At 60.2% G+C, this 57381-nt stretch carries 53 protein-coding genes and 1 tRNA gene (1 of these 54 only partly in view); 38 read left to right on the forward strand and 16 right to left on the reverse strand.

Features of this window, described 5'->3' with window-relative positions; genetic code table 11:
* Positions 1-181: 181 nt before the first annotated feature.
* On the reverse strand, positions 182-1465 hold the full coding sequence (hisD, locus tag HX801_RS29135) for a histidinol dehydrogenase (RefSeq protein WP_008431521.1): 1284 nt from the start codon (positions 1463-1465) through the stop codon (positions 182-184).
* A 288-nt stretch (positions 1466-1753) separates the two neighbouring features.
* Here hisD and HX801_RS29140 point away from each other — a divergent pair, with 288 nt between their 5' ends.
* The 3 genes from HX801_RS29140 to HX801_RS29150 are packed head-to-tail and all read left to right on the forward strand — an operon-like array spanning position 1754 to position 5885.
* Complete coding sequence (locus tag HX801_RS29140) at positions 1754-2473, forward strand: ThuA domain-containing protein (protein WP_177023229.1); 720 nt, start codon at positions 1754-1756, stop codon at positions 2471-2473.
* A complete protein-coding gene (locus HX801_RS29145; RefSeq protein ID WP_102604522.1) occupies positions 2470-4257 on the forward strand; it encodes a thiamine pyrophosphate-binding protein in 1788 nt (595 codons plus the stop codon). The genes HX801_RS29140 and HX801_RS29145 overlap by 4 nt, the downstream gene beginning before the upstream one ends.
* A gap of 17 nt (positions 4258-4274) precedes the next feature.
* Entirely contained in the window at positions 4275-5885 is a 1611-nt protein-coding gene (locus HX801_RS29150; RefSeq protein WP_177023230.1) for an FAD-dependent oxidoreductase, read from the forward strand.
* 108 nt (positions 5886-5993) lie between these two features.
* Here the strand turns inward: HX801_RS29150 and HX801_RS29155 are convergent, their stop codons facing one another.
* Both HX801_RS29155 and HX801_RS29160 read right to left on the reverse strand, forming a co-directional pair.
* Positions 5994-7091, reverse strand: coding sequence for a LacI family DNA-binding transcriptional regulator (locus HX801_RS29155; protein ID WP_008431528.1), 1098 nt, complete (start codon positions 7089-7091; stop codon positions 5994-5996).
* A 55-nt stretch (positions 7092-7146) separates the two neighbouring features.
* A complete protein-coding gene (locus HX801_RS29160) occupies positions 7147-8274 on the reverse strand; it encodes an MFS transporter (protein WP_050550296.1) in 1128 nt (375 codons plus the stop codon).
* A gap of 243 nt (positions 8275-8517) precedes the next feature.
* On the opposite strand from HX801_RS29160, the gene HX801_RS29165 reads away from it, so the two are divergent.
* A complete protein-coding gene (locus HX801_RS29165) occupies positions 8518-9780 on the forward strand; it encodes an MFS transporter (RefSeq protein ID WP_177023260.1) in 1263 nt (420 codons plus the stop codon).
* 15 nt (positions 9781-9795) lie between these two features.
* Here the strand turns inward: HX801_RS29165 and HX801_RS29170 are convergent, their stop codons facing one another.
* On the reverse strand, positions 9796-10545 hold the full coding sequence (locus HX801_RS29170; protein WP_032898777.1) for a hypothetical protein: 750 nt from the start codon (positions 10543-10545) through the stop codon (positions 9796-9798).
* Between the two features lie 191 nt (positions 10546-10736).
* Here HX801_RS29170 and HX801_RS29175 point away from each other — a divergent pair, with 191 nt between their 5' ends.
* Entirely contained in the window at positions 10737-11297 is a 561-nt protein-coding gene (locus tag HX801_RS29175; RefSeq protein ID WP_003219652.1) for a fasciclin domain-containing protein, read from the forward strand.
* 56 nt (positions 11298-11353) lie between these two features.
* Here the strand turns inward: HX801_RS29175 and HX801_RS29180 are convergent, their stop codons facing one another.
* Positions 11354-11551: a hypothetical protein gene (locus HX801_RS29180; protein ID WP_023658951.1), complete on the reverse strand. Its 198-nt coding sequence runs from the start codon at positions 11549-11551 to the stop codon at positions 11354-11356.
* Between the two features lie 598 nt (positions 11552-12149).
* On the opposite strand from HX801_RS29180, the gene HX801_RS29185 reads away from it, so the two are divergent.
* The 4 genes from HX801_RS29185 (at position 12150) to HX801_RS29200 (ending at position 15364) form a co-directional block, all read left to right on the forward strand.
* Entirely contained in the window at positions 12150-12452 is a 303-nt protein-coding gene (locus HX801_RS29185; protein ID WP_177023231.1) for a helix-turn-helix transcriptional regulator, read from the forward strand.
* 62 nt (positions 12453-12514) lie between these two features.
* Entirely contained in the window at positions 12515-13507 is a 993-nt protein-coding gene (locus HX801_RS29190; RefSeq protein ID WP_177023232.1) for a zinc-dependent alcohol dehydrogenase family protein, read from the forward strand.
* Between the two features lie 40 nt (positions 13508-13547).
* On the forward strand, positions 13548-13805 hold the full coding sequence (locus HX801_RS29195; RefSeq protein ID WP_003219645.1) for a hypothetical protein: 258 nt from the start codon (positions 13548-13550) through the stop codon (positions 13803-13805).
* A 230-nt stretch (positions 13806-14035) separates the two neighbouring features.
* Positions 14036-15364 carry an OprD family porin gene (locus HX801_RS29200; RefSeq protein ID WP_003219643.1) on the forward strand — a complete coding sequence of 443 codons (1329 nt, stop codon included), beginning with the start codon at positions 14036-14038 and terminating at the stop codon, positions 15362-15364.
* Between the two features lie 127 nt (positions 15365-15491).
* On the opposite strand, the gene HX801_RS29205 is transcribed toward HX801_RS29200, so the two are convergent.
* Entirely contained in the window at positions 15492-15950 is a 459-nt protein-coding gene (locus tag HX801_RS29205) for an Hsp20 family protein (protein ID WP_003219642.1), read from the reverse strand.
* Positions 15951-16312: 362 nt separating this feature from the next.
* On the opposite strand from HX801_RS29205, the gene HX801_RS29210 reads away from it, so the two are divergent.
* A complete protein-coding gene (locus tag HX801_RS29210; protein ID WP_177023261.1) occupies positions 16313-17224 on the forward strand; it encodes a bifunctional GNAT family N-acetyltransferase/nucleoside diphosphate kinase regulator in 912 nt (303 codons plus the stop codon).
* Between the two features lie 247 nt (positions 17225-17471).
* Here the strand turns inward: HX801_RS29210 and HX801_RS29215 are convergent.
* Positions 17472-17562: transfer RNA gene (locus HX801_RS29215), tRNA-Ser, on the reverse strand.
* A gap of 152 nt (positions 17563-17714) precedes the next feature.
* Here HX801_RS29215 and HX801_RS29220 point away from each other — a divergent pair.
* The 7 genes from HX801_RS29220 to HX801_RS29250 all read left to right on the forward strand — a co-directional run bounded on the left by HX801_RS29220 (position 17715) and on the right by HX801_RS29250 (position 21927).
* Positions 17715-18386, forward strand: coding sequence for a Bax inhibitor-1/YccA family protein (locus HX801_RS29220; RefSeq protein WP_003219636.1), 672 nt, complete (start codon positions 17715-17717; stop codon positions 18384-18386).
* An 89-nt stretch (positions 18387-18475) separates the two neighbouring features.
* The gene (gene tusD, locus HX801_RS29225; protein WP_003219632.1) at positions 18476-18868 is read left to right on the forward strand and encodes a sulfurtransferase complex subunit TusD; all 393 of its coding nucleotides are present in this window, start codon (positions 18476-18478) and stop codon (positions 18866-18868) included.
* Between the two features lies 1 nt (position 18869).
* The gene (tusC, locus tag HX801_RS29230) at positions 18870-19220 is read left to right on the forward strand and encodes a sulfurtransferase complex subunit TusC (protein ID WP_177023233.1); all 351 of its coding nucleotides are present in this window, start codon (positions 18870-18872) and stop codon (positions 19218-19220) included.
* Complete coding sequence (gene tusB, locus HX801_RS29235; RefSeq protein ID WP_003219628.1) at positions 19220-19513, forward strand: sulfurtransferase complex subunit TusB; 294 nt, start codon at positions 19220-19222, stop codon at positions 19511-19513. Before tusC ends, tusB begins: the two co-directional genes overlap by 1 nt.
* Positions 19510-19845: a TusE/DsrC/DsvC family sulfur relay protein gene (locus HX801_RS29240; RefSeq protein WP_003219626.1), complete on the forward strand. Its 336-nt coding sequence runs from the start codon at positions 19510-19512 to the stop codon at positions 19843-19845. The genes tusB and HX801_RS29240 overlap by 4 nt, the downstream gene beginning before the upstream one ends.
* A complete protein-coding gene (locus HX801_RS29245; protein WP_177023234.1) occupies positions 19842-20843 on the forward strand; it encodes a glycosyl transferase family protein in 1002 nt (333 codons plus the stop codon). The genes HX801_RS29240 and HX801_RS29245 overlap by 4 nt, the downstream gene beginning before the upstream one ends.
* A gap of 88 nt (positions 20844-20931) precedes the next feature.
* Complete coding sequence (locus HX801_RS29250) at positions 20932-21927, forward strand: glutathione S-transferase family protein (RefSeq protein WP_102369436.1); 996 nt, start codon at positions 20932-20934, stop codon at positions 21925-21927.
* A gap of 127 nt (positions 21928-22054) precedes the next feature.
* On the opposite strand, the gene cysG is transcribed toward HX801_RS29250, so the two are convergent.
* From cysG to ftsK, 6 genes are read right to left on the reverse strand one after another with little or no spacing between them, the layout of a single operon-like run.
* Entirely contained in the window at positions 22055-23449 is a 1395-nt protein-coding gene (gene cysG, locus HX801_RS29255) for a siroheme synthase CysG (RefSeq protein ID WP_003219620.1), read from the reverse strand.
* A complete protein-coding gene (serS, locus tag HX801_RS29260) occupies positions 23450-24730 on the reverse strand; it encodes a serine--tRNA ligase (RefSeq protein WP_177009159.1) in 1281 nt (426 codons plus the stop codon).
* A 16-nt stretch (positions 24731-24746) separates the two neighbouring features.
* Complete coding sequence (crcB, locus tag HX801_RS29265) at positions 24747-25121, reverse strand: fluoride efflux transporter CrcB (RefSeq protein WP_008431560.1); 375 nt, start codon at positions 25119-25121, stop codon at positions 24747-24749.
* Positions 25121-26443 (reverse strand): replication-associated recombination protein A, encoded by a 1323-nt coding sequence (locus HX801_RS29270; RefSeq protein WP_003219616.1) that lies wholly within the window; start codon positions 26441-26443, stop codon positions 25121-25123. The genes crcB and HX801_RS29270 overlap by 1 nt, the downstream gene beginning before the upstream one ends.
* 27 nt (positions 26444-26470) lie before the next feature.
* A complete protein-coding gene (gene lolA / locus HX801_RS29275; RefSeq protein ID WP_003219615.1) occupies positions 26471-27094 on the reverse strand; it encodes an outer membrane lipoprotein chaperone LolA in 624 nt (207 codons plus the stop codon).
* A 57-nt stretch (positions 27095-27151) separates the two neighbouring features.
* Positions 27152-29560 (reverse strand): DNA translocase FtsK, encoded by a 2409-nt coding sequence (gene ftsK, locus HX801_RS29280; RefSeq protein ID WP_003219614.1) that lies wholly within the window; start codon positions 29558-29560, stop codon positions 27152-27154.
* A gap of 487 nt (positions 29561-30047) precedes the next feature.
* Between ftsK and aat the strand changes: the two genes are divergently transcribed.
* The 3 genes from aat to infA all read left to right on the forward strand — a co-directional run bounded on the left by aat (position 30048) and on the right by infA (position 31810).
* Positions 30048-30728, forward strand: coding sequence for a leucyl/phenylalanyl-tRNA--protein transferase (aat, locus tag HX801_RS29285; RefSeq protein ID WP_003219611.1), 681 nt, complete (start codon positions 30048-30050; stop codon positions 30726-30728).
* A gap of 55 nt (positions 30729-30783) precedes the next feature.
* Entirely contained in the window at positions 30784-31491 is a 708-nt protein-coding gene (locus HX801_RS29290; protein WP_003219609.1) for an arginyltransferase, read from the forward strand.
* 100 nt (positions 31492-31591) lie between these two features.
* Positions 31592-31810 (forward strand): translation initiation factor IF-1, encoded by a 219-nt coding sequence (gene infA, locus HX801_RS29295; protein WP_002553999.1) that lies wholly within the window; start codon positions 31592-31594, stop codon positions 31808-31810.
* Positions 31811-32046: 236 nt separating this feature from the next.
* On the opposite strand, the gene clpA is transcribed toward infA, so the two are convergent.
* Together clpA and clpS are read right to left on the reverse strand one after the other, a co-directional pair.
* A complete protein-coding gene (gene clpA, locus HX801_RS29300; protein WP_003219606.1) occupies positions 32047-34317 on the reverse strand; it encodes an ATP-dependent Clp protease ATP-binding subunit ClpA in 2271 nt (756 codons plus the stop codon).
* 29 nt (positions 34318-34346) lie between these two features.
* Positions 34347-34715 carry an ATP-dependent Clp protease adapter ClpS gene (clpS, locus tag HX801_RS29305; protein ID WP_003219604.1) on the reverse strand — a complete coding sequence of 123 codons (369 nt, stop codon included), beginning with the start codon at positions 34713-34715 and terminating at the stop codon, positions 34347-34349.
* Positions 34716-34939: 224 nt separating this feature from the next.
* Between clpS and cspD the strand changes: the two genes are divergently transcribed.
* Positions 34940-35200, forward strand: a complete 261-nt coding sequence (gene cspD, locus HX801_RS29310) for a cold shock domain-containing protein CspD (protein ID WP_023658953.1) — start codon at positions 34940-34942, stop codon at positions 35198-35200.
* A gap of 70 nt (positions 35201-35270) precedes the next feature.
* Here the strand turns inward: cspD and icd are convergent, their stop codons facing one another.
* A complete protein-coding gene (gene icd / locus HX801_RS29315) occupies positions 35271-36527 on the reverse strand; it encodes an NADP-dependent isocitrate dehydrogenase (protein WP_003219599.1) in 1257 nt (418 codons plus the stop codon).
* Positions 36528-37021: 494 nt separating this feature from the next.
* Here icd and HX801_RS29320 point away from each other — a divergent pair, with 494 nt between their 5' ends.
* From HX801_RS29320 to nuoI, 17 genes are all read left to right on the forward strand, one after another.
* Entirely contained in the window at positions 37022-39247 is a 2226-nt protein-coding gene (locus HX801_RS29320) for an NADP-dependent isocitrate dehydrogenase (RefSeq protein ID WP_087693052.1), read from the forward strand.
* Between the two features lie 228 nt (positions 39248-39475).
* The gene (locus tag HX801_RS29325; RefSeq protein WP_008431568.1) at positions 39476-39922 is read left to right on the forward strand and encodes an NUDIX hydrolase; all 447 of its coding nucleotides are present in this window, start codon (positions 39476-39478) and stop codon (positions 39920-39922) included.
* 59 nt (positions 39923-39981) lie between these two features.
* On the forward strand, positions 39982-41106 hold the full coding sequence (mnmA, locus tag HX801_RS29330) for a tRNA 2-thiouridine(34) synthase MnmA (protein WP_177023235.1): 1125 nt from the start codon (positions 39982-39984) through the stop codon (positions 41104-41106).
* Positions 41103-41726 carry a high frequency lysogenization protein HflD gene (gene hflD / locus HX801_RS29335; RefSeq protein ID WP_003219586.1) on the forward strand — a complete coding sequence of 208 codons (624 nt, stop codon included), beginning with the start codon at positions 41103-41105 and terminating at the stop codon, positions 41724-41726. Before mnmA ends, hflD begins: the two co-directional genes overlap by 4 nt.
* Positions 41727-41850: 124 nt before the next feature.
* A complete protein-coding gene (gene purB, locus HX801_RS29340; RefSeq protein ID WP_003219584.1) occupies positions 41851-43221 on the forward strand; it encodes an adenylosuccinate lyase in 1371 nt (456 codons plus the stop codon).
* Positions 43222-43305: 84 nt separating this feature from the next.
* Positions 43306-44472, forward strand: a complete 1167-nt coding sequence (locus HX801_RS29345) for a cupin domain-containing protein (RefSeq protein ID WP_003219582.1) — start codon at positions 43306-43308, stop codon at positions 44470-44472.
* The gene (locus HX801_RS29350) at positions 44465-44887 is read left to right on the forward strand and encodes a GNAT family N-acetyltransferase (RefSeq protein ID WP_003219580.1); all 423 of its coding nucleotides are present in this window, start codon (positions 44465-44467) and stop codon (positions 44885-44887) included. The genes HX801_RS29345 and HX801_RS29350 overlap by 8 nt, the downstream gene beginning before the upstream one ends.
* Positions 44888-45126: 239 nt before the next feature.
* Entirely contained in the window at positions 45127-45864 is a 738-nt protein-coding gene (locus HX801_RS29355; RefSeq protein ID WP_177023236.1) for a secretin N-terminal domain-containing protein, read from the forward strand.
* 493 nt (positions 45865-46357) lie between these two features.
* The gene (aceA, locus tag HX801_RS29360; protein ID WP_003219577.1) at positions 46358-47683 is read left to right on the forward strand and encodes an isocitrate lyase; all 1326 of its coding nucleotides are present in this window, start codon (positions 46358-46360) and stop codon (positions 47681-47683) included.
* Positions 47684-48341: 658 nt separating this feature from the next.
* On the forward strand, positions 48342-48755 hold the full coding sequence (locus HX801_RS29365) for an NADH-quinone oxidoreductase subunit A (protein ID WP_003219575.1): 414 nt from the start codon (positions 48342-48344) through the stop codon (positions 48753-48755).
* Positions 48756-48765: 10 nt separating this feature from the next.
* Complete coding sequence (locus HX801_RS29370) at positions 48766-49440, forward strand: NADH-quinone oxidoreductase subunit B family protein (protein WP_003219572.1); 675 nt, start codon at positions 48766-48768, stop codon at positions 49438-49440.
* A 72-nt stretch (positions 49441-49512) separates the two neighbouring features.
* A complete protein-coding gene (gene nuoC, locus HX801_RS29375) occupies positions 49513-51297 on the forward strand; it encodes an NADH-quinone oxidoreductase subunit C/D (RefSeq protein WP_003219570.1) in 1785 nt (594 codons plus the stop codon).
* 2 nt (positions 51298-51299) lie between these two features.
* Positions 51300-51797, forward strand: coding sequence for an NADH-quinone oxidoreductase subunit NuoE (gene nuoE, locus HX801_RS29380; RefSeq protein WP_003219568.1), 498 nt, complete (start codon positions 51300-51302; stop codon positions 51795-51797).
* Positions 51794-53149, forward strand: coding sequence for an NADH-quinone oxidoreductase subunit NuoF (gene nuoF, locus HX801_RS29385; RefSeq protein WP_003219566.1), 1356 nt, complete (start codon positions 51794-51796; stop codon positions 53147-53149). Before nuoE ends, nuoF begins: the two co-directional genes overlap by 4 nt.
* Before the next feature lie 135 nt (positions 53150-53284).
* Positions 53285-55999 (forward strand): NADH-quinone oxidoreductase subunit NuoG, encoded by a 2715-nt coding sequence (gene nuoG, locus HX801_RS29390; protein ID WP_102369437.1) that lies wholly within the window; start codon positions 53285-53287, stop codon positions 55997-55999.
* A complete protein-coding gene (gene nuoH / locus HX801_RS29395) occupies positions 55996-57003 on the forward strand; it encodes an NADH-quinone oxidoreductase subunit NuoH (protein ID WP_003219563.1) in 1008 nt (335 codons plus the stop codon). The genes nuoG and nuoH overlap by 4 nt, the downstream gene beginning before the upstream one ends.
* 11 nt (positions 57004-57014) lie before the next feature.
* Positions 57015-57381: the 5' portion of an NADH-quinone oxidoreductase subunit NuoI gene (gene nuoI / locus HX801_RS29400; RefSeq protein WP_003174725.1), read on the forward strand. It continues 182 nt past the right edge of the window; 367 of the gene's 549 nt are visible here — the first part of the coding sequence; it begins with the start codon at positions 57015-57017; its stop codon lies off the right edge, out of view.

Here is a 57381-nt window from a genome sequence, read left to right on the forward strand (position 1 = left end):
GGCCAAGGATGGCCCATGACGGCGGCCCACGGTCCAAAGCCGGAGTGAGGGCACTCCGAGCCTAAGCGAGGAGCCGAGTGGTGGGGCAAGAGCGTTTTGCTTACTTTTGCGCTCTTCAAAAGTGAGCCGCTGTAAGAGCGGAACCAATAGAGGCCGTTACCCAAACAACGGATATGTACCCTCAACCGTGCTTCTTGTAACGACGAATCCGAATATCCGCCTGCTCCTTGTGCCCCGCAAACCCTTCCATCCCGCAAAGCCGCGAGCAGTATTCCCCTACCAACACCGAAGCCTCATCCGTCAGCACCCGCTGATACGTGCACGTCTTGATGAACTTGCCGACCCACAGCCCGCCGGTGTACCGCGCAGTCCCGGTGGTAGGCAATGTGTGGTTGGTCCCAATCACCTTGTCGCCATAGGAAACGTTGGTGCGCTCACCAAGGAACAACGCGCCGTAATTGGTCATGTGCTCCAGGAAATACAACGGATCGCGGGTCATCACCTGCACGTGCTCGGAGGCGATGCGATCGGCTTCCTGCACCAGCTCGTCGACGCTGTCGCACAGGATGATTTCGCCATAGTCGCGCCAGGCGACAGAAGCAACCGGTGCGGTGGACAGGATCGCCAACTGCCGCTCGATCTCCGCCGGCAGGGTTTGCGCCAACTCCGCACTGTTCGTCAAAAACACCGCAGGCGAATTAACCCCATGCTCCGCCTGCCCCAACAAATCGGCAGCGATGATTTCAACATCGCTGCTGTCATCAGCAATCACCAGTGTCTCTGTAGGCCCGGCAATCAAGTCGATACCAATCTTGCCGAACAACTGACGCTTGGCCTCGGCCACATACGCATTACCCGGCCCAACGATCATATCCACCGGCTTGAACGTATCGGTGCCCAACGCAAACGCAGCAATCGCCTGCACCCCGCCCACGCAATAGATCTCATCGGCACCCGCCAAATACATCGCCGTCACAATGGCCGGATGAGGCTTGCCATCAAACGGCGGCGCGGCCGCAACAACGCGCTTCACCCCGGCCACCTTGGCCGTCAGCACGCTCATATGCGCCGACGCCAGCAACGGGTACTTGCCGCCCGGAATGTAGCAAGCCACCGAGTTCACCGGAATATTGCGATGCCCAAGGATCACGCCAGGCAAGGTCTCGACTTCCACATCGTGCATCGAGGCTTTTTGCACCTCGGCGAAGCGCCGGACCTGGGCCTGGGCAAAGGTGATATCGCCGATTTCCTGCTCGGACAGGCTCGCCACGCAGGCGGCAATTTCTTCGTCGCTCAGCCGGAAAGATACAGGCGACCACTGATCAAACTGCTTCGAGTATTCACGTACGGCCGCATCGCCGTTACGGGCGACGTTGGCGATGATGCGCTCAACGGTATCGCGGACTTGGGCGGCAATCTCGGCTTGGGCTTCGACCGGTTTAGGCGTTTTCAGGTAACGAATCATCAGTGGCTCCAGGTGGTTCTTGAGGGCACGCGACATGCCCCCGGCATTGGCAACCATCTTTTCCTACCCCCCTGCCCCGGGCAATTTCGCAGCCTCCCTATTGGTGACGCAACCTGACGCAACACAGACGCAGTGTTGAAGCACTGCGGCGGGCTGCTGACGTTATTCGTATAACCCCCGATGAAAAACATGTAAGCCCCATTGACTTAGGGATTCGGAGTGATAGGTTAAATAAGCGGTTATACGTATAACCTAACAATCACACCCAACGTAAAGAGGTGATCAACCGTGAGTCGAGTCTTGTATCTATTCGGTGGCTGGCCCGGCCATTTCCCCTACGAAATTGCGGCATGGGCGCGCACCGTTTTCCAGGAACTGGATTTCGAGGTCGAAGAGTCCACCGACATCTTCACACTGGACAGGGACTTGACCGGTTATGACCTGATCGTGATCGGCTGGAACAACGCCGTCACTACCGAGACGCTCACCGCGTCCCAGGAAAACCGCCTGCTGGAAGCGATCGAAAGCGGCACCGGCCTGGTGGGTTGGCACGGCGCAGGCGCGGCGTTTCGCGCCAGCCTCAAATATCACTGGGTGCTCGGCGGCTCATTCCTCGAACACCCGATGGGTGAAGGCTTTCCCCACCCGTACCAGGTCAACGTCATCGACCACAGCCACGAGGTGACCCAGGGCGTCGAGGATTTCGAGGTACGGTCCGAGCAGTACTACATGCAGGTCGACCCGAACATTCATGTGCTGGCTGAAACCACCTTCGACGGCAACCCCTTCCCCTGGCTCAACGGCCATCGCAGCCCGGCGGCCTGGGTGCGCCAGTGGGGCCAGGGGCGGGTGTTCTATCACTCCATCGGGCACGACACCAGCAACCTCGCCGACCCGAATATCCGCCGCCTGACCAAGCAAGGCCTGAACTGGGCGACACGCGGGCGTGCAGCCAGTACCGCCGAGGCAACCCCCTCCGTTTCATCAACCCAAGGAGTCCTGTCATGACTAAATTGACCGGCAGCCAGATCGTGGCTCAAACCCTGAAAAACTATGGCGTCGAATACGTCGCCGGTATTCCCGGCCACGGTATCTGGACCCTGACCGACGCCTTCCTCGAAGAAGACTCCAAGCTCAAGTTCATCCAGGTGTTCCATGAGCAGAGCGCGGTGCACCTCGCCGACGGTTACTACCGGGTGAGCGGCAAGCCGATGGCGGCAGTGACGTCCATCGGTGCCGGCGCCGCCAACACGGTAATCGGCATGGCCACCGCGTTTACCGACTCCACCAGCCTGATGCTGATCACCGGCGGGCCACCCACCCACATGCGTGGCCATGGCTTGCTGCAGGAGCTGGAGCGCTACACCGACAACGACTTCCCGAAAATCGCCGAGGCCGTGACCAAGCGTCATTGGGTGGCGACCCGTGTTGAAGAGTTGCCGTTCATGATGCACCGCGCCTGGAGCGCAATGGTCACCGGACGCCCGGGGCCGGTGCACCTGGAAATCCCGATGGATGTGCAGGCCGAGGCCGCTGAAGTGACCCTGCATGCCCTCGAAGAGCGCACCCCGATCGGCAAATGCTTCCCGGACCCGGCAGCCACCGCACGCGCAGTGGAAGAGCTGAAACTGAGCAAGCGCCCGGTGCTGGTGATCGGCGGCGGCGTGATTACCGGCGAAGCCAGCGCGGAATTGTTCGCCCTGGCCGAAGCCTGGAAGATCCCGGTGGTCACCACCTGGAACGGCAAGAGCGGCTTCCCGGAAGATCACCCGTTGTTCGCCGGCAGTGTCGGCCAGACCGGCACCCTGTGCGGCAATAAAGTCGCGTCCACCGCAGACGTGATCATCGCCGTGGGCTGCCGTTTCACCGACTGGTCGTCGTCCAGCTACGCCAAGGGCGTGACCTTCGCGATCCCGCCGTCGAAGCTGATCCACATCGACATCGACCCGCATGAAATCGGCAAGAACTACCCGGTGACCGTGGGCATTTGTGCCGACGCCAAATACGCTCTCGCCGCCATTGTCGAAAGCCTGAAAGGCGAGACGGTTGAGCGCGAAGAGTACCTGAGCGACCTGCGCGGTTATCAGGAAGAATGGGAAACCAAACTGGCGGGCCGTCGTGACTCCGATCGCTTTCCGTTCACCTCGCAACGCCCCCTCGGCGCGCTGCGCAAAGTGTTCCCGCGGGACACCATCGTGGTGGTTGGCTCGGGCAACACCCAGGGCGCGGTCAAGCAGACCTTCCCGGTCTATACGCCACGTACCCACCTGACCTCCGGCGGCTTCTCGTCCATGGGCTGGGCCGTACCTGCGGCCATCGGTGCGAAGCTGGCGGCGCCTGACCAGCCGGTGGTGTGCATCCTCGGGGATGGCGATTTCCTGATGACCTCCCAGGAAATTGCGATCTGCGTGACCAACAATATCCCTGTGGTGTTCCTGATCCAGAACAACGCCGGCTACATGTCGATTCGCGGTGGCCAGCGCAAGCAGACCAGCCGCCATATCGGCACTGAGTTCAACCACCCGGACGGCACGCCCTACAGCCCGGACTTCAAGGCGGTGGGCGAAGCCTTCGGCCTCAAATCCTACCGTGTGGAGCGCCCGGAAGACCTTGAGCCTATCCTGCAGGAAGCGCTGGATTTGAATGTGCCGGTGCTGATCGAAGTACCCACCGACCGCGATGCGGCTGGCCCTTGGGTGCCCGGCTGGTGGGACTTCCCGATTCCGGAATACATCACCGACGAACGCCAGGATGAGTACTGGCAAATCCGTAATTCCGAACAACACCTGTAAATGCCGGAGCGGCTCACATGAGTGATGCATTGATTTCGCATCATGCAGAGCTGAATCCACAACCGGGGGCGCCGCGCGAACCGCGCGCCCTCGACGTGGTGACACCTGATGCAGATGGCACGATCAACTGTGACGTGGTGATTATCGGCTCGGGCATGGGCGGTTCGACCTTCGCCCATGCCCTGCGTGACAGCGGGCTGGATATTGTGATCGTCGAACGAGGGGATTTCCTGCCCCGGGAAATCCAGAACTGGAGCGCTGAAGCGGTGTTCGGCCAAGGACGCTATCGCAATGCCGAACCGTGGCTGGACCAGGCCAACCAAGCATTTTCGCCGGGGGTGTTTTATTACGTCGGCGGCAACACCAAATTCTACGGCGCCATGCTGCCACGGTTTCGCGAGGCGGACTTTGGCGAGATCCAGCATGCCGAGGGCGTGTCGCCTGCGTGGCCCGTCAGCTACGCCGAGTTTGAACCCTGGTACGCCGAAGCGGAAAAGCTCTACCGCGTGCATGGCCAGGCCGGCATTGACCCAAGCGCACCCTGGCGTTCAGGACCCTTCCCGCAACCGGCACTCAAGCACGACCCGGCCCTGGTTGCGCTGGAACAAAGCATGCAGCGTGCCGGACTCAAGCCGTTCGTGATGCCGGCGGCGGTGGACTATGGCGATGGCGGCGATTGCGTATTGTGCTCAACCTGCGATGGCTATCCGTGCCTGGTGGAGGCCAAGGCCGACGCTGAAGTTTCTGCGCTCAGGCCCGCCCTGCGCAGTGGCAGCATTCGGCTGATGACTCGCACCACGATCCGGCAGCTGAACACCGATAACGATGGCAAAACCGTGACTCAAGCGCGGGGTCTGTTCGATGGACGCGAGGTGACACTGCGTGCCAAACGCTTCGTGCTGGCGTGCGGCGCAGTCAACAGTGCGGCATTGCTGTTCAAGTCTGCGAACGCTCAACATCCTCATGGCCTGGGCAATAGCTCTGGGCAGTTGGGGCGTAACTACATGGTGCACAACAGCACCTTCATGCTGGCGGTGGACCCGCGACGCAAGAACAACGTGACCTTCCAGAAAACCCTGGCCATCAACGACTGGTACAGCGCCAGCCCGCACAACGCATTCCCCTTGGGTAACGTGCAGATGCTGGGGAAAATCCGCGAGCCGATGATCAGTGCCATGCGGCCCTGGCTGCCGAAATTCGCTTCACGCTATATCACTGACCACAGCGTCGACCTGTACCTGACCTCGGAAGATCTGCCGACCCAGGACAACCGCGTCACCTACGACGCGCAGCGCGGTGCGATCAAGGTTCACTGGACGCCGAACAACCTCAAGGCCCATGAAGGACTGGTGAGCAAGGCCACCCAAACCATGCGTGATGCAGGGTATCCGCTGATCCTCAAGGCGCGCATGGGCATCGCGACGAACTCCCACCAGTGCGGCACTGCCGTGATGGGCAAGGACCCAACCACCAGCGTGCTGGACCTGAACTGCAAGCTGCATGACCTGGAGAATGTATGGGTGGTGGACAGCTCGTTCTTCCCGTCGTCGGCGGCGGTTAATCCGGCACTGACCATCGCGGCGAATGCCCTCAGAGTAGCGGCACACTTCAAGGGGCAGCCCGGGTAAAGGTGGGAGCTGGCTTGCCTGCGATGCAGTCGACTCGGTCTGTCAGTGGTATTGAGTCGATGCCATCGCAGGCAAGCCCGCTCCTACAGCGATCCCTTACCAACGGGATCAGGCGTCTGCCTGCTGGATACTGCGGGTCGAGGTACGCACCACCAGCTTGGTGGCGAAAATCTTTTGCTCGGGCGCCAGCGGCGCATCAGCCGGGGCATTCAATTGCTCGGTCAGCATGCGTGCGGCGTACACGCCCTTCTCCACCATGGGTTGGGCAATGGTGGTCAACCCGAGCTGCACCGCCTCGGGAATATCGTCGAAGCCGATCACCGAAAGTGTCTGCGGCACTTGGCGACTGAGGGCGTGGGCGGTTTTCATGCAGGCAATCGCCATCACATCCGAGCACGCCACCACTGCCGTGACGTCGTTGGAGGTCAGCAATGTGAACGCTGCGGCCTGGCCGGACGTGGAATCCAGCCCACCGGCCTCGATCACGCTCAGGTCTTCAAACGCCAGGCCCGCGGCGGTGGCCGCCTCCACGTAACCGGTGAGGCGTTCGCGGACAATCCGCTCACTGGCACTTTTGAAGCGTTGCAGGTCAATCGGGCCGCGGTAACCATCCGGGTTGAGGCGGTCAATGATGACGCCGATCTTGCGGTGGCCCAGGTCCAGCAGATGCTGCATTTGCGTGCGAGCCGCACCGCGATCGTCGATGCCGACAAAAAACGAATTCTCGACCAGCGGCGAGTCGATCACCACGAACGGAATACTGTGCTTCACCACCGCCAGCACCGCCGGGTGATCATCGGGCAGGGTCGAGATAATCAGGCCATCCACCAGCCCGCGCAGGGCCAGGCTGCCGTGGCTCGCCGCCGGGCCCCGGCCTACCAGGCGGTTGTTGTTGAGCGGAAACAGTGTCAGTGCGACATTTTCCAACTCGCCCACTTCACTGATGCCGCGCAGCATGGCGATGGTGCACGGGTCGGCAAAGGCCAGGGACAACTTGTCCATCATCATCAACCCGATGGCGCCGATCTTGCCCGAGCGCAGGCTGCGGCCCAGCACATTGGGGCCCGGGTAGCCCAATGAAGCGGCCACCTCGAGGATATGCTCGCGCTGGGCCGGGGACAGTTTGGAAGGTCGGTTGTAAGCGTAAGACACCGCAGGCTGGGACACCCCTGCCGCCAGTGCTACGTCTTTCATTGAAACGGCCATCGCTTGCTTCCCAATCCTTTTGAAACCTCATGCGAGGTCATGAAAAAACAGGCGCTCAGTGTACCCGTTGAGGGGAAACCTTCGGAACCAGTCGTGTGGCACTGAACATGATTGCGACCATCAGCGAGGCAACCGCCAGCAGCGCCCAGGATAGATTCGTCGCGTGGGCGAACAAGCCGATCACCGCCGGGCCCATCAGGATACCCAGATAACCGAGGCTGGTGGCAGCGGCAATCGCCAGTTCCCCCGGCATGGTCTTTTGCGCGCCCGCCAGCGACAGGTACACCGGCGCGATATTGGCCAAACCGATGCCGATGACCGCAAACCCCACCAGGTTCACCTGCCAGTTCGTCGCGAGCACCACCGTGAGAAAGCCCAGGATTACAATCAGGCCACCGCCCACCAGTACTAGCCGGGCGCCGAGCCTGAGCAGAATCCGGTCGCCACTCAAGCGCCCCAACGCCATCATCACGGCGAAGCAGGCGTAGCCCAGGCCTGCAATGGAAGGCTCGACATCACGCACCTGGGTCAGGAACACCGCGCTCCAGTCGAGAATCGCACCTTCGGCCAGAAACGCGAACAGGCACAGCACCCCCAGCACCAGGACTTTACGCGTGGGCCGCACAAAGATCGGGCTGCCCTCTTCGCCGCTGCGCCCGAGCATCTGGCGCCCGTAACTCAGGACAAACGCAGCCAGTGCCGCCATCACCGCGCTGCTGGCCAGCAACGGCGTGGCGCCCAGCCAGAGCAGCGCGGTGATCCCCGCCGCACTGACAATCGTGCCCAGGCTGAACAAGCCATGAAAACCCGACATCAAGGACCGCCCGGTCGCACGCTCAACCATCACGCCCTGTACGTTCATCGTCACATCCACTGCGCCGCACCCTGCACCGAACACGGTCAGGGCAAACATCAAGCCCAAGAATGAATGTGTGGTCGCCAGCAGAGGCAGCGTCAGAAACACCAGGGCGATGCCGATGTGCATGGTAAAGCGGCAACCTTTGCGGGCGTTCAGGATGCCCGCCAGCGGCATCATCACCAGTGAGCCGAGGCCCAGGCACAGCAACAGGATGCCCAATGCGCCGTCGTCCACCCCGGCCCGGCTGCGCGCATAGGGAACCAGCGGCGCCCAGGCGCCCATGCACAGGCCGGACAGCAGAAACGTCAAGCGGTAGGCCGACATATGCGGCGTGGAGCACGGCAATAACAACTCTTGAGACGACACGGAAACCCCAATACCTGAACAGTTGGAGTTATACGTATAACTTAAAACTCAAGCGCCAGCCACTGCCTTGTTACTGTTACATATTCTGGATTGATAAAGCATTGACAGCCCACAGGGTGCAGGTTTTACTTCCGCAAGGTTATTCGTATAACCCAAAATTGCATAACCACCCCACAAAAACAAAAGGGACCATGCAGCGTGATAAGCACTTTCCAGAAAACCCCGATCCCCCCGCGTATTCGCAAGGCACGTATCGCCACCTTTCTCGGCTTCATGATGATCGGCGCCATGATGTACATCTGGTCCACCGGTGTAAGCGTGTTCAGGACCCAGCTTGGCCTGACGGGAGAACTCGGGGACTCGAGTTTCGGCCTGATTGCCCTCGGGGTCGGTGTCGGTTCCGCAGCCGGTGCGCTGCTGGTCGGGCGGCTGCTGGACACCTTCGGCGCCAAGCCGGTAATTACCCTTGGCGCCCTCGCCTATCCCCTTTCGATTATCCCGCTGGGCTTCGTCAACGGTTTCTGGTTTGCGCTGTGTTTCGGCTCTGTGCTGGGGCTGTTGCGCGGCGCCCTGGATACCGCCTTGAATGCCCACGGCGTGCAGGTTGAACGGTTTTATCGACGCTCGATCATGTCCGGCTTCCATGCCTTCTATTCCCTGGGCGGCTTCCTGCTGGGCATGGCATGCAGTTGGCTGACCCGGTTCTACACCGACAGCGTGCTGGTGCCTTACACCGTACTGGGCCTGGCGATGTTCATTCTGGGCTGTGTGTTCAGCCGATGGTTGCTGGGCAAGCATGATGTGCCCGACGCCCAGCTCGACGACTGGCAAGCCGGCACCCAATCCCGGGACGAAACCGGCAAGAGCCCTTCGGCCAAGACACTGCTGGTGATGATCGCTCTCGGCACCTTGCTGCTGGGCAGCATGATGGGCGAAAACGCAATTGCCGACTGGGGCCAGGAATACATTCGCCGGGAGTTCGCGACCACCACCTCGACCGCAGGCATGGCGGTCTCACTGTTCGTCGGTGCGTCATTCGTGGGGCGCCTTTTTGGCGACCGCCTGGCCGCTGCGTTCGGTAATGCGCAGGTGGTGTTTGGATGCGGTACGTTGTGCGTCCTCGGCATGATCACCACGATATTGGGCGGTACGGCCGTGACCGGCGTTGTCGGCTTCGCGTTGTTTGGCCTCGGCCTTTCGTGCATCGCACCGTTGATGATCTCCGCCGCCGGGCGCCGGGACCCGGCACATGCCGGGCGCAATATCGGCATCGTCAACTGCATCGGATTTTCCGGGATGCTGGTGGGCCCCGCCGTCATCACCGTCATCGTCAGCAACTTCGGCCTGAGCAAGCTGATGTTCTTCCCGCTGGTGATGCTCGGTTTGCTCGCGACGTTCGGCCCACTGCTGATGCGCGCGCCGAAGAAAACCGTTGCCCGCGGCAAAGCGCAAACCGAGGGGTGAGGGAGGCCCGCATCGTCACTGCACCGGCAGGAAATTCATCAGCAGCAAGCTTTGCGCGTAGTTGAGCCCGATGCGCCGGTAGCGTTCGTCGAGCATCTGGGTCAACAGGTCGAGGCGCGCGACGATCTTGCCGAACTCCACGGCAAAGCTGAGGTTGCTGCCCGCCTCCGAGATCTCGTTGGAGAACAGCAACAGCGAGCCATTGGCATCCTGGCGCTGACTGAGCAGCCAGGTGGCCTTCTCGATATTGCGCGCGGCATTGCTGACGAACTGCGGGTTGATCGAGTCCGTTATATAAAACTCGGTGCGCCCGCCGTGTGCCGTCACCAGCATGCTGCCGATCGCGTAGATGAAGGCGCCTACCCGGTCGCCGCGAAACTCCGGGCTCAGGGAATAGCTCAGCGCCGCCAGGTCGCGACGATCCCCCAGGGCAGGTAGCGGTTGGCGAAGTTCGATGGCCTGGCGGATTTGCCGGGCGGCGGTCACCGCGTCGGTGTAACCCGATTGACGCCACTGGTTGGGGTTGCGCAGGTAGAGCTTGCTCATCAGCAGATACAGGCTTTGCAGGTTGTCGCGCATGCTCAGGGTGGCCATGCGATCAACGCTGGTCTGGAAGAACTCGTCGGGCTTGCCGTTGCTGAACTGCGTGGCAATATCGCGCCCCTGCTGCTGGCTGCAACCGTTGGCGCAAAGCATCAAAACCGCAGCCAGCCACAGCGGCTGACGCATCCATCGGGTGATAAAAACAGGTAACGTGCGATCCATCGGCACCAGGTCTGGGTCTGCTGTCCACGCCGGAAATTAGTGTGGTCGGGACAGAGATAGATCGGAAGAACGGGAAAAAGTGCAGTGAGGGCGGCAAACCAATAATTTTTCCAGAGGTGCATCCACTTTGATCCTTGGTACGTAGATTCAATACCCTCACCCGGAGGGCACAAGCACCAAGGAGATACATCATGCACGCCATCTACAAAAAAATTGCTGCCGTTGCCTGCTTTACGATCCTCTCCGTCACCACATCCCTAAGTTTTGCCGCCGACACCGTAATGGTGGGCGGCGCGGCGATGTATCCGACGAAAACCATCGTCGAAAACGCAGTCAACTCAAAGGACCACACCACTCTGGTGGCGGCGGTCAAGGCAGCCGGACTGGTGGATACCCTTAACAGCAAAGGCCCGTTCACCGTATTCGCACCGACCAACGAAGCTTTCGCCAAGCTCCCCGCAGGCACCGTGGATACGCTTGTGAAACCTGAGCACAAAGCCGATCTCACAAAAATCCTGACCTATCACGTGGTGGCTGGCACTCATACCTCTGCACAACTGATGGCCGACGCCAAGAAGAACGGCGGTACCGTGATGTTGAAAACCGTGCAGGGTGAGTCGCTGACGATCAAGCTGCATGACGGCAAACTGTGGGTGGTGGATGCCAAGGGGGGCAAGGCCAGCATCAGCATTGCGGATGTGATGCAGTCCAATGGCGTGATTCATGTGGTTGATTCGGTGCTGATGCCGTAATCGTCGCTTGACACCGAAAAGCCCGACGCAGTGTGCGTCGGGCTGATTCGGATGCTTCAGTTGTCGGGGTGTTCACTCGCGACAGAATCAGCTGCATCCACATCCGACATATCCTCTTCCAGAGGGGCATCATCGTCCGGTGGTAGAGGCGCTTCAGGTTGATCGCGCCGAGGATCATGCCCGGTTTCATTGTCTGTACCGCGCGTTACGCCTTGCTGGGATACATTCCCAGGGGCCTTCTCGTTAATTTCCATGCTGGCTCTCCGTTCTAGCGCGGGATGTCCGTGCTTGAACATGAGAAACGATGCGGTGTCGCGAGTGCCGGCCGATGGACGAACGGTGGGGATCAATTTCATAACGGCCCTAACGCTCCGAGAGACTCTATCCACCGCAGGATCGCGGGTTTCTCTGCTGGTTTTTCGCCAATGCAACACACCTCGGGGTCGGTGAGAGAACACCAGACAGACACCGGGTCTCCCACTCGCAAGCCATACGAGGCTTTACGAAGCGCCGTCGTTGACCAAGCGTCAACCGTCTCGTTGAGAGACTTGTGAAAGTGCTGCCCATTGACGCTATAGCTGAAGCTCATGAACTGGCGTCCGGCCCACGATGCCTCACGCCCGACGAAGGTTACGTAGCCAGGCACCACTTGCCCCGCGTCCATGGCGCTCATGAGTTCTCTCCTGAAAACAGCCCGGAAACGTGTTTGTTTTTTGTGCTTTTACACTGTTATAGCTCAGAGGCCCGCAGCGCGACAGGTCCTTGGTCGCCGCCTCCGGTGAGGCCTGAAACTGACTACCCGTTATGTCTGACACACATTGACATATCGATAATTCTCGATATGATCGCGCCATGGAATTACTCGAAATATTCAAAGCCCTCTCAAACCAGACACGCCTCGAAATCCTGAAAGGTTTGAAGGACCCCGAGAAGAACTTCCCTGCACAAGATGAAGGGGACGTTCACACGGTGGGCGTGTGCGTCAGCAGTATTCAGGAAGGCATCGGGCTCTCGCAGTCGACGGTGTCCGGTTACCTGGCAACGCTGCAACGGGTGGGCCTGGTCGAAGTCAGGCGCATCGGCCAGTGGACTTACTACAAGCGCAATGAAGCCACCATCCGCAGGCTTGCCGAGATCATAGGGAAAGATTTGTAGTTTTTTTATCACAGAATATCGAGATTTCGCGATATCCCTTTTTGTCGAAACGAGGAAATGCAATGAAGGCGTTGATACTCAAGTCATTTGGCGGCCCGGAATCATTCGAACTTCGCGACGTTCCCAAGCCCGTTCCGCACACGGGGCAAGTCCTGGTCCGCGTACACGCAACCTCCATCAACCCGCTGGATTACCAGGTCCGACGTGGCGACTACGCTGACCTGGTGCCGCTACCGGCGATTACCGGGCATGACGTATCGGGGGTCGTTGAGGAAGTCGGGCCAGGGGTTACGTCCTTCGCGCCAGGCGACGAAGTCTGGTACACCCCGCAAATATTTGACGGACCCGGCAGCTATGCCGAATACCACGTGGCGGCCGAAGGCATTATCGGGAAGAAGCCCCCTGCCCTGAGTCACCTTGAAGCAGCAAGCCTGAGCCTGGTCGGCGGGACCGCCTGGGAAGCGCTGGTGGTGCGTGCAGCCCTCAGGGTGGGAGAAAGCATCCTGGTGCACGGCGGCGCGGGCGGCGTCGGCCATGTGGCGATCCAACTGGCGAAAGCCATTGGCGCCCAGGTGTTCACCACCGTACGCGACGTCAATGTCGAGTTCGCGCGAAGCCTGGGCGCGGACGTAATCATCGACTACGAAAAGGAAGATTACGTCGACGCCATCCTGCGGGAAACGGGTGGCCGTGGCGTTGATGTGGTGTTCGATACCATCGGCGGCACCACATTGTCCCGTAGCCCGGACGCGCTTGCGCAACTGGGTCGCGTGGTCACGATTGTGGACACGGCGCACCCCCAGAACCTCGTCCAGGCCTGGGGCAGGAACGCGAGTTATCACTTCGTTTTCACACGACAGAACCGCGGTAAGCTGGATGAAATGAGCGCACTGATAGCAAACGGTCAACTGCGGCCATACGTCGGCGCGGTCTATTCCCTTGCTGACATCCCGCTCGCCCATTCCCGCCTTGAAAGCCCCAACAACGGCATTCAAGGGAAAATCGCGATTGCCGTGTTTGCCGGCTTACAGGAGGATTGGCGCAACGGTGCCTGAGCTGATCGCACTGAACCACTTTTTTGGAGAGCACGGGTAAATGGCAGAACTGATGGAAATGCTCGACGGCCCAAGGACCGCACAGCAGGAACTGTTCTACGACCTCGAAGATGCGACGGCCGTTATCGCCTGGTCGGTCAATCAATTGGCCACTATCGCCGGGGTCGCCAAATCACCCGACGAAGCAGTCGCCCTGATGAAGATGGGTGCACTGCTCGCGGCTCAGCAGGAAAAGCTCAGCGGGTACGCGGATGAGGTGAAGGCCGGAAGGATTGTGCGAGGAGAGGATCACTCGTGATAAATACGCTACGCACCCAACAGCCTTTCACATCCCTTTCACACTCGAGCGCTTATCGTCACTCCAGCTCCTAAGTGAACACCTTTAAGCCCGCACTCCCCATCGCGGGCTTTTCTTTGCCTGGAATTTGGTAAAAGGGATATCAAAACCTTCATCCAGTTTCATTTGTTGATGGCCTGGGCTGTCGCCTTAATGCTCCCACACGAACTCGTGCACAGGAGCAAAATATAATGAAAAAACGTCAACCGTTACTTCAGCTCAATACCTTGGCCGTGGCGCTGGCATTTGCCTTGCCGGCCATGAGCTATGCCAGCGATCAGTCCGACTCCAAGGGCTTTGTCGCCGACAGCAGCTTGAATATCCTCAACCGCAACCTGTTCTGGAACCAGAACGGCAACGGCGCCCACACCCGTGACTGGAGCCAGGCGCTGATGGCGACCTACAGCTCGGGCTTCACTCAAGGCACCATTGGCATCGGCATTGATGCGTTTGCCGACCTGGCGTTGCGCATCGACGGGGACACCGACCGCGCCGGTGGCCCGAACATACCGTCCGACGCCAATGGCAATCCGGATCATGGCTTCGCGAAGGCTGGTGGTGACGTCAAGTTCCGTATTTCCAATACCACGCTCAAGGTCGGCGACCTGCAGCCTACGTCGCCGGTGTTCGCCACCGCCGATAACTACCTGATGCCACAGACCGCAACAGGCTTCCAGATCGACAGCCATGAAATCACCGGCCTGAACCTGGAGGCCGGCCATTACACCTCCGGCACCGGTACCACCACCACCTCGCGCAGCGGCGACATTCTCGCCAGCTATGCGGGCGTGGAAGCGTCGTCGGCCAGCTTCGCGGGCGGCAAATACCAGTTCAGCAAGGAATTCACCGCGTCGCTGTACGGAGCACACCTGGAAGACGTGTGGAATCAGTACTACGTCAACCTGAACCTTGTTCATCCACTGACCGATGACCAATCCGTCGCGCTGGACTTCAACCTCTATCGCACACTGGACGACGGCAGCGCCAAGGCCGGGACCATCGACACCACCGCAGCCTCGCTGGCGGCTGCCTACACCCTGGGTGCACAGACCTTCACCCTGGCCGGGCAGAAAGTGCATGGTGACGAGCCGTTCGACTACGTCGGCTTTGGGGAGACCAATGCCGGCGTCGGTGCCGGGCGCTACGGCAACTCGATCAACCTGGCTGACTCGGTGCAATACTCCGACTTCAACGGCCCGGGCGAGCGGTCCTGGCAGATGCGCTATGACCTGGACATGGGAGCCTTTGGCGCCCCCGGCCTGAGCTTCATGGCCCGCCATATTCGCGGTGCTGGCATCGACGGTACGCATACCCCCGGCAATTCGGCCTACACCGGGTTCTATGGCGCCAACGACCAGGAACACGAAACCGACGCCGAAGTGAAATACGTCGTGCAGAGTGGCCCGGCCAAGAAGCTGTCCTTCCGCCTGAGGGAAGCCTGGCACGATGGTGATGCGTCCACCGGGGGGCATCTGGTGCAGACACGCCTGATTACCGAGTACCCGTTGAATATCTTCTAAACAGGCGGGAGTGCCCGGTTGATGGATCTACCGGGTACTCTCCGTAGCCAGGTATTGATCGGTAGGCGTTTTGATTCCACACACAAAAAAAGGCGCTACCAAGAGCGCCTTTTTTGTTACCGCTGACTTATTGCAAACTAACCTGACGCAGTTCGGGCTCTTTCCCGCTGCCAATCGTGATGCGCTTGGGCTTGGCCTCTTCAGGAACCACGCGCAGCAAGTCGATGCTTAACAGCCCGTTGTTCATCGAAGCACCGCGCACCTCGATATGATCTGCCAGCCGGAACGACAGCCGAAATGCTCGTTGCGCGATGCCCTGGTGCAGATAAGTGACTGCTTTCTCGGTTTCGCGCTTGTCGCCAACGACTGTCAAAACGCCCTTCTCGACCTGTATATCCAGATCCGCTTCAGTAAGCCCAGCGACAGCAATGACAATGCGATATTCGTCATCACCGTGCTTTTCCACATTGTGAGGCGGATAAGTGTTCGGAGCCTCGCTGCGAAGCGCCGACTCAAACAGGTCATTGAAGCGATCGAAGCCCACGGATTGACGGAACAAAGGGGCCAACGAAAGGGTAGTAGCCATCTCAAAATCTCCTGATTAAATCCAAGTGATTAAGTGCGCGACCCGCATTCGGCGTCGCGTGATGAAAATTTATGTTCGCCGGGAAAATTTTCAAGAGGGCAGATAAAAATTTTTACATTTGAGTACCAGCCGGGAACGGCTTGCTCGGTTGGATAGACAGGCCGCCCTCAGGCTGCGATGCGCAGTCAGCCCACCTTTCTCTTGAGTGCTTGCCTGGGTCGGGTTCAGCAAGCGGTGGCTTCTTGGAACTCTCTGGCATGTTCGCCATTACTCGCGGCATGTCTTAAAATATCCGGTTGCCGAAGAACCGCCATGACATATCCATGAAGGGCTTCAATCCTTTACAAATAAGTGTGGTCAAGATGAACAAGCCTTTCATTTCGCTGTGCCCTGAAATTACGCGGGCGCACGCGCTGACGTTGGTGGATTGGTTAGAGGATGAACGCATCACCTGCTACCTGAGCGATTCGCGTCATGTCTCCCGCTCCATTGAGCAAGTCATTGATCGGACTCAGTTGCCGATCCTGACTCATCTATTCAACCAGGGCGGCAGATTCTTTATGGCCTATGACCGGCATGACGCCCCGGTGGGCTTTGTCCGTCTCATCAAGACCGGCTCAAATTGCGAGATTGTCCTGGTCATCGGAGACAGCGACAAATGGGGCCGGAACCTGGGCGCCAGCACGATCCGCGAAGGCATGAAACTGGCCTTCCTCGACATGCGGGCCGAGAAGCTCATCGCCAAGATTCACCCGGACAACTCGCGCTCGCTGAAAGCCTTTCTGCGCAGCGGCTTTATGCTGGAGAGCGAAACGCCGACATTGACGTCATTTTCCATGACGGCGGCGCGCTATTTCCAGTTCTTGCGCGAAGGCGCCGGTGGCGACTCCACCAGGATCTACATCACTGAAATCGACAAGGCCAGGCTCGAGGATCTGATCGCGTTCGAGCAAGGCCCGGCGGTTGTTGAACTCGAACATGAGCTTGAGCGGGCCATTGTCGTCAAGCCGCAGCAGGTGGCGTGCAATGTCATCACGATGAACTCCAGGGCCTTGCTGCAACTGGACGATGAAGAGTTCGAAGTGGCCTTGGTCTACCCTGAAGACGCGGACAGCAACGCAGCAAAGCATTCCGTGTATTCCGACATAGGCACCGCCATCCTTGGCTATCAGGAGGGAGACGCCATCGACTGGCGAATTGCTGACCGGACCCGCCGGATTGAGATCAAGAAAGTGCTTTACCAGCCGGAGGCTGCGGGCGACTTCCACCTGTAATTGCGCCTTTTCTCAGTAACGAATCACGCCAGTCAGCGCGCCCGGCTTGGGTGCCTGACTTCTCCGGCGTGAACTGATAACCGAGACGGTTATCGGCGCGTGGGTGAAATAGTGAACCCTACCCGTTGACGCCCACTTTTTGCAGAGTTGCGAAAACTGCCTGAAATGATGCGGAAACGATTAGAGGTGTATTCCTGAACCCCAGAAACGCAAAAGCCCCGCAATAGCGGGGCTCTTGAGTAAATTTTGGCGGGAAACCAGGGATTCGAACCCTGGAGACGCTATTAACGTCCGCCGGTTTTCAAGACCGGTGCATTCAACCACTCTGCCAATTTCCCTTGTGCAACACAGGATTAGCGTAGCTCATCCTGCCTCAGCGGGCGCCATAATACCCGAATGAAACACACTGTCAAACTCTCGCCATAGCTTGTTACAGAGCGTCTGTTATGATCCTTGCGACTGAATGTTTCAAAACTGAAGGAGTGTCGCCATGCGCGAACAAAATTACGCAGTGAATGGAAACGCGCAGGCTGAGCAGCTAGAAGTTAGCCGCGTCCTGCGCAATACGTACGGCTTGCTCGCTCTCACCCTCGCGTTCAGCGGCGTGATGGCCTTCGTAGCCCAGCAAATGCGCGTCGGCTACCCGAATATCTTCGTCGTGCTGATCGGCTTCTACGGTCTGTTCTTCCTGACCAACAAGCTGCGCGACTCGGCCTGGGGCCTGGTGTCGGCGTTTGCCCTGACCGGTTTCATGGGCTTTATCCTCGGCCCGATCCTTAACCGCTACCTCGGCATGGCCGGCGGCGCGGAAGTGGTCAGCTCGGCATTTGCCATGACTGCCCTGGTATTTGGCGGCCTGTCGGCCTACGTGCTGATCTCCCGCAAGGACATGAGCTTCCTGGGTGGTTTCATCACCGCCGGTTTCTTCGTGTTGCTGGCTGCCGTACTGGCAGGCATGTTCTTCCAGATCAGCGGCCTGCAACTGGCGATCAGCGCAGGTTTCGTGCTGTTCTCCTCGGCCTGCATCCTGTTCCAGACCAGCGCAATCATCCAGGGTGGCGAGCGTAACTACATCATGGCCACCATCAGCCTGTATGTATCGATCTACAACCTGTTTATCAGCCTGTTGCAGATCTTCGGCATCATGGGCCGCGACGACTGATCGCAGCCGCATGCAAAAAGCCCGCTTCGGCGGGCTTTTTGTTGCCTGCGGCTTTATCATTGCCACAGGTTTTGCCTTCAGAGTGTTCCATGAAGTTCGCGATTGCGCTTTTTTCCGCCGCCCATGCGCCCTCCTCGCGCCGTGCCTTGCTGTTCGCCCAGGCGGCGCTGGCGGGTGGACATGAGATTGTGCGGCTGTTTTTTTATCAGGATGGCGTCTACAGCGCGTCCACTAACATTGTTGCGCCGCAGGATGAGCAGGATATCGCCCGTCAGTGGCGCGAGTTTGTCAGCGAGCATCAGCTCGATGGCGTGGTGTGCATCGCCGCGGCCCTGCGCCGTGGCGTGCTGAATGCCGAAGAGGCCACCCGTTATCAGCGCAGCGCGGTGAACCTGGACGCGCCTTGGGCATTGTCCGGGCTTGGGCAGTTGCATGACGCCGCCCAGTCCGCTGACCGCTTGATCTGCTTCGGAGGGCCGTGACATGTCGAAATCCTTGCTGGTGATCAGCCGACAGGCGCCGTGGTCCGGCCCCAGCGCCCGTGAAGCGCTGGATATCGTATTGGCTGGCGGCGCGTTTGATTTGCCGATTGGCCTGTTGTTTCTGGATGACGGCGTGTTTCAACTGGCCGCAAGCCAGGACGCCAAGGCCGTGCAACAGAAAGACCTCAGCGCCAACCTCCAGGCGTTGGAGTTGTTTGGGGTTGAGGATGTGTTTGCCTGCAGCCATAGCCTCGCCGTGCGCGGGCTGGCCACCTCCGGCAACGCACAGCCGCTGAGCAGCGAACAAATTACACAGATGATTGACCGTTACGACCAGGTGATTACCCTCTGATGTCGACCTTGCATGTGGTATCCCACTCGCCTTTTACCGACAGCCGGCTGGACAGCTGCCTGCGCCTCTGTGGCACCCAGGATGCGATCCTGCTGTGCGGCGACGGCGCCTACGCCCTGCAACCCGCCAGCGCGCCTTGCCAGGCCCTGCAGGCCAGGGGCGTGAAAGTGTTTGTACTGGCCGAAGACAGCCAGGCGCGTAACCTCGCCGTGCCTGAATGGGCCGGCAGTGTCGATTACCCGGCGTTCGTCCAGCTGTCGATCGACTATGACAAGGTCAATACCTGGCTATGAACACTTTGACCGTAGGTGAACGCACCCTCGAACTGGACAAGGACGGCTACCTCGTCGACCTGACCGAGTGGTCCAGCGACGTGGCCGACGCCCTCGCCACTACCGAGGAGCTGGAGCTGACCCCGGAACACTGGGAAATCCTCGAACTGCTGCGCGGCTTTTATACCGAATTCCAGCTGTCGCCCGCCACCCGCCCGCTGATCAAGTACACCGCCTTGAAGCTGGGCCCGGAAAAGGGCAACAGCCTGCACCTCAACCGACTGTTCAAAGGCACTCCCGCCAAACTCGCCGCCAAGCTGGCGGGCCTGCCCAGGCCGACGAATTGCTTATGACTGATTTTGCCCCGTTGATCACTGAAACCCCTGCCGAGCACCCGTTCGCGCCGTTCGTGCGCATCCTCGGCAAAGGCAAGCGCGGCGCCCGCAACCTCACCCGTGAGGAAGCCCGGGAAGCCATGGGCATGCTGCTGGACGAGAAGGTCGAAGACACCCAGCTCGGCGCCTTCCTCATGCTGCTGCGGCACAAGGAAGAAAGCCCGGAAGAACTCGCAGGCTTCACCGAAGCCGTGCGCGAGCGCCTGAATGCACCGTCGCTCAATGTGGATGTCGACTGGCCGACCTACGCCGGTAAAAAACGCCACCTGCCGTCGTACCTGCTGGCAGCCAAGTGCCTGGCACAGAACGGCGTGCGTATCCTGATGCACGGCGGCGGCGCGCATACGGCAGGCCGGCTCTACACCGAGCAGTTGCTGGATGGCTTGCAGATTCCGTTGTGCCGCAATTGGCAACAGGTGGAAGCGGCCCTTGAACAGGGCAACCTGGCGTTTATTCCCCTGGGGGACTGGGCGCCGCAACTGCAGCGCATGATCGACCTGCGCAACACCCTGGGCCTGCGCTCGCCGATCCATTCACTGGCGCGCATCCTCAACCCGTTGAGCGCCCGCTGCGGCCTGCAAAGCATCTTCCACCCGGGCTACCAGGGCGTACACCGCGATGCCAGCGGCCTGCTTGGCGACAACACCATCGTGATCAAGGGCGACGGCGGCGAGATCGAGATCAACCCGGACACCATCAGCCACCTGTACGGCACTACCGGCGGCGAAAGCTGGGATGAAGAGTGGCCCGCCCTCTCCGCCCAGCGCCACGTCAAGCCTGCGGCCCTGGAGCCCGAGCATTTGAAGGCGCTATGGCGCGGTGAGGTGCAGGATAGCTACCCGCAACTGGCACTGATCGCCACCATGGCCCTGGCCTTGCGCGGCCTCGGCCACCCGCGGGAACAGGCGTTCGAACTGGCCCAGCAGTACTGGGATGCCCGGGACAAATCGATTTAGTCGATCATTAACCCCCAGCCTTTGCGCTTTTTGTTCGAACTCAGACCTTTAGACTGCACTCCAACGCTTATTAGCCAAGGAGTCAGTCATGGGTTTGCTGATCGAAGGACGCTGGCATGACCAGTGGTACGAGAGTAGCGCAGACGGCGCCTTCCAACGGGAGCAGGCGCAACGCCGCAACTGGGTGACCGCCGATGGTGAACCCGGCCCGACCGGCGAAGGCGGTTTCGCGGCTGAAGCCGGTCGTTACCATCTGTACGTATCCCTCGCCTGCCCCTGGGCGCACCGCACATTGATCCTGCGCAAGCTCAAAGGCTTGGAAAGCCTGATCGACGTGTCGGTGGTCAGTTGGCTGATGCTGGAAAACGGCTGGACCTTCGACAAGGCCCATGGCTCCAGCGGCGACAAGCTTGACGACTTCACCTTCATGCACCAACGCTACACGGCCGACACCGCCAGCTACACCGGGCGGGTCACAGTGCCGGTGTTGTGGGACAAGAAGCTCAAGCGGATTGTCAGCAATGAGTCGGCGGAGATTATTCGCATGTTCAACAGTGCGTTTAATGAACTGACCGGCAATCAACTGGATTTCTATCCCGAAGCCCAGCGCTCGACCATTGATGCACTGAACGATCGAATCTATCCCGCCGTGAACAACGGTGTGTACCGCGCAGGCTTTGCCACGTCACAAAAGGCTTATGAGGCCGCATTTGATGATGTGTTTGCCGAACTGGATCACCTTGAGCAGCACTTGGGTGAGCATCGTTACCTGGCGGGAGAATACCTGACTGAAGCCGATGTAAGGCTTTTCACCACGGCGATCCGGTTTGATGCGGTGTACTACAGCCACTTCAAATGCAACCTGCGGCGAATTGCGGATTATCCGAACCTGTCGAACTGGCTAAGGGAGTTGTATCAGTGGCCGGGGATTGCCGAGACGGTGGATTTTGCTCACATCAAGGGGCATTACTACGCCAGTCACCGCACGATTAATCCGACGGGGATTGTGCCGAAGGGGCCGTTGCAGACGTTTGAGGCGGAGCATGACCGCGCGAGACTGAGCGGAAAAGGCATCTTGAGCTGACACACCCTGTGGCGAGGGAGCTTGCTCCCGCTGGGCTGCGCAGCGGCCCCAAAATCCTGGGAGCGCTTCGCACTCCAGCGGGAGCAAGCTCCCTAGCCACAGAGACGGTCTCGCCACAGGAGACGTGTCAGACTTGCGACTGAGCGCCTTCAAACCACTTCAGCTTCTCACGCAACTGCACCACTTCTCCCACAATCACCAGTGTCGGCGCATGAACCTCATGTTCCGCCACCATGCGTGGCAGGTCAGCCAGGGTGCCGGTAAACACCCGCTGGTTGGACGTGGTGCCCTGCTGGATCAACGCCGCCGGCGTATCCGCCGAACGACCATGCTTGATCAGCTGTTCGCAGATGATCGGCAACCCGATCAAGCCCATGTAGAACACCAGGGTCTGCGAAGGGCCCACCAGGTCACTCCACGGCAGGTCCGAAGTCCCGTCCTTCAAGTGCCCGGTAATGAAGCGAACCGATTGCGCATAGTCGCGGTGGGTCAGCGGAATACCGGCATACGCCGCGCAACCACTGGCCGCGGTAATACCCGGCACCACCTGGAACGGGATGCCATGGGCCGCCAGCTCTTCGATCTCTTCACCGCCACGCCCAAAGATGAACGGGTCGCCACCCTTGAGCCGCAGCACGCGCTTGCCTTGCCTGGCCAGGTCCACCAGTTGCTGGTTGATCTGGTCCTGCGGCACGGCATGGTCGGCGCGACGCTTGCCGACATACACCCGCTCGGCATCACGACGGCACAATTCAAGAATCGCCGGCGCTACCAGGCGGTCGTACAGCACCACGTCGGCCTGTTGCATCAAGCGCAAGGCGCGGAACGTCAGCAGGTCCGGATCACCCGGGCCTGCGCCCACCAGGTAGACTTCGCCCGGTGCGTGCGGCGGTGCGCCGTTGATTTTCTCCACCAGCAGACGCTCGGCTTCATCGCCCTGCCCGGCCAGTTGCCGATCAGCAATCGGGCCCTGGAAGACATCTTCCCAGAACGCGCGACGTTGCTGCACATCCGGGAACAAGCCTTTGACCTGGCTGCGAAACCGCGCCGCCAGCCCGGCCAACTGGCCGTAAGTCGACGGAATCCAGGTTTCCAGCTTGGCGCGGATCAGCCGTGCCAGCACCGGCGCATCGCCGCCGCTGGACACTGCGATCACCAACGGCGAACGGTCGACAATCGCCGGGAAGATCACGCTGCACAAGGCCGGCGCATCCACCACATTGACCGGTACGCAACGACGCCGGGCATCGCTGGACACTTGCGCGTTCAGCGGCTCGTCGTCGGTCGCCGCGATGATCAGGGTGCAACCGTCGAGGTCGGCCTCCTGATAACCACGCAAAATCAGTTCACCGCCACTGCCCTGCACCAGTTCACGCAACTGGTCTTCAATCTGGGGAGCAACCACCCGCAACAACGCGCCGGCGTCGGCCAGCAGCCGGGATTTGCGCAAGGCAATCTCCCCGCCACCGACGACCAACACACGACTGCCGCGCAGGTTATGAAACAGCGGCAGAAATTCCATTTAGCCGATGACCTCAACGCCCGCCATGTACGGCTTGAGCACTTCAGGTACGCGGATCGAACCGTCAGCCTGCTGGTAGTTTTCCAGCACGGCCACCAGGGTGCGGCCTACTGCCAGGCCCGAACCGTTGAGGGTGTGGACCAGCTCGGGCTTGCCGGTTTCCGGGTTACGGAAACGCGCCTGCATGCGACGGGCCTGGAAATCACCGCAGTTGGAGCACGACGAAATCTCGCGGTATTTGTCCTGGCTCGGCACCCACACTTCCAGGTCGTAAGTCTTCACGGCGCTGAAACCCATGTCGCCGGTGCACAGCGCCAGAACGCGGTACGGCAGCTCCAGCAGTTGCAGGACGCGTTCGGCGTTGGCGGTCAGGCCTTCCAGCGCTTCCATGGAAGTCGACGGCTCGACAACCTGCACCATCTCGACCTTGTCGAACTGGTGCTGGCGAATCATGCCGCGGGTGTCGCGGCCCGATGCACCGGCTTCGCTGCGAAAGCACGGCGAGTGGGCGACAAACTTGATCGGCAGTTGCTTGGCGTCGAGGATTTCCCCGGCCACGATATTGGTCAGCGACACTTCGGCGGTCGGGATCAGGTACAAGTCGGCTTCGCCATCGCGGCTGATCTTGAACAGGTCTTCCTCGAATTTCGGCAGCTGGCTGGTGCCCATCAGCGCCGGAGCCTGGACCAGGTACGGGGTGTAAGCCTCTTCGTAGCCGTGCTCGCCGGTGTGCAGGTTGATCATGAACTGCGCCAGGGCGCGGTGCATGCGTGCAATCGGGCCACGCAGCAAGGCAAAGCGCGCACCGGACATTTTGGCCGCTGTCTCGAAGTCCAGGCCACCGGTCAATTCGCCCAGGGCGACGTGGTCCTTGATCTCGAAATCGAAGGTTTTTGGCGTGCCCCAGCGACGGACTTCGACGTTGCCGTCTTCGTCTTCGCCAATCGGCACGGACTCGTGTGGCAGGTTCGGGATACCCAGCAGGATCGAGTCCAGCTCAGTCTGGATCGCGTCCAGTTCGACTTTGCCGGAAGCCAACTCGCCAGCCATACGCTCGACGTCCGCCATCAACGGCGCGATGTCTTCGCCGCGCTGCTTGGCCTGACCGATGGATTTGGAACGCGCATTACGCTCAGCCTGCAGTGCTTCGGTGCGGGTCTGGACGGTCTTGCGCTGTTCTTCCAGCGCTTCGATGCGCGCAACATCCAAGGCAAAGCCACGGGATGCCAGGCGGTCCGCTACGTCCTGAAGGTTGCTACGTAACAGTTTGGAATCGAGCATGTCGGTCTCTCGTTTATCAAAGTTTGGTCAAGGACAGGCCAGCCCAAGTGGCGAGCAGCCCGCCGAACACGCTGATGGCCAGGTACCCGAAGGCGACCGGTGCCTGCCCGCTTTCCAGCAGGCGTAGCGTGTCCAGTGAAAAGGATGAAAAGGTCGTCAGACCGCCTACAAAACCGACAATCAAGCCGGCACGAATCTCAATCGGCACTTCCGGGCGAAGCAGAAACCACCCGTACAACAAGCCGATGATCAAACAGCCCACCAGGTTGACCGCCAGGGTCGCCGCATAAAAATGCTTCGGCCAATTGGCGCTGACCCAGGTGCTGGTGGCGAAACGCAATAATGTACCAGCGATGCCGGCTACGGACACGGCAAGAATCGTTCTGAGCACTACTTTCTCCGCTGTTTCGGACTGAGCCGGTCAAGTTGGGCAAGGTGATTGAGCTTTTCGCCGATCTTCAGCTCCAGGCCGCGGGGCACCGGCTGGTAAAACGGCTGCGGCTCAAGGTCATCCGGGAAGTAATCTTCGCCAGCCGCATAGGCGTCCGGTTCATCGTGGGCGTAGCGGTACTCATCGCCGTAGCCGAGTTGCTTCATCAGCTTGGTCGGCGCATTGCGCAAGTGCAGCGGCACTTCCAGGGAGCCATGCTCGGCGGCAGCACGCAGGGCGGACTTGAAGCCCATGTACACCGCGTTGCTCTTCGGTGCGCAGGCCAGATAGGTGATGGCCTGGGCCACCGCCAACTCGCCTTCCGGGCTGCCCAGGCGTTCCTGCACTTCCCAGGCGGCCAGGCACAGGCTCAGCGCACGCGGGTCGGCATTGCCAATATCTTCGCTGGCCATGCGCACCACGCGCCGGGCGAGGTACAACGGGTCGCAACCGCCGTCGATCATCCGCGCAAACCAGTACAGCGCGCCGTCGGGGTTGGAGCCGCGCACAGATTTGTGCAGCGCGGAAATCTGGTCGTAGAACGCTTCGCCGCCCTTGTCGAAACGCCGGCGGGTGTCGCCCAACAGGCTCTGCAGCAAGTCGACGCCGATTTCGCTGCCATCCTCGGCCAGGTCGGAAGCGTTTTCCAGCAGATTGAGAAAACGTCGACCGTCGCCATCCGCAGCAGTCAGCAGGATCTTGAAGCCTTCCTCACTGACACTCAACTGGCGCTTGCCCAGGCCCTTGTCTTCGTTAAGCGCACGCTGCAAGAGCTTCTGCATCGCGGCTTCGTCGAGGCTCTTGAGCACATAGACACGCGCCCGGGACAGCAAGGCATTGTTCAGTTCAAAAGACGGGTTTTCGGTGGTGGCACCAATAAAGATCAGCGTGCCGTCTTCGACATACGGCAAGAACGCATCCTGCTGCGACTTGTTGAAGCGATGCACTTCGTCGACGAACAGGATGGTGCGCTTGCCGTACTGCCCGGCCTGCTGCTTGGCGACTTCCACCGCCTGGCGGATCTCCTTGACCCCGGCCAGCACCGCCGAGACCGTTTCAAAGTGTGCATCCGAGACTTTTGCCAGGAGCCGCGCCAGGGTGGTTTTACCCACGCCCGGCGGCCCCCAGAAAATCATCGAGTGCAGCGCACCCTGCTCAAGGGCCTCGCGCAAAGGCTTGCCGCGGGCGAGCAGGTGTTCCTGCCCGACGTACTCGTCCAGGTTGGTCGAGCGCAAGCGCGCCGCCAGAGGCTGAGCAATCGGGTCACTTCGAAACAGGTCCATGGGCAGCGTTTGAAACCTCTGGGCAGTTTATTCCTGGATCACGTCGGCACCCTTCGGGATGTCGAACTTGAACTTGGATGCCGGTACCGGCTGGTTGGCCTTGACCCCGGAGAACAGGATATCGGTGCGCTGGCCGACGCTGTCAATCAGACGCATGTTGTTGATCACGCCGTTGCCAAACGACAGGGACAGCGTGTCAAAGAGCGTGTCCTTGGATTTCGGCTTAAGGGTGAATTCAATCACGTTGCTGGTCTGCTTGGAGGTAATGTCGAAGCTGTCGTTGATCTTCGACACATCGCCCGACAGCAACAGCGCTGGCGTCTGGTTCAGGCGCGGGTCGAGCTTCTTGATGGTCGCCTGCTCCAGGTCCGGGTCCCACAGGGTGACTTTTTGGCCGTCAGAGACGATGGTCTGCTCGGCCTTGCCTTCTGTGTGCCAGTAGAACAGCCCTGGGCGCTGCACAGCCATCTCGCCGGCGGTTTCCTGCAACTGGGTGCCACCGGCATCCAGCGTGAGCTGGGAGAAGCGCGCGGTCAGGGTCTGGGATTTGTCCAACAGGTTTTTCAGGCTCGCGACGGAAGCCGGGTCAGCATGAGCCGAAACAGCAGTCAGGGCCAATGCAGGCAACAACAGCATGCGGATAAGACGCATGGGAGTCCTCTTAGATTCGGTTGCAAGGCGTGCCGCGTGTTGCCACGCGGCACGTAATCAGTCACGCATCTGCGCTGGCGCAATCACTTCGCGCGAGCCGTTGGTGTTCATCGAGGTGACCACGCCGGCCATTTCCATGGCTTCGATCATGCGGGCAGCGCGGTTGTAGCCAATCTTCAGCTTGCGCTGTACGGCGGAGATCGAGGCGCGGCGGCTTTCAAGCACGAACTGCACCGCTTCGTCGTAGAGCGCATCGGTCTCGGCATCATCGTCGCCACCGCCGCTGCCACCGTCGAAGCCGCTGCCGGCCTCTTCGACGCCGGCGAGGATGTCGTCGTTGTATTCCGGGGCGCCACGCAGTTTCCAGGCTTCCACCACACGGTGCACCTCATCGTCGGAGACGAACGCGCCGTGGACACGGATCGGCAAACTGGTGCCCGGCGGCATGTAGAGCATGTCACCGTGGCCCAGCAGTTGCTCGGCGCCGCCCTGGTCGATGATGGTCCGGGAATCGATCTTGCTCGACACCTGGAACGCCATGCGGGTCGGGATGTTGGCCTTGATCAGGCCGGTGATCACGTCCACCGACGGACGCTGGGTCGCGAGGATCAAGTGGATCCCGGCGGCCCGCGCCTTCTGGGCGATACGGGCGATCAGCTCTTCGACCTTCTTGCCGACGATCATCATCATGTCGGCAAATTCGTCGACCACCACCACGATGGTCGGCAATTTGGTCAACAGCGGCGCTTCGTCGTGGATGCTTTCACGCTTGTACAACGGGTCGGTCAGCGGCGTGCCGGCGTCCTGGGCTTCCTTGACCTTGGCGTTGAAGCCCGACAGGTTACGCACACCCATCTTCGCCATCAGCTTGTAGCGCCGCTCCATCTCGGCAACGCTCCAGCGCAGGGCGTTGGCCGCATCCTTCATGTCGGTCACCACCGGGCACAACAGGTGTGGAATGCCTTCGTAGATCGACAGCTCAAGCATTTTCGGGTCGATCATGATCAGCTTGGCGTCATCCGGGCCCGACTTGAACAGGATCGACAGGATCATCGCGTTCACACCCACCGACTTACCGGAACCGGTGGTACCGGCGACCAGCAAGTGGGGCATTTTCGCCAGGTCGGTGATCACCGGCTTGCCGCCGATGTCGTGGCCCAGGGCCAGGGTGACCGGCGACTTGAAGTTGTCGTACTCCGGGGTCGACAGCACTTCGGAGAAGCGCACGATCTGCCGGTCTTCGTTGGGAATCTCGATACCGACGGTGGTCTTGCCCGGAATCACTTCCACCACCCGCACGCTGGTCACGGCCAGCGAACGCGCCAGATCCTTGGCCAGGTTGGAAATGCGGCTGACCTTGACGCCGGCAGCCGGCTGGATTTCGTAGCGGGTAATCACCGGGCCCGGGTGGATCGAATCCACCGAGACTTCGACGCCGAATTCCTTGAGCTTGATTTCCAGCAGGTGGCCGACGGCCGCCAGGGATTCAGGGGAGTAATTGAGCTGTTTCTTTTCCGCAGGATCAAGAATCGAGATCGGCGGCAAGGTGCCTTCCACGGCGCTGTCGACAAACAACGGCGCCTGTTTCTCTTTCTGCACGCGGTGGCTCGGCTCGGGGGCCTTCGGCGGCGCAGGGGCAATCACCGGCGGCACTTGCTTCTCGCGGTCCGACATGTGCTTGGTCAGGGCCTGCTCGCGTTCGATCAGGCGTTCCTTGACCTTGGCCTGCTCACGCCGGTCCGGCGTGCTCGGGGCTACCACCTCGTTGACGCGGGTATCCACCTCGCGCAGTTGCGCAACCATGCGTTTGCGGTCCACCCGGGCCGACCACCAGCGATTCGCGGCGCCCTGGAACAGTTCGAGCAGGTCGAGGGTGATCTTGCCGGTCACGTCCATGACCTTGAACCAGGACAGGTCGGTAAACACGGTGAGGCCGAACAGGAACAGCGCGATGAACATCAGGGTGCTGCCCTGGATATTCAGGGTCCTGCGCGCCAGGTCCCCGAGGCTTTCGCCCAGAGCGCCGCCGGCACCGGCCGGAAGACCGGTAGGTGCATGGAAATGGATATGGGCCAGGGCCGCGCCGGACAACACCAGGAACACCAGGCCGATCAGGCGCCAGGAGAACAGCCAGCCGCTCCATTGCCACGGCTCGTGACGCTGGCGGAAGATCTGCCAGGTCTTGATGGCCAGCAGCAACGGGAAGATGTAAGCGAAGTAACCCAGCACCATGAACAGGATGTCGGCGCTGTAGGAGCCGGCCGGACCACCGAAGTTCTGCACGTCTTCGATCTTGCTGTTGTGGCTCCAGCCTGGATCGTCCTTGCCATAGGTGAGCAAGGCCATCATCAGGAACAGGCACAGCGCGCCGATGGCGATCAGTGCACCTTCCTTGAGTCGGTAGTGCAGGTGCTGGCGCCAGGCGGGCACGACTGCGGCTTTAGGTGTTGCGGCGGATTTCTTCAAAACGGGTCTTTTCCTGCGCCTTTAGCGCGTCCATCTGTTGAATGACTGCAAAACACTGCCCAATCCGGGCAGGTAAAAAATGAACGAGTGCCAGTGGAGCTACTTTTAACACCCTGCTACTGATTCATGAAACGGCGATAACGCCCCAATGGCCGCATTGTACGGGTTTGTGTGCGCGATGCCACGCACTTGGCCCTACGTTACACAGCATAGCCAATGTTCAATTTCATAACGTTCAATTTGAGCATGCATTGTCTTTACTGACAAAGGCTTATGAGCTGTTTTTGCCAATCCAGGCTAGCTTGCCGACCGACGTACGCGATTACGACCACGCCCCCGGCATAGAGTTGCAGAAACACCCGTTCATGCTTATCTGCACCGATCCCATGTTCGGGGTAGCCCCAGAGCGTTTCGTCGACAATAATCACAGCTCTTGCAACGGACAACATCGCCGTTACCGCCCTCCCCTTCCGTAAGCCTGGATGCCATGCTGACCTGGTTACAACGCAACACCCTGACCTTCCCACCGCTGGCCAAGGCCATGCGCGAACCCAATGGCCTGCTCGCTGCCGGTGGCGACCTGTCGGCCGACCGCCTGATCCAGGCCTACCGCCACGGCTGCTTTCCCTGGTTCTCGGAAGGCCAGCCCATCCTCTGGTGGTCGCCCGACCCACGCACCGTACTGTTCCCCGATGAGCTGCACGTTTCCCGCAGCCTCGGCAAATTGTTGCGCCAGCAGCGTTACACAGTGACCTTCGACCAGGACTTCGCTGCGGTGATCCAGGCGTGCGCGGCGCCGCGCAGTTATGCCGATGGCACCTGGATCACCGAAGCCATGCAGAACGCCTACCTGCAACTGCACCAGCGCGGTTATGCGCATTCGGTGGAGGTGTGGGACGCGGGCGAACTGGTGGGCGGCCTGTACGGCCTGGCGATGGGCCAGTTGTTTTTCGGCGAGTCCATGTTCAGTCGCGCCGACAACGCCTCGAAATACGGCTTTGCCACCCTGGTTCGGCAACTACAGGCCTGGGGCTTTGTGCTGATCGACTGCCAGATGCCCACCGATCACCTGCACAGCCTCGGCGCCCGCGCCATTCCCCGCAGCGACTTCGCCAACTACCTGCGCGACCATTTGGACCAAACCAGCTCTGCTCCGTGGGTTTCCTAGGCGACTTCCCCACACCTGGCTTACACTTATTTCAAAGCTTATCCGAGGGTTGATCATGACCGAGTTGGCGCGTTTGAAGTTTTATGCCACTCAACCCCACTCATGCAGCTATCTGCCCGATGAGCAGGCCACCACGCTGTTCCTCGACCCCAGCCAGCCGATGGACGTGCATGTGTATGCCGATTTGTCGGAAATGGGCTTCCGGCGCAGCGGCGACCACCTTTACCGGCCGCACTGCCAGAACTGCAACGCCTGCGTACCGGCGCGCATCCCGGTGGCGCAGTTCCTTCCGGACCGCAACCAGAAACGCATCCTGAAGCGCAACGCCGACCTGACCGTTACCGCCACCAAACCCGGCTTCAGCGAAGAATATTTCGACCTTTACCAACGCTACATCGAACAGCGCCACGCCGACGGCGACATGTTCCCGCCCAGCCGCGACCAGTTTTCCACCTTCCTGGTGCGCGACCTGCCCTTCTCGCGCTTCTATGAGTTTCGGCTGGAGGGACGACTGGTGGCGGTCGCCGTGACTGACCTGCTGCCCAATGGCCTGTCGGCGGTCTACACCTTTTATGAGCCCGCCGAGGAACGGCGCAGCCTGGGACGCTTTGCGATCCTGTGGCAGATCGGTGAAGCCTTGCGCCTGGAATTGGAGGCGGTGTACCTCGGATACTGGATAAAAAACTGCAAAAAGATGAACTACAAGACCCAATATCGGCCCATTGAGCTGCTAATTAACCAAAGATGGGTCACGTTGAACTAGAACCTCTTGGCTTAAACACCCTTTTTCGGGCACAATGCACGCCGCTTTTGCCTGGCGCAGTTGCACCGGGCCATTCACTGGATACCGAGGGCTTTACTGCATGTCGAAAGAAGACAGCTTCGAAATGGAAGGCACTGTCGTCGACACCCTGCCCAACACCATGTTTCGTGTGGAGTTGGAAAATGGGCACGTCGTAACCGCGCATATCTCCGGCAAGATGCGCAAGAACTACATTCGTATTCTTACCGGTGACAAAGTGCGCGTCGAACTGACGCCCTATGACCTGAGCAAAGGGCGCATCACTTACCGCGCCCGTTAATCAAGTCAATACAAAACGCCCGGTTATGCCGGGCGTTTTTGTGTGCGCGCGATTTACCTGAAACCAGCAATCCCTTGTGGGAGCGGGCTTGCTCGCGAATGCGGCATATCAGTCACTGACTGTGTCGACTGGCACACCGCATTCGCGAGCAAGCCCGCTCCCACATTTGATCTGCATCGGTTTCAAGACAGCAAAAAGGCGCCTCTCGGCGCCTTTTTGTTTTGTTGCGTCAGCTATCAGGCCATTTCAGCCGTGGTTTCGAAGTCGAAGGTCAACTCGCCGTCCTTCAGATCGATATGCACCACGCCACCATGGTCTGCCAGTTCGCCAAACAGGATCTCTTCCGCCAGTGGGCGCTTGATCTTGTCCTGGATCAGGCGAGCCATTGGCCGAGCGCCCATTGCCGCGTCGTAGCCACCTTCCGCCAGCCAGTTGCGCGCCGCGTCCGAGACTTCCAGCTGCACGCGCTTGTCTTCCAACTGCGCCTGGAGCTCGGTGAGGAACTTGTCCACCACGCTTTTGATGACCTCATGGCTGAGGCGACCAAACTGAATGATGGTGTCCAGGCGGTTGCGGAACTCCGGCGTGAAACTCTTCTTGATCACTTCCATGGCGTCGGAAGAGTGATCCTGATGAGTAAAGCCAATGGAAGCCCGCGCGGCCGTTTCGGCACCGGCGTTGGTGGTCATGATCACGATCACGTTGCGGAAGTCCGCCTTGCGCCCGTTGTTGTCGGTCAGGGTGCCGTGGTCCATGACCTGCAACAGCAGGTTGAAGACTTCCGGGTGCGCCTTCTCGATTTCATCGAGCAGCAGCACGCAATGTGGCTGCTTGGTGATCGCCTCGGTCAACAGGCCGCCCTGGTCGAAGCCGACATAGCCCGGAGGCGCACCGATCAGGCGCGACACGGTGTGACGCTCCATGTACTCGGACATGTCGAAACGCACCAGCTCGATCCCCATGGCCTTGGCCAATTGCCGCGCCGCTTCGGTCTTGCCGACGCCGGTAGGCCCGGCGAACAGGAACGAACCGACCGGCTTGTCCGGCGACTTGAGGCCAGCGCGGGACAGCTTGATCGCGGTGGACAGCGAGTCGATCGCCGCATCCTGACCAAACACGGTCAGCTTGAGGTCGCGCTCCAGGTTACGCAGCAGCTCCCGATCGGAGGTGTTGACGTGTTTTGGCGGAATCCGCGCGATCTTCGCCACGATATCCTCGACCTGAGGCACGTCGATGCGTTTCACACGCTTCTCTACCGGCTGCAGGCGCTGGTAGGCACCCGCCTCGTCGATCACGTCGATGGCCTTGTCCGGCATGTGCCGGTCATTGATGTAGCGCGATGCCAGCTCGGCGGCTGCACGCAGCGCCTCATCGGTGTACTCGATGCCATGGTGCGCTTCAAAGCGCCCCTTGAGCCCGCGCAGGATGCCAATGGTGTCTTCTACCGAAGGCTCGGACACATCCACTTTCTGGAAGCGGCGCGCCAGGGCACGGTCTTTTTCGAAGATCCCGCGGAATTCCTGGAACGTGGTCGAACCGATGCAACGGATATCGCCCGAAGACAGCAGCGGCTTGAGCAGGTTCGACGCATCCATCACGCCACCGGAAGCCGCACCGGCACCGATGATGGTGTGGATTTCGTCAATGAACAGGATCGCCTGCGGGCGTTTTTTCAGCTCGCCGAGCAACGCCTTGAAGCGCTTCTCGAAATCGCCACGGTACTTGGTCCCGGCGAGCAATGCGCCCAGGTCAAGGGAGTAGACGACGCTGTTGGCCAGCAGGTCGGGCACCTGGTTATCAACAATGCGTTTGGCCAGGCCTTCGGCAATCGCGGTTTTACCCACGCCTGCCTCACCGACCAACAACGGGTTGTTCTTGCGGCGACGCGCCAGGATCTGCGCCACGCGCTCAACTTCCAGCTCACGCCCCACCAGCGGGTCGATCCGCCCCTGGCGCGCCAGTTCGTTGAGGTTGCTGGCATAAGCGTCCAGCGGGTTGCTCGAAGAAGAAGACTCACCGCCCTCGTCATCCTGCATATCCTGCTCACCTTCCGAGTGATCGCCATGCCCCGGCACCTTGGAAATGCCATGGGCGATGTAGTTGACGACATCAATACGGGCAACGCTTTGCTGCTTGAGCAGGAACACAGCCTGGCTTTCCTGCTCGCTGAAGATCGCCACGAGCACATTGGCCCCTGTGACTTCGCGCTTGCCGGAGCTCTGTACGTGGAAAACGGCACGCTGCAGTACCCGCTGGAAGCCCAGGGTTGGCTGGGTCTCGCGGTCCTCGTCATGAACGGGGATCAACGGCGTGGTGGAGTCGATAAACTCCTGCAGGTCATGCTTGAGTTTGTCGAGATTGGCACCACACGCACGCAGTACGGTGGCGGCAGCTTCGTTATCCAAAAGTGCCAGCAGCAGGTGTTCGACGGTCATGAATTCATGACGCTTCGAACGGGCCTCCTTGAAGGCAAGATTGAGGGTGACTTCGAGCTCGCGGTTTAACATAGCTTCACCTCATACCCAAGTGGTCGGAGTTAACCGTCCTTCTCGATTTCACAGAGTAGCGGATGCTGGCTTTCCCTGGCGTACTGGTTGACCTGCATGGCCTTTGTCTCGGCGATGTCGCGGGTAAACACTCCACATACTGCCCGTCCTTCTGTGTGAACGGCCAGCATTACCTTGGTCGCCAACTCGCGGTTCAGGTTAAAAAACACCTCGAGTACTTCGACGACGAAATCCATCGGTGTGTAGTCATCATTGAACAAAACCACCTTGTACATCGGCGGCGCCTGTAAAGCAGGCTTGGCCTCCTGGACAGCAATGCCTGCAGAACCGTCGTCGTCTTCTTGATGATCCGGGCGATCCTGATTGAATGTTAGTCGAATCTGGCTGATTGCATGCATGGAAAGAAAGGTTCGTCAGTGGTTCAAATACAGTGGTGGGGGCGACCTGTCAGAATTTCAACTCTGACCGACTGGTCGCCTTGACTATCGGCAAATCAGTGTTACAACCAATAGAACCCACAGTGGGTAAAAAAGGTCCGCGCAGTCAACCTTATTTATTCGGGTTAGGACGGATAAACTGGATGATACTCCAGTGATGGAGTCTGGTGCAGAGGGATATGGGCATGGCGAGCGGTAAGGTCAAGTGGTTCAACAATGCCAAGGGTTACGGCTTCATCAACGAAGACGACAAGACTGACGACCTATTTGCGCATTACTCGGCTATCCAAATGGATGGCTACAAGACACTAAAGGCAGGGCAACCGGTTTCCTTCGACATCATTCAGGGACCCAAGGGCTTGCACGCAGTGAATATCAGCGCTCCAGTCAGCGCCACTACCCCCAAAGAGGGCGTCGCTCAAAAATCAAAAAGACAACTGGCCTGATCAGCCACTGAGCAAACGCTCTAAAAAAAACCGGCCCATCAGGCCGGTTTTTTTACGCCCCTGTATCAGCTTACATATGCGAAATCAGCGCATCCCCGAACGCCGACGACGACAGCAACTTGGCGCCGTCCATCAAGCGGTGGAAGTCATAGGTCACCGTCTTGGCCGAAATGGCGCCGTTGGTACCCTTGATGATCAGGTCCGCCGCTTCGGTCCAGCCCATGTGGCGCAACATCATTTCCGCCGACAGGATCAGCGAACCCGGGTTGACCTGGTCCTTGCCGGCATACTTCGGCGCAGTACCGTGGGTGGCTTCGAACATCGCCACGGTGTCGGACAGGTTGGCGCCCGGCGCAATACCGATACCGCCCACTTCCGCCGCCAGTGCGTCGGACAGATAGTCACCGTTAAGGTTAAGGGTGGCGATCACGTCGTATTCGGCCGGGCGCAGCAGGATCTGCTGGAGCATGGCGTCGGCAATGGCGTCCTTGACCACCACATTCTTGCCGGTGCGCGGGTTCTTGAATTGCATCCACGGGCCGCCATCCAACAGGGTCGCGCCGAACTCTTCGGCCGCCACTTCGTAGGCCCATTCCTTGAAGGCACCTTCGGTGAACTTCATGATGTTGCCTTTGTGCACAATGGTCAGCGAGTCGCGGTCGTTATCCACGACATACTGCAAGGCCTTGCGCGCCAGGCGCTTGGTGCCTTCCAGGGACACCGGCTTGATGCCGATCCCGCAGTTCTGGTCGAAACGGATCTTGGTGACGCCCATCTCTTCCTTCAGGAACTTGATGACCTTGATCGCTTCCGGGGAGCCGGCTTTCCACTCGATGCCGGCGTAAATATCCTCGGAGTTCTCGCGGAAGATGGTCATGTCCACATCGCCTGGCTTCTTGACCGGGCTTGGCACGCCTTCGAACCAGCGTACCGGGCGCAGGCACACATAAAGGTCGAGCTGTTGGCGCAGGGCCACGTTCAGCGAACGGATACCGCCACCGACTGGGGTGGTCAGCGGGCCCTTGATGGAAACCACGTAGTCCTTGACCGCATCCAGGGTTTCCTGGGGCAGCCAGGTGTCCTGGTCGTAAACCTGGGTGGCCTTTTCGCCGGCATACACCTCCATCCAGGAGATTTTGCGCTTGCCGCCATAAGCCTTGTTAACAGCTGCATCGACCACCTTGATCATCACCGGGCTGATGTCGACGCCAATACCGTCACCCTCGATGAAGGGGATGATCGGGTTGTCAGGAACATTGAGAGAATGGTCTGCATTGACGGTGATTTTGTCGCCGACTGCCGGAACCTGAATCTTCTTGTATCCCATGCTGAACTCCATCTATGGATTGAACATCTGGCTGCGTTCGAGCCTACTCCAGATAAATGAGGACTGAAACCTCAGGCCCTGCACATTCGCGTCGAAAACAGCACATTTAGCGGCCTACAAGCTTGAAAGCAAAGGGAAAAGCGCCAATCTTGAGCACATCATGCGACTTTAGGCGCAACCCGCTGCCTGCGACCTTTAGACCAATGGACGACACACCTTTTGTATGAAGGCTCGGCGTAAGCATAGCGACCTATGTATAATGCCGCCGCTGACCAAAGAGTCACGACGGCCGACCGCTCTAGACAGACGCCCTCCGCCAGAAAAGCCGAGCTACTACAGTAGCTCACCCGCTTGACGCTCGACTGATGCAACCCAACATCACCGCGAAGAAACTTCGACATTTCGCTCATGGATGACTTTGAACGAACGCGCTTTACCCGGCGCATCTCGAGTTTCTGCGCATGCTTTCAGCAAAGAAGAGAGTTAATCCGAATATGCCCACCCGCTCGAAGATCATCTACACCTTCACCGACGAAGCCCCAGCCCTCGCCACCTATTCACTGCTGCCTATCGTAGAGGCCTTCACCGCTTCCGCTGATATTGCCGTGGAAACCCGCGACATTTCCCTGGCCGCGCGCATCCTCGCAAGCTTCCCCGAGCAACTGGGCGCCAAGGCCGTGCCGGACCACCTCGCCGAACTGGGCGACCTGGCCGTTACCCCTGAAGCCAACATCATCAAGCTGCCGAACATCAGTGCCTCGACCCCTCAGCTGCAAGCTGCGATCAAGGAACTGCAGGCCCAGGGCTACGCCCTGCCGGACTACCCGGAAACCGTAACCACCGACGCGGAAAAAGAAACCCGTGCACGTTACGACAAGGTCAAGGGCAGCGCCGTGAACCCGGTACTGCGCGAAGGCAACTCCGACCGCCGCGCCCCGCTGTCGGTCAAGAACTACGCTCGCAAGCACCCGCACAAAATGGGTGCCTGGGCTGCCGACTCCAAGTCCCACGTTGCCCACATGAGCAACGGCGACTTCTACGGCAGCGAGAAAGCCGTTCAGATCGAAGGCGCTGATGCCGTCAAGATCGAACTGATCGCCAAGGACGGTACTGCTACCGTCCTGAAGGAAAAAACCAGCGTACAAGCTGGCGAGATCATCGACACCGCCGTGCTGAGCAAGAAAGCCCTGCGCAGCTTCATCGCCGCTGAAATCGAAGACGCCAAGAAACAAGGCGTGCTGCTGTCGGTTCACCTGAAAGCCACCATGATGAAGGTTTCCGACCCGATCATGTTCGGCCAGATCGTTGCCGAGTTCTATAAAGACGCACTGGCCAAGCACGCTGTGGTGCTGGAGCAGATCGGCTTCAACCTGAACAACGGCATCGGCGACCTGTACGCTCGCATCAAGGCCCTGCCGGCCGATCAGCAAGCGCAGATCGAAGCCGACATCCAGGCGGTATACGCTGCTCGCCCTTCCCTGGCGATGGTCAACTCCGACAAAGGCATCACCAACCTGCACGTGCCGAGCGACGTCATCGTCGACGCATCGATGCCTGCCATGATCCGTGACTCCGGCAAGATGTGGGGCACCGACGGCCAGCTGCACGACACCAAGGCGGTGATCCCGGATCGCTGCTACGCCACTATCTACCAGGCAGTGATCGAAGACTGCAAGGCCAATGGCGCCTTCGACCCAACCACCATGGGCAGCGTGCCAAACGTTGGCCTGATGGCGAAAAAAGCCGAAGAGTACGGCTCCCACGACAAGACCTTCCAGATCAAGGCTGACGGCGTAGTCCGCGTCACCGACAGCAAGGGCAACCTGCTGATGGAACAGGCTGTTGAAGCCGGCGACATCTTCCGCATGTGCCAGACCAAAGACGCGCCGATCCAGGACTGGGTCAAACTGGCCGTCAACCGCGCCCGCGCCAGCAACACCCCGGCCATCTTCTGGCTGGACCCACAGCGCGCGCACGACGGCGTCGTGGTCGAGAAAGTTCAGGCTTACCTGAAAGACCACAACACCGAAGGCCTGGACATCCGCATCATGTCGCCGGTCGACGCGATGAAGTTCACCCTGGAACGCACCCGCAAGGGCCTGGACACCATCTCGGTGACCGGCAACGTTCTGCGCGACTACCTGACCGACCTGTTCCCGATCATGGAACTGGGCACCAGCGCCAAGATGCTGTCGATCGTGCCGCTGATGAACGGTGGCGGCCTGTTCGAAACCGGCGCTGGCGGCTCGGCTCCGAAGCATGTGCAGCAACTGGTTGAAGAGAACTTCCTGCGCTGGGATTCCCTGGGCGAGTTCCTCGCCCTGGCCGCATCCCTCGAGCATTTGGGTGTGACGTACAACAACCCGAAAGCCCTGGTACTGTCCAAGACCCTGGACCAGGCCACCGGCCAGTTCCTCGACAACAACAAGTCGCCATCGCGTAAAGTCGGCAACATCGACAACCGCGGCAGCCACTTCTACCTGGCGCTGTACTGGGCTCAAGCCCTGGCGGCCCAGACCGAAGACACTGCATTGCAAGCGCAGTTTGGCGAACTGGCCAAGACCCTGACCGCGAATGAGGCAACCATCGTTGCCGAGCTCAACGCTGTCCAGGGCAAGCCAGTGGACATCGGTGGCTACTACGCACCGAACGCCGAGCTGACCAGCAAGGCCATGCGCCCAAGCGCCACCCTCAACGCGGCAATCGCTGCGCTGGTGTAAGGTTGTAAGGATGCAAAGAAGCCCCGGCCCTGTGCCGGGGTTTCTGTTTCTGGACATGGCGCTTTTATTGAAGAAACCCAATCAAAATGTGGGAGCGGGCTTGCTCGCGAATGCGGTGGATCAGTCAATACCTCTTTAACTGACACGCCGTATTCGCGAGCAAGCCCGCTCCCACACTGAATGCAATCGCGCCTGAAGACAGCGTTACACCTTGAATCGAGGCACTTTATGACCTGGCTCCCCCACATCACCGTCGCCACCATCGTCGAAGACAACGGCCGCTTCCTGATGGTCGAAGAACTCAAGGGCGGCCGCGCCGTGCTCAACCAGCCCGCCGGCCACCTCGACCCGAACGAAACCCTGACCGAGGCCGCCGTGCGCGAAACCCTCGAAGAGACCGGCTGGGACGTCGAAGCCACCGGGATTGTCGGGATTTACCTGTACACCGCTCCCAGCAATGGCGTGACCTATCAGCGCGTATGCTTCATCGCCAAGGCCCTGCAACACCACCCGGACTACCCACTGGACGACGGTATTCTGCGCGCCCGCTGGCTGACCCGTGACGAATTGATGGCCCTGCGCGAAGACTGGCGCAGCGAGCTGATTATCCGCTGCATCGACGATTATCTGGCCGGCCAGCGCCACAGCCTCGAATTGATCCGCCCTTCTCTTTAGCCTTGCAGACGCGAGCCTGCTAGAATCGCGTCCTTTTTAAAGACTCCCGTTGAAATCCTATGCGTGATCCAGCCCCTTCTGACACACAAAAGAAGCGCGTCATCGTCGGTATGTCCGGCGGCGTGGATTCTTCCGTTTCCGCCGTTCTGCTCATGGAGCAGGGTTATGAGGTGGAAGGCCTGTTCATGAAGAACTGGGAAGAAGACGATGGAACGGAATATTGCACCGCCATGGACGACTTGGCGGATGCCCAGGCCGTCTGCGACAAAATCGGCATCAAGCTGCACACCGCCAACTTCGCCGCCGAGTACTGGGACAACGTGTTCGAGCACTTCCTGGCCGAATACAAGGCCGGTCGCACGCCGAACCCGGACATCCTGTGTAACCGCGAGATCAAGTTCAAGGCGTTCCTCGACTACGCGATGATCCTCGGTGCCGATCTGATTGCTACTGGCCACTACGTGCGCCGTCGCGACATCGATGGCCGCACCGAACTGCTCAAGGGCCTGGACGCCAACAAGGACCAGAGCTACTTCCTGCACGCCGTCGGCGGCGAACAGATCGCCAAGACCCTGTTCCCGGTGGGCGAGCTGGAAAAACCCGAAGTGCGCGCCATTGCCGAGAAACACGGCCTGACCACCGCCAAGAAGAAGGATTCCACCGGGATCTGCTTTATCGGCGAGCGCCGTTTCAGCGACTTCCTCAAACAGTACCTGCCGGCGCAACCGGGCGAGATCAAGACCACCGAAGGCGAGATCATCGGCCGTCACCACGGCTTGATGTACCACACCATCGGCCAGCGCCAGGGCCTGGGCATCGGCGGCCTGAAAGACGCCGGCGAAGAGCCGTGGTACGTGCTGGTCAAGGACCTGGAGCACAACGAGCTGATCGTGGGCCAGGGCAATGACCACCCATGGCTGTTCTCCCGCGCCCTGCTGGCCTCGGACATCTACTGGGTCAACCCGGTGGACCTCAGCAGCCCGCGCCGCCTGACGGCCAAAGTGCGCTATCGCCAGAGCGACCAGCCCTGCACCCTGGAAAAAACCGCCACCGGCTATCGCACCACCTTCGACGACCCGCAGCGCGCCGTAACGCCGGGCCAATCGGTAGTGTTCTATGACGGAGAGATTTGCCTGGGGGGCGGTGTGATCGAAGTTGCCGAACCCTGGAGCAGCCAGGCATGAGCCCGACCCAGGAGCAACTGACGGCACTGGGCGGCGTGTTTCTCGCCGCGGTGCTGGTGGACAAGATCGCCAAGACCGGCCAGGTCACCGAGGCAGGCCTGACCTGCATGCTCGGCAGCCTGCTGATCCGCGACCCGAAGGACACCCTGGAAGTGTACGGCGGCGACGACCTGGCCCTGCGCGAAGGTTATCGCGCACTGGTCGGTGCCCTCGAGCGCGACCCAAGCACCTTGCAGCGCGAGCCGCTGCGCTACGCCCTGTCGATGCTCGGCCTGGAGCGTCAATTGGCCAAGCGCGACGACCTGCTGGACACCATCGGCAAGCGCCTGCCGCAGATCCAGTCCCAGGTCGAGCATTTTGGCCCGGCCCACGAAAACGTGATCGCAGCCTGTGGCGCCCTGTACCAGGACACCCTGAGCACCTTGCGCCAGCGGATCCAGGTGCACGGCGATATGCGCAACCTGCAACAACCAAACAACGCCTCGAAAATCCGCGCCCTGCTGTTGGCCGGTATTCGTTCGGCGCGGTTATGGCGCCAATTGGGCGGTCATCGCTGGCAGTTGGTGGTCAGCCGACGCAAATTGCTGAAAGAGCTTTACCCGTTGATGCGCAACGAATAAGTCGCAGCAACCGATTTTTTTATAGCCCCACGCGTAATACGCCGGTCAGTTGGCAACGGACCGGCGGATTTTTTCATGTATGATACGCGCCCCATTTCGTTGCCCGACTGTCCGAGAACACCCCATGCAGCTTTCTTCGCTCACTGCGGTTTCCCCTGTTGACGGCCGCTACGCCGGCAAAACCCAGGCCCTGCGCCCTATTTTCAGCGAATACGGCTTGATCCGTGCTCGTGTTCTGGTTGAAGTGCGCTGGCTCCAGCGCCTGGCCGCTCACCCTGGCATCAGCGAAGTGCCGGCGTTCTCCGCCGAAGCCAACGCTGTGCTGAACGCCCTGGCGGAAAACTTCGCTCTGGAGCACGCCGAGCGTGTCAAAGAGATCGAGCGCACCACCAACCACGACGTTAAAGCCATCGAATACCTGCTCAAAGAGCAAGCGGCCAAGCTGCCGGAACTGGCCAAAGTCAGCGAGTTCATCCACTTTGCCTGCACCAGCGAGGACATCAACAACCTGTCCCACGCCCTGATGCTGCGCGAAGGCCGTGATGACGTGATGCTGCCACTGATGCGCCAGACTGCCGACGCCATCCGCGAACTGGCGATCCGTTTCGCCGACGTTCCGATGCTGTCGCGCACCCACGGCCAGCCGGCTTCGCCGACCACCCTGGGTAAAGAACTGGCCAACGTGGTGTACCGCCTGGAGCGCCAGATCGCTCAAGTCGCGGCCGTACCGCTGCTGGGCAAGATCAACGGCGCCGTAGGCAACTACAACGCCCACCTGTCAGCCTATCCTGAGATCGACTGGGAAGAAAACGCCCGCGCCTTCATCGAAGACGAACTGGGCCTGGGTTTCAACCCGTACACCACGCAAATCGAACCCCACGACTACATCGCCGAGCTGTTCGACGCGATTGCGCGCTTCAACACCATCCTGATCGACTTCGATCGCGATATCTGGGGCTACATCTCCCTGGGCTACTTCAAGCAGCGCACCATTGCCGGCGAAATCGGTTCGTCGACCATGCCGCACAAGGTCAACCCGATCGACTTCGAAAACTCCGAAGGCAACCTCGGGATCGCCAACGCCCTGTTCCAGCACCTGGCCAGCAAGTTGCCAATCTCCCGCTGGCAGCGCGACCTGACCGACTCCACCGTACTGCGCAACCTCGGCGTGGGCTTCGCCCACAGCGTGATCGCGTACGAAGCCAGCCTCAAAGGCATCAGCAAACTGGAGCTCAACGAGCAGAAGATCGCCGCTGACCTGGACGCTTGCTGGGAAGTGCTGGCCGAGCCGATCCAGACCGTGATGCGCCGCTACAACATCGAAAACCCGTACGAGAAGCTCAAAGAGCTGACCCGCGGCAAGGGCATCACCTCCGAAGCGCTGCAAACTTTCATTGACGGCCTGGATATGCCAGCCGCCGCCAAAGCCGAGCTGAAACTGCTCACCCCGGCCAACTACATCGGCAACGCTGTGGCTCAAGCCAAACGCATCTGATAGAAGCTTGACCCTTTGAGACGCCCGGCAGCGCCGGGCGTTTTTATTCCCGTCTGAAAAGTGCTTTTTTTCAATAGGTTACACATGAATCCTGACATTCCTCTTCAACTTCTGGGCGGCATCACGGCACGGGAATTCCTGCGCGACTACTGGCAGAAAAAACCCCTGCTGATCCGCCAGGCCATCCCTGACTTCGAAAGCCCGATCGACGCCGACGAACTGGCCGGCCTGGCGCTGGAAGAAGAAGTCGAGTCGCGCCTGATCATCGAACACGGCGAACGCCCGTGGGAGTTGCGCCGCGGCCCGTTCGCCGAAGATGCCTTCAGCACCCTGCCCGAGCGCGAGTGGACCCTGCTGGTGCAGGCGGTCGACCAGTTCGTGCCGGAAGTGGCCGAACTGCTGGAAAACTTCCGCTTCCTGCCAAGCTGGCGCATTGACGATGTGATGATCAGCTACGCCGCCCCGGGTGGCAGCGTGGGCCCGCACTTCGACAACTACGACGTGTTCCTGCTGCAAGGTTCCGGCAAGCGCAACTGGAAGATCGGCCAGATGTGCAACTCCGAAAGCCCCCTGCTGCAACACGCGGACCTGCGCATCCTCGCTGAATTCGAAGAGACCGCCGAATGGGTGCTGGAACCGGGCGACATGCTCTACCTGCCGCCCCGCCTGGCCCACTGCGGCGTGGCCGTGGATGATTGCATGACCTACTCCGTAGGCTTCCGCGCCCCGAGCGCCGCTGAAGTGCTGACCCACTTCACCGACTTCCTCAGCCAGTACCTGACTGACGAAGAGCGCTACACCGACGCCGATGCCCAGCCGGTCAGCGACCCGCACCAGATCCAGGGCGACGCCCTCGACCGCCTGAAAAGCCTGTTGGCCGAGCACATGAGCGACGAGCGCATGCTGCTGACCTGGTTCGGCCAGTTCATGACCGAGCCGCGCTACCCGGAACTGGTCGCCGGCCCGGAAGTGGAAGAAGAAGACCTGCTGGGCAGCCTGGAAAACGGCGCCGTGCTGATCCGCAACCCGAGCGCCCGCCTGGCCTGGTCCGAAGTCGACGACGACCTGCTGCTGTTCGCCAGCGGCCAGAGCCGCCTGTTGCCGGGCAAGCTGCGGGAACTGCTGAAGCTGGTGTGCGCCGCCGACGCCCTGCACATCGACAACCTCGGCCCATGGCTGGCGGATGAAGATGGCTGCGCCCTGCTGTGGGAACTGGTCAAGCAAGGGAGCCTGGGGTTTGCCGATGAATAAGATTCACGTAAGTGTCGCGGACTGGCAAAAGGATATCGCCGAGATACGGCGCATTCGTGAAGCGGTATTTATCGCTGAACAATCGGTTCCACCGGAGCTGGAATGGGATGCAGACGACGCGAGTGCCGTGCATTTCCTGGCGTTCGAAGGCGACTTTCCCATCGGTACTGCACGCCTGCTGCCTACCGGCGAGATCGGCCGCGTGTCGGTTCTCAAGGACTGGCGCGGCCTGAAGGTCGGCGACAAGCTGATGGAAGCGGTGATCGGCGTGGCCGAGAAACGCGGCCAGACCCGGCAGATCCTCAGTGCACAGGTCCATGCGGCGCCGTTTTATGAGCGCCTGGGCTTCAAGATCGTCAGCGATGAGTTCCTGGAAGTCGGGATTCCTCACGTTGATATGGTGCGCGAGGGCTGATCCGAGACCGCGCCGCGCCCTTCGCAGGCAAGCCAGCTCCCACATTCGATCCAGTACATCCTTTGGAATGAGGTCAAATGTGGGAGCGGGCTTGCTCGCGAAGGCGCCATCAGCAACACCTCAAAAGGCCCTGCCATCCCCCGATGCCAGGGCCTTTTGCCGTCCAGGATTCAACTTGCACCCCGCCAGGCCGACAAACTGGCAATATCTAGCCTAAATGACTCGCAGAGATAACGGACATGTCCCTACGCACCCTGCTCACCCTGTTGCTCCTGGCCACCAGTTTCTCGGTGATGGCCGCCACCGAAGTCGTGCCCCTGAGCAACCGCACCAGCGCCGACCTGCTGCCGGTGGCGCAGAACTTTATCGGCAAGGACGGCACCGTCAGCGCCTACGGCAACCAACTGATCGTGAATGCCGAGCCCGACAAGATCCAGGGCCTGCGCGCCCTGCTCGCGCAACTGGATACGCCTTCCAAACGCCTGTTGATCACCGTCGACACCAACGAAAACAACCAGCAGAGCAACGGCAACAATCAAACACAGGTCATCACCTACAGCACCGAGAGCCGTGACGGCGGGATCCAGCAGATCCAGGCCAGCGAAGGCGTGCCCGCGCTGATCCAGATCGGCCAGAGCGTGCCCCTCACCACCACCCAGCCCGATGCCTACGGCCGCCCGCAGAACCAGACCCAGTATCGCAACGTAACCCAGGGCTTCTACGTGACGGCCAGCGTCACCGGCGAGACCGTTCACCTGAGCATCAGTACCAATCGTGACCGCATGAGCCAGGAACGTCCCGATGTAGTGAACGTGCAAAGTACCGACACAACTGTCAGCGGACGCCTGGGCGAGTGGATCACCCTGGCCGGGATCAACCGCCAGACCCAGGCCGACAAAAGCACTACAACCCGCAGCTACTCTACTCAAGGGCGCGATGACCTGACATTGCGGGTCAAAGTCGACACGCTGAACTGAAGCACCAAAAACTGACTGGCGAGTCGTATTAGACTAAAGATGTAGTGCTTGAAAAAAAGCACTACAAAACATTTGACGATCCAAAAAAGCATGGGCATGATGGCCTCGCTCCCGCTAATCAGGGGCCCTGGCAAGGGCCTTCGGATCGTCGCTCAAAGCCACCCACCTGAGCCGATTCGTGTCTGTACCGCCCACAAGGTGTGTTTGACGAGGTTGCGACTGGAACGAAGTTGTCCCGAGGGACGGAAGCTAACCAGGTAACCCGGCAACACACTGATGGATCGTACAAAGGCCCACGACGCCCGAAGACTGTTCGCAGTTCGCCCTTACCTGCTCAACTCCCCCTTGAGCCACTCGTTCATCCCGTCGCCTTCCCCGCCGAGCCTGACTTGACCGCCTAAGCTTCTGGTCAGCGAGCAGCCATAACCACGCACTGATACGTGGCTGGCAAATGGAATTTTCCACCTAGACCTATGCGACGAGGTTTTTCCCCATGGCACTGACACGCGAACAGCAAATTGCAGCCCTTGAAAAAGACTGGGCTGAAAACCCACGCTGGAAAGGCGTGACCCGCGCTTATTCCGCTGCTGACGTCGTCCGCCTGCGTGGCTCGGTTCAACCTGAGCACACCTTTGCAAAACTCGGCGCCGAGAAGCTGTGGAAGCTGGTCACCCAGGGTGCCAAGCCGTCCTTCCGTCCCGAAAAAGATTTCGTCAACTGCATGGGCGCCCTGACTGGCGGCCAAGCGGTTCAACAGGTCAAAGCCGGTATCCAGGCGATCTACCTGTCTGGCTGGCAAGTGGCAGCGGACAACAACTCCGCTGAATCCATGTACCCCGACCAATCGCTGTACCCGGTGGACTCCGTGCCAACCGTGGTCAAGCGCATCAACAACTCGTTCCGCCGTGCCGACCAGATCCAGTGGAAAGCCGGTAAAGGCCCGGGCGATGAAGGCTACATCGACTACTTCGCGCCGATCGTTGCAGACGCTGAAGCCGGTTTCGGTGGCGTACTGAACGCCTACGAGCTGATGAAGAGCATGATCGAGGCAGGCGCTGCCGGCGTTCACTTCGAAGACCAGCTGGCTTCGGTGAAGAAATGCGGCCACATGGGCGGCAAGGTACTGGTTCCAACCCAGGAAGCTGTTCAAAAGCTGACGGCTGCTCGTCTGGCTGCTGACGTTGCTGGCACTCCGACCATCATCCTGGCCCGTACCGATGCCAACGCGGCTGATTTGCTGACCTCGGATTGCGACCCGTACGACCAGCCGTTCGTGACTGGCGAACGTACCCAGGAAGGTTTCTATAAAGTGCGCGCCGGTCTCGACCAGGCGATCGCTCGTGGCCTGGCCTACGCGCCGTACGCCGACCTGATCTGGTGCGAAACTGCCAAGCCGGACCTGGACGAAGCTCGCCGCTTTGCCGAAGCCATCAAGAAGGAATACCCGGATCAACTGCTGTCCTACAACTGCTCGCCTTCCTTCAACTGGAAGAAGAACCTGGACGACGCGACCATCGCCAAGTTCCAGCGTGAACTGTCTGCCATGGGCTACAAGCACCAATTCATCACCCTGGCCGGCATTCACAACATGTGGCACAGCATGTTCAACCTGGCGCACGACTACGCCCGCAACGACATGACTGCCTACGTGAAGCTGCAGGAACAAGAGTTCGCTGATGCTGCCAAGGGTTACACCTTTGTGGCGCACCAGCAGGAAGTGGGCACCGGCTACTTCGACGACATGACCACCGTGATCCAGGGCGGCACCTCGTCCGTGACTGCGCTGACCGGTTCGACCGAAGAAGAGCAGTTCCACTAAGTACTGAGTACACGGCCACTGCGGCCCCACGGAAGACCTAACCGCAGTGCCGCACGATCTGACGCCCCGACTGGTTCGGGGCGTTTTTTTTGCACTGATGAAACCCTGCCTGACACAACACAGATCAAAATGTGGGAGCGGGCTTGCTCGCGAATGCGGTGTATCAGTCAACAGATTCATTGGCTGACCCACTGCATTCGCGAGCAAGCCCGCTCCCACAAGGGGAATGTGTGCATTCTGAAAATTTGTGCAAAACATTGATCTAGAGCGGTATCTGCATCAACCAGATCGGTTAAAAGATCTCCGTCAGCAACTAAGCGACAATCTAGCAAGTAACGGCAACTTCCCCCGCCACACGAGAAACATTCGCTTAAACCCCACGCAAACAATATTCATTATCATTTAGAGCATGAAAACTTCTTTACCGGTTAAACAAAACACAATTCGTGAAAAGCCCGCTAATGCCCGCAGCACAAGGGCTACAGCCCCAAGAAGGTGCACTATGTGCTTATTCCATCGAATAATTTCGCTATAGGAATTTTACTTGCCCGGTGTTTAGCCATAAAATCACCGCGATTGATTGCGCTGCGACATATCGTCACTGCATCGTTACTTTTTCGAGCTCAGAGACCTTTGCTCTCTGTTAAGGATTTCCAGCATGACCGAAGCGACAGGACTCATGGCCCACAACTGGGGCTTTGCCATTTTCCTCCTCGGTGTAGTCGGCCTTTGCGCCTTCATGCTCGGCGTCTCCAGCCTCCTCGGGTCAAAAGCCTGGGGCCGCAGCAAAAACGAACCGTTCGAGTCCGGCATGCTACCTACAGGTGGCGCCCGCTTGCGGCTCTCAGCCAAATTCTATCTGGTCGCGATGCTCTTCGTGATCTTCGACATCGAAGCCCTTTTTCTCTTTGCCTGGTCTGTGTCCGTCCGCGAAAGCGGCTGGACCGGATTCGTCGAAGCCCTCGTTTTCATAGCAATTCTGTTGGCAGGCCTTGTCTACCTATTTCGAGTGGGCGCCCTTGACTGGGCTCCGGAAGCTCGTCGCAAGCGGCAAGCGAAGCTGAAACAATGAGGCTTTGGCGATGCAATACAATCTCACCAGGATCGACCCGGATGCTCCTAACGAGCAGTACCCAATCGGCGAACGGGAAACCGTTTCCGACCCGTTAGAAGACCAAGTCCACAAAAACATCTACATGGGCAAGCTGGAAGACGTGCTGAGTGGCGCGGTCAACTGGGGACGTAAGAACTCCCTGTGGCCGTACAACTTCGGTCTGTCCTGCTGCTACGTGGAAATGACCACCGCCTTCACGGCGCCCCACGACATCGCGCGCTTTGGCGCCGAAGTTATCCGGGCATCGCCGCGTCAGGCGGATTTCATGGTTATCGCCGGTACCTGCTTTATCAAGATGGCGCCGATCATTCAGCGTCTCTACGAGCAAATGCTCGAGCCAAAGTGGGTTATCTCCATGGGTTCGTGCGCCAACTCCGGTGGCATGTACGACATCTACTCCGTGGTTCAGGGGGTGGACAAGTTCCTGCCCGTGGACGTCTACGTGCCTGGCTGCCCGCCCCGCCCTGAAGCATTTCTGCAAGGCTTGATGCTGTTGCAGGAATCGATTGGCAAGGAGCGTCGCCCACTTTCCTGGGTTGTCGGAGATCAAGGCGTATACCGCGCCGAGATGCCGTCACAAAAGGAACAGCGCCGCGAACAGCGTATTCAGGTAACCAACCTGCGCAGCCCCGACGAAGTCTGATCCAGAACCGCTTCTTTTATAGAACGAAAACCTGGCTTCATTCTTTACGTTGACCGAAAGCGATAAAAAACCATGACTACAGGCAGTGCTCTGTACATCCCGCCTTATAAGGCAGACGACCAGGATGTGGTCGTCGAACTCAACAACCGTTTTGGCCCTGACGCCTTCACCGCCCAGGCCACACGCACCGGCATGCCGGTGCTGTGGGTGGCGCGTGCCAGGCTCGTCGAAGTCCTGAGCTTCCTGCGCAACCTGCCCAAGCCGTACGTCATGCTCTATGACCTGCATGGCGTGGACGAGCGCCTGCGCACCAAGCGCCAGGGGCTGCCGAGCGGCGCCGACTTCACCGTGTTCTACCACTTGATGTCGCTTGAACGTAACAGCGACGTGATGATCAAGGTGGCCCTCTCCGAGAGCGACCTGAGCGTTCCGACCGTGACCGGTATCTGGCCCAACGCCAACTGGTACGAGCGTGAAGTGTGGGACATGTTCGGCATCGATTTCCCGGGCCACCCGCACCTGTCGCGCATCATGATGCCGCCGACCTGGGAAGGTCACCCGCTGCGCAAGGACTTCCCTGCCCGCGCCACCGAATTCGATCCATTCAGCCTGACCCTCGCCAAGCAACAGCTTGAAGAAGAGGCTGCGCGCTTCCGTCCGGAAGACTGGGGCATGAAGCGCTCCGGCACCAACGAGGACTACATGTTCCTCAACCTGGGCCCGAACCACCCTTCGGCTCACGGTGCCTTCCGCATCATCCTGCAACTGGACGGCGAAGAAATCGTCGACTGCGTACCGGACATCGGCTACCACCACCGTGGTGCCGAGAAGATGGCCGAGCGTCAGTCGTGGCACAGCTTCATCCCGTACACCGACCGTATCGACTACCTCGGCGGCGTGATGAACAACCTGCCGTACGTGCTCTCGGTCGAGAAGCTGGCCGGCATCAAGGTGCCGGACAAGGTCGACACCATCCGCATCATGATGGCCGAGTTCTTCCGGATCACCAGCCACCTGCTGTTCCTGGGTACCTATATCCAGGACGTCGGCGCCATGACCCCGGTGTTCTTCACCTTCACCGACCGTCAGCGTGCGTACAAGGTCATCGAAGCCATCACCGGTTTCCGCCTGCACCCGGCCTGGTACCGCATCGGCGGCGTCGCCCACGACCTGCCGCGTGGCTGGGAACGCCTGGTCAAGGAATTCATCGACTGGATGCCCAAGCGTCTGGACGAATACCAGAAAGCCGCCCTGGACAACAGCATCCTCAAGGGCCGGACCATCGGCGTCGCCCAGTACAACACCAAAGAGGCCCTGGAATGGGGCGTCACCGGTGCTGGCCTGCGTTCCACCGGTTGCGATTTCGACCTGCGTAAAGCACGCCCGTACTCCGGCTACCAGAACTTCGAATTCGAAGTGCCGCTGGCGGCCAACGGCGATGCCTACGACCGCTGCATCGTGCGCGTCGAAGAAATGCGCCAGAGCCTGAAGATCATCGAACAGTGCATGCGCAACATGCCGGAAGGCCCGTACAAGGCGGATCACCCGCTGACCACGCCGCCGCCGAAAGAGCGCACGCTGCAACACATCGAAACCCTGATCACGCACTTCCTGCAAGTTTCGTGGGGCCCGGTAATGCCGGCCAACGAGTCCTTCCAGATGATCGAAGCGACCAAGGGTATCAACAGTTATTACCTGACGAGCGATGGCGGCACCATGAGCTACCGCACCCGGATTCGTACGCCAAGCTTCCCGCACCTGCAGCAGATCCCTTCGGTGATCAAAGGTGAAATGGTCGCGGACTTGATTGCGTACCTGGGTAGTATCGATTTCGTTATGGCCGACGTGGACCGCTAAGCATGAATAGCACGCTTATCCAGACAGACCGTTTCACCTTGAGTGAAACCGAGCGCTCGGCCATCGAGCACGAGCTGCATCACTACGAAGACCCGCGCGCGGCTTCGATCGAAGCCTTGAAGATCGTCCAGAAGGAACGTGGCTGGGTGCCGGACGGCGCCCTCTACGCCATCGGCGAGATCCTCGGCATCCCCGCCAGCGACGTTGAAGGCGTGGCGACGTTCTACAGCCAGATCTTCCGCCAGCCGGTCGGCCGCCACATCATTCGCGTGTGCGACAGCATGGTCTGCTACATCGGTGGCCACGAGTCCGTGGTCAGCGAGATCCAGAGCAAGCTGGGCATCGGCCTGGGCCAAACCACTCCGGACGGGCGCTTCACGCTGCTGCCGGTGTGCTGCCTGGGCAACTGTGACAAGGCGCCGGCGTTGATGATCGACGACGACACATTCGGCGACGTGCAGCCTGCTGGCGTCACCCAATTGCTCGAGGGCTACCCATGACCCTGACTTCCTTCGGTCCTGCCAACCGCATCAAGCGGTCGGCCGAGACTCACCCGCTGACCTGGCGCCTGCGTGACGACGGCGAGCCTGTATGGCTTGACGAGTACCAGGCCAAGAACGGTTACGCGGCCGCGCGCAAAGCCTTTGCCGACATGGCCCAGGACGACATCGTCCAGACCGTGAAAGACGCAGGCCTTAAGGGCCGCGGCGGTGCAGGCTTCCCCACGGGTGTCAAGTGGGGCCTGATGCCGAAAGACGAATCCATCAACATCCGCTACCTGCTGTGCAACGCGGATGAAATGGAGCCGAACACCTGGAAAGACCGCATGCTGATGGAGCAACTGCCCCATCTGCTGATCGAAGGCATGCTGATCAGTGCCCGCGCGCTGAAAACCTACCGTGGCTACATCTTCCTGCGTGGCGAATACACCACCGCCGCCAAGCACCTGAACCGTGCCGTGGAAGAAGCCAAGGCCGCTGGCCTCTTGGGCAAGAACATCCTTGGTTCGGGTTTCGACTTCGAACTGTTCGTGCACACCGGCGCCGGGCGTTATATCTGCGGTGAAGAAACCGCACTGATCAACTCCCTCGAAGGCCGCCGCGCCAACCCGCGTTCCAAGCCGCCCTTCCCTGCCGCCGTGGGCGTGTGGGGCAAGCCGACCTGCGTGAACAACGTTGAAACCCTGTGCAACGTGCCGGCAATCATCGGCGACGGCGTGGAGTGGTACAAATCGTTGGCCCGCGAAGGCAGCGAAGACATGGGCACCAAGCTCATGGGCTTCTCCGGCAAGGTCAAGAACCCGGGCCTGTGGGAACTGCCTTTCGGCGTGACCGCACGCGAGCTGTTCGAGGACTACGCCGGCGGCATGCGCGATGGCTACACCCTCAAGGCCTGGCAGCCAGGCGGCGCCGGTACCGGCTTCCTGTTGCCAGAACACCTGGACGCTCAAATGTACGCCGGCGGCATCGGCAAGGTGGGCACCCGTATGGGTACCGGCCTGGCCATGGCCGTGGACAACACCGTGAACATGGTGTCGTTGCTGCGCAACATGGAGCAGTTCTTCTCCCGCGAATCCTGTGGCTTCTGCACCCCGTGCCGCGACGGTTTGCCATGGAGCGTCAAGCTGCTGATGGCCCTGGAAAACGGCGAAGGCCGCGAGGGCGACATCGAGACCCTGCTGGGTCTGGTCGGTTTCCTCGGCCCAGGCAAGACCTTCTGTGCTCACGCACCGGGCGCCGTGGAGCCATTGGGCAGCGCGATCAAATACTTCCGCTCGGAGTTCGAAGCCGGCATCGCGCCTACCAGCGCCGCCGTCCCGCCTCTGGCAAGGCCGATCGTAGTCGGCGCGTAACGCTTAAAAAGGCGAAGGGTCCGTGCCCTTCGCTTTCTCATGTGCTGACGCCTTCAAGGCTGTGTTGATGCACATGAATAACAAGATTCCATTAGCCACGCCCGCTGACACCGGGCCAACGAAGAACTTTGAACCATGGCCACTATCCACGTAGACGGCAAAGAGCTCGAAGTCGATGGGGCAGACAACCTGTTACAGGCGTGTCTGTCGCTAGGCCTCGACATTCCATATTTCTGCTGGCACCCCGCCCTTGGCAGCGTTGGCGCTTGCCGCCAGTGCGCGGTCAAGCAGTACACCGACGAGAACGACACCCGTGGTCGTATCGTGATGTCCTGCATGACCCCTGCCACCGACGGCAGCTGGATCTCCATCGAAGACGAAGAAGCGAAAGTGTTTCGCGCCAGCGTCGTCGAATGGCTGATGACCAACCACCCGCACGACTGCCCTGTGTGTGAGGAAGGCGGCCACTGCCACCTGCAAGACATGACCGTGATGACCGGCCACAACGAGCGCCGGTATCGCTTCACCAAGCGTACTCACCAGAACCAGCAACTGGGCCCGTTCATCTCCCACGAGATGAACCGCTGCATCGCTTGCTACCGCTGCGTGCGCTTCTATAAGGACTACGCCGGCGGTACCGACCTCGGTGTGTTTGGCGCCCACGACAACGTGTACTTCGGTCGCGTTGAAGACGGCACCCTCGAAAGTGAATTCTCCGGCAACCTCACCGAGGTCTGCCCGACCGGTGTGTTCACCGACAAGACTCACTCCGAGCGCTACAACCGCAAGTGGGACATGCAGTTCTCGCCGAGCATCTGCCATGGCTGCTCCAGCGGTTGCAACATCTCCCCGGGCGAACGCTACGGCGAACTGCGTCGGATCGAAAACCGCTTCAACGGTTCGGTCAACCAGTACTTCCTGTGCGACCGTGGCCGTTTCGGCTACGGCTACGTCAACCGCGAAGACCGCCCGCGTCAGCCACTGCTGGCCGACGGCGCCAAGCTGAGCCTCGACGAAGCACTGGATAAAGCCGCTGACCTGCTGCGCGGTCGCAACATCGTCGGTATCGGTTCGCCCCGCGCCAGCCTCGAAAGCAACTACGCGTTGCGCGAACTGGTGGGTGCCGAGCACTTCTACTCGGGTATCGAAGCCGGTGAACTGGAGCGCATCCGCCTGGTGCTGCAAGTCTTGAACGACAGCCCGCTGCCGGTTCCGAACATGCGCGACATCGAAGACCATGACGCGATCTTCGTCCTCGGTGAAGACCTGACCCAGACCGCTGCCCGTGTCGCCCTGTCCCTGCGCCAGTCGGTAAAAGGCAAGGCCGAAGACATGGCCGACGCCATGCGCGTCCAGCCATGGCTCGACGCTGCGGTGAAAAACATCGGCCAGCACGCGCTGAACCCGCTGTTTATCGCCAGCCTGACCGCCACCAAGCTCGACGACATCGCAGAAGAATGCGTACACGCCGCGCCTGACGACCTGGCCCGCATCGGTTTCGCCGTGGCCCACGCCCTCGACGCCAGCGCGCCTGCCGTAGAAGGCCTGGACGCTGAAGCCGCTGAACTGGCCAAGCGCATCGCCGACGCCCTGCTGGCCGCCAAGCGTCCATTGATCATCGCCGGCACCTCGCTGGGTTCCAAGGCGCTGATCGAAGCCGCGGCCAACATCGCCAAAGCCTTGAAGCTGCGCGAGAAGAACGGTTCCATCAGCCTGATCGTGCCAGAGGCCAACAGCCTCGGCCTGGCCATGCTCGGTGGCGAGTCCCTGGACGCCGCCCTGCAAGCCGTGACCGACGGCAGCGCCGATGCGATCGTGGTACTGGAAAACGACCTGTACACCCGCACTGATTCGGCCAAGGTCGACGCAGCGCTGAACGCGGCCAAAGTGGTGATCGTTGCCGACCACCAGAAAACCGCCACCAGCGACCGTGCCCACCTGGTACTGCCCGCCGCCAGCTTTGCTGAAGGCGACGGTACCCTGGTCAGCCAGGAAGGCCGCGCCCAGCGCTTCTTCCAGGTGTTCGATCCGAAGTACATGGACGCCAGCATCCTGGTTCACGAAGGCTGGCGCTGGCTGCATGCCCTGCGCGCCACCCTGCTGAACCAGCCGATCGACTGGACCCAGCTCGACCACGTGACCGCTGCCGCCGCTGCCGCTGCACCGCAACTGGCACGCATCGTCGACGCTGCACCGTCCGCCGCGTTCCGCATCAAGGGCATGAAACTCGCCCGTGAACCGTTGCGTTACTCCGGTCGTACCGCCATGCGGGCTGACATCAGCGTGCATGAGCCACGTACACCGCAAGACAACGACACCGCGTTTGCCTTCTCCATGGAAGGTTACTCGGGTTCGGTCGAGCCACGTCAGCAGGTGCCTTTCGCCTGGTCGCCGGGCTGGAACTCGCCGCAGGCCTGGAACAAGTTCCAGGACGAAGTCGGTGGCCACATTCGTGCCGGCGACCCGGGCACCCGCCTGATCGAAAGCACCGGTGACTCGCTGAACTGGTTCGCCAGCGTTCCGCGTCCGTTCAACCCGGCCCAGGGTACCTGGCAGGTTGTGCCGTTCTTCCACCTGTTCGGCAGCGAAGAGACTTCTTCCAAAGCCGCGCCGGTACAAGAGCGCATTCCAGCCGCCTACGTGTCCGTAGCCAAGTCCGAAGCCGACCGCCTGGGCGTCAACGACGGTGCCCTGCTCAGCGTGAACGTCGCCGGCAAGACCCTGCGTCTGCCGCTGCGCATCGACGAAGAGTTGGGTGCTGGCCTGGTTGCATTGCCAAAAGGCCTCGCGGGGATTCCTCCGGCGATCTTCGGCCTTACCGTTGACGGTCTGCAGGAGGCAGCTCAATGACCTGGTTCACCCCTGAAGTGATCGACGTGATCATCGCGGTGGTCAAGGCCATCGTGATCCTGTTGGCCGTGGTCGTGGCGGGCGCCCTGCTCAGCTTCGTCGAACGTCGCCTGCTGGGCTGGTGGCAGGACCGTTACGGTCCGAACCGCGTTGGCCCGTTTGGTATGTTCCAGATCGCCGCCGACATGCTGAAAATGTTCTTCAAGGAAGACTGGACCCCGCCGTTTGCCGACAAGGTGATCTTCACCCTGGCACCGGTCGTGGCCATGAGCGCCTTGCTGATTGCCTTCGCAATCATCCCGATCACCCCGACCTGGGGCGTGGCGGACCTGAACATCGGCTTGCTGTTCTTCTTCGCCATGGCCGGCCTGTCGGTCTACGCGGTGTTGTTCGCCGGTTGGTCGAGCAACAACAAGTTCGCCCTGCTGGGCAGCTTGCGGGCCTCGGCCCAGACCGTCTCCTACGAAGTGTTCATGGGCCTCGCGCTGATGGGCATCGTGGTGCAGGTGGGCTCGTTCAACATGCGCGACATCGTCGAGTACCAGGCGCAGAACCTGTGGTTCATCATTCCGCAGTTCTTCGGCTTCTGTACGTTCTTCATCGCTGGCGTCGCCGTGACTCACCGTCACCCGTTCGACCAGCCGGAAGCGGAACAGGAACTGGCCGACGGTTACCACATTGAATACGCCGGCATGAAATGGGGCATGTTCTTCGTTGGTGAATACATCGGCATCATCTTGATCTCGGCCCTGCTGGTCACGCTGTTCTTCGGCGGCTGGCACGGTCCGTTCGGCATCCTGCCGCAGCTGGCGTTCTTCTGGTTCTTCCTGAAGACCGCGTTCTTCATCATGCTGTTCATCCTGCTGCGCGCTTCCATCCCGCGTCCACGGTATGACCAGGTGATGGATTTCAGCTGGCGATTCTGCCTGCCGCTGACCCTGATCAATTTGCTGGTGACTGCTGCCGTTGTGTTGTTGAACACGCCAGCGGGCGCGGTTCAGTGAGGATTTGACCCATGTTCAAATATATTGGCGACATCGTTAAGGGTACCGGTACCCAGTTGCGAAGCCTGGTGATGGTGTTCGGTCACGGCTTTCGCAAACGCGACACCCTGCAATACCCGGAAGAAGCGGTGTACCTGCCGCCGCGTTATCGCGGCCGCATTGTCCTGACCCGCGACCCCGACGGCGAAGAGCGCTGCGTGGCCTGCAACCTGTGCGCCGTGGCGTGCCCGGTGGGTTGCATCTCGCTGCAGAAAGCTGAAACCGAAGACGGTCGCTGGTACCCGGACTTCTTCCGCATCAACTTCTCGCGCTGCATTTTCTGCGGCCTCTGCGAGGAAGCTTGCCCGACCACCGCGATCCAGCTGACACCGGATTTCG

The sequence above is a fragment of the Pseudomonas sp. G1002 genome (assembly GCF_013385455.1).
GTDB lineage: Bacteria > Pseudomonadota > Gammaproteobacteria > Pseudomonadales > Pseudomonadaceae > Aquipseudomonas.

Excerpts from the sequence above, each read along its gene's own strand:
- HX801_RS29370 (WP_003219572.1), top strand. The coding sequence starts at position 48,766 with ATGCAATACAATCTCACCAGGATCGACCCGGATGCTCCTAACGAGCAG.
- HX801_RS29210 (WP_177023261.1), top strand. The coding sequence starts at position 16,313 with ATGAACAAGCCTTTCATTTCGCTGTGCCCTGAAATTACGCGGGCGCAC.
- HX801_RS29150 (WP_177023230.1), top strand. The coding sequence starts at position 4,275 with ATGAGTGATGCATTGATTTCGCATCATGCAGAGCTGAATCCACAACCG.
- cysG (WP_003219620.1), bottom strand. The coding sequence starts at position 23,449 with ATGGAATTTCTGCCGCTGTTTCATAACCTGCGCGGCAGTCGTGTGTTG.
- HX801_RS29190 (WP_177023232.1), top strand. The coding sequence starts at position 12,515 with ATGAAGGCGTTGATACTCAAGTCATTTGGCGGCCCGGAATCATTCGAA.
- infA (WP_002553999.1), top strand. The coding sequence starts at position 31,592 with ATGTCGAAAGAAGACAGCTTCGAAATGGAAGGCACTGTCGTCGACACC.
- icd (WP_003219599.1), bottom strand. The coding sequence starts at position 36,527 with ATGGGATACAAGAAGATTCAGGTTCCGGCAGTCGGCGACAAAATCACC.
- clpS (WP_003219604.1), bottom strand. The coding sequence starts at position 34,715 with ATGCATGCAATCAGCCAGATTCGACTAACATTCAATCAGGATCGCCCG.
- HX801_RS29145 (WP_102604522.1), top strand. The coding sequence starts at position 2,470 with ATGACTAAATTGACCGGCAGCCAGATCGTGGCTCAAACCCTGAAAAAC.
- HX801_RS29345 (WP_003219582.1), top strand. The coding sequence starts at position 43,306 with ATGAATCCTGACATTCCTCTTCAACTTCTGGGCGGCATCACGGCACGG.
- HX801_RS29175 (WP_003219652.1), top strand. The coding sequence starts at position 10,737 with ATGCACGCCATCTACAAAAAAATTGCTGCCGTTGCCTGCTTTACGATC.
- hflD (WP_003219586.1), top strand. The coding sequence starts at position 41,103 with ATGAGCCCGACCCAGGAGCAACTGACGGCACTGGGCGGCGTGTTTCTC.
- HX801_RS29270 (WP_003219616.1), bottom strand. The coding sequence starts at position 26,443 with ATGGACCTGTTTCGAAGTGACCCGATTGCTCAGCCTCTGGCGGCGCGC.
- tusD (WP_003219632.1), top strand. The coding sequence starts at position 18,476 with ATGAAGTTCGCGATTGCGCTTTTTTCCGCCGCCCATGCGCCCTCCTCG.
- HX801_RS29155 (WP_008431528.1), bottom strand. The coding sequence starts at position 7,091 with ATGGCCGTTTCAATGAAAGACGTAGCACTGGCGGCAGGGGTGTCCCAG.
- HX801_RS29350 (WP_003219580.1), top strand. The coding sequence starts at position 44,465 with ATGAATAAGATTCACGTAAGTGTCGCGGACTGGCAAAAGGATATCGCC.
- tusB (WP_003219628.1), top strand. The coding sequence starts at position 19,220 with ATGTCGACCTTGCATGTGGTATCCCACTCGCCTTTTACCGACAGCCGG.
- HX801_RS29355 (WP_177023236.1), top strand. The coding sequence starts at position 45,127 with ATGTCCCTACGCACCCTGCTCACCCTGTTGCTCCTGGCCACCAGTTTC.
- serS (WP_177009159.1), bottom strand. The coding sequence starts at position 24,730 with ATGCTCGATTCCAAACTGTTACGTAGCAACCTTCAGGACGTAGCGGAC.
- nuoE (WP_003219568.1), top strand. The coding sequence starts at position 51,300 with ATGAATAGCACGCTTATCCAGACAGACCGTTTCACCTTGAGTGAAACC.
- HX801_RS29170 (WP_032898777.1), bottom strand. The coding sequence starts at position 10,545 with ATGGATCGCACGTTACCTGTTTTTATCACCCGATGGATGCGTCAGCCG.
- cspD (WP_023658953.1), top strand. The coding sequence starts at position 34,940 with ATGGCGAGCGGTAAGGTCAAGTGGTTCAACAATGCCAAGGGTTACGGC.
- HX801_RS29320 (WP_087693052.1), top strand. The coding sequence starts at position 37,022 with ATGCCCACCCGCTCGAAGATCATCTACACCTTCACCGACGAAGCCCCA.
- HX801_RS29200 (WP_003219643.1), top strand. The coding sequence starts at position 14,036 with ATGAAAAAACGTCAACCGTTACTTCAGCTCAATACCTTGGCCGTGGCG.
- HX801_RS29365 (WP_003219575.1), top strand. The coding sequence starts at position 48,342 with ATGACCGAAGCGACAGGACTCATGGCCCACAACTGGGGCTTTGCCATT.
- nuoC (WP_003219570.1), top strand. The coding sequence starts at position 49,513 with ATGACTACAGGCAGTGCTCTGTACATCCCGCCTTATAAGGCAGACGAC.
- HX801_RS29325 (WP_008431568.1), top strand. The coding sequence starts at position 39,476 with ATGACCTGGCTCCCCCACATCACCGTCGCCACCATCGTCGAAGACAAC.
- HX801_RS29290 (WP_003219609.1), top strand. The coding sequence starts at position 30,784 with ATGACCGAGTTGGCGCGTTTGAAGTTTTATGCCACTCAACCCCACTCA.
- mnmA (WP_177023235.1), top strand. The coding sequence starts at position 39,982 with ATGCGTGATCCAGCCCCTTCTGACACACAAAAGAAGCGCGTCATCGTC.
- clpA (WP_003219606.1), bottom strand. The coding sequence starts at position 34,317 with ATGTTAAACCGCGAGCTCGAAGTCACCCTCAATCTTGCCTTCAAGGAG.
- hisD (WP_008431521.1), bottom strand. The coding sequence starts at position 1,465 with ATGATTCGTTACCTGAAAACGCCTAAACCGGTCGAAGCCCAAGCCGAG.
- HX801_RS29240 (WP_003219626.1), top strand. The coding sequence starts at position 19,510 with ATGAACACTTTGACCGTAGGTGAACGCACCCTCGAACTGGACAAGGAC.
- HX801_RS29195 (WP_003219645.1), top strand. The coding sequence starts at position 13,548 with ATGGCAGAACTGATGGAAATGCTCGACGGCCCAAGGACCGCACAGCAG.
- HX801_RS29250 (WP_102369436.1), top strand. The coding sequence starts at position 20,932 with ATGGGTTTGCTGATCGAAGGACGCTGGCATGACCAGTGGTACGAGAGT.
- HX801_RS29185 (WP_177023231.1), top strand. The coding sequence starts at position 12,150 with ATGGAATTACTCGAAATATTCAAAGCCCTCTCAAACCAGACACGCCTC.
- HX801_RS29160 (WP_050550296.1), bottom strand. The coding sequence starts at position 8,274 with ATGTCGGCCTACCGCTTGACGTTTCTGCTGTCCGGCCTGTGCATGGGC.
- HX801_RS29220 (WP_003219636.1), top strand. The coding sequence starts at position 17,715 with ATGCGCGAACAAAATTACGCAGTGAATGGAAACGCGCAGGCTGAGCAG.
- nuoF (WP_003219566.1), top strand. The coding sequence starts at position 51,794 with ATGACCCTGACTTCCTTCGGTCCTGCCAACCGCATCAAGCGGTCGGCC.
- lolA (WP_003219615.1), bottom strand. The coding sequence starts at position 27,094 with ATGCGTCTTATCCGCATGCTGTTGTTGCCTGCATTGGCCCTGACTGCT.
- HX801_RS29245 (WP_177023234.1), top strand. The coding sequence starts at position 19,842 with ATGACTGATTTTGCCCCGTTGATCACTGAAACCCCTGCCGAGCACCCG.
- nuoH (WP_003219563.1), top strand. The coding sequence starts at position 55,996 with ATGACCTGGTTCACCCCTGAAGTGATCGACGTGATCATCGCGGTGGTC.
- aat (WP_003219611.1), top strand. The coding sequence starts at position 30,048 with ATGCTGACCTGGTTACAACGCAACACCCTGACCTTCCCACCGCTGGCC.
- HX801_RS29180 (WP_023658951.1), bottom strand. The coding sequence starts at position 11,551 with ATGGAAATTAACGAGAAGGCCCCTGGGAATGTATCCCAGCAAGGCGTA.
- nuoG (WP_102369437.1), top strand. The coding sequence starts at position 53,285 with ATGGCCACTATCCACGTAGACGGCAAAGAGCTCGAAGTCGATGGGGCA.
- HX801_RS29205 (WP_003219642.1), bottom strand. The coding sequence starts at position 15,950 with ATGGCTACTACCCTTTCGTTGGCCCCTTTGTTCCGTCAATCCGTGGGC.
- aceA (WP_003219577.1), top strand. The coding sequence starts at position 46,358 with ATGGCACTGACACGCGAACAGCAAATTGCAGCCCTTGAAAAAGACTGG.
- tusC (WP_177023233.1), top strand. The coding sequence starts at position 18,870 with ATGTCGAAATCCTTGCTGGTGATCAGCCGACAGGCGCCGTGGTCCGGC.
- purB (WP_003219584.1), top strand. The coding sequence starts at position 41,851 with ATGCAGCTTTCTTCGCTCACTGCGGTTTCCCCTGTTGACGGCCGCTAC.